The sequence below is a fragment of the Bifidobacterium tissieri genome, assembly GCF_002259645.1.
Taxonomy (GTDB): Bacteria; Actinomycetota; Actinomycetes; order Actinomycetales; family Bifidobacteriaceae; genus Galliscardovia; species Galliscardovia tissieri.
Genome location: NZ_MWWV01000001.1, coordinates 115,344 through 173,014, shown reverse-complemented (window position 1 = coordinate 173,014; position 57,671 = coordinate 115,344). Strand labels below are relative to the sequence as shown.

Annotated in this window: 47 protein-coding genes and 2 pseudogenes (1 of these 49 only partly in view); 22 read left to right on the top strand and 27 right to left on the bottom strand. The window is 57.1% G+C overall.

Annotated features, from left to right (window positions below):
- Positions 1-155 precede the first annotated feature (155 nt).
- The 4 genes and pseudogenes from BTIS_RS00815 to BTIS_RS12265 all read right to left on the bottom strand — a co-directional run.
- Positions 156-1,460, bottom strand: coding sequence for an endonuclease/exonuclease/phosphatase family protein (locus BTIS_RS00815; protein WP_094661755.1), 1,305 nt, complete (start codon positions 1,458-1,460; stop codon positions 156-158).
- Between the two features lie 292 nt (positions 1,461-1,752).
- Positions 1,753-3,414, bottom strand: coding sequence for a signal recognition particle protein (gene ffh / locus BTIS_RS00810; protein WP_094661754.1), 1,662 nt, complete (start codon positions 3,412-3,414; stop codon positions 1,753-1,755).
- A gap of 78 nt (positions 3,415-3,492) precedes the next feature.
- Positions 3,493-4,545, bottom strand: a pseudogene (locus BTIS_RS12270) (ATP-binding cassette domain-containing protein); the annotation flags it as partial.
- Between the two features lie 84 nt (positions 4,546-4,629).
- Positions 4,630-5,727: pseudogene (locus BTIS_RS12265) on the bottom strand (ABC-F family ATP-binding cassette domain-containing protein); the annotation flags it as partial.
- 468 nt (positions 5,728-6,195) lie between these two features.
- On the opposite strand from BTIS_RS12265, the gene BTIS_RS00800 reads away from it, so the two are divergent.
- From BTIS_RS00800 to BTIS_RS00755, 11 genes are all read left to right on the top strand, one after another.
- On the top strand, positions 6,196-7,830 hold the full coding sequence (locus BTIS_RS00800) for a sugar transferase (RefSeq protein WP_245819171.1): 1,635 nt from the start codon (positions 6,196-6,198) through the stop codon (positions 7,828-7,830).
- Positions 7,831-7,984: 154 nt separating this feature from the next.
- Complete coding sequence (locus BTIS_RS00795) at positions 7,985-10,015, top strand: DUF4012 domain-containing protein (protein WP_094661752.1); 2,031 nt, start codon at positions 7,985-7,987, stop codon at positions 10,013-10,015.
- 323 nt (positions 10,016-10,338) lie between these two features.
- On the top strand, positions 10,339-11,934 hold the full coding sequence (locus tag BTIS_RS11940; RefSeq protein WP_211279406.1) for a tyrosine-protein kinase domain-containing protein: 1,596 nt from the start codon (positions 10,339-10,341) through the stop codon (positions 11,932-11,934).
- Between the two features lie 3 nt (positions 11,935-11,937).
- A complete protein-coding gene (locus BTIS_RS11935; RefSeq protein ID WP_211279405.1) occupies positions 11,938-13,080 on the top strand; it encodes a glycosyltransferase family 4 protein in 1,143 nt (380 codons plus the stop codon).
- Positions 13,080-14,441: a glycosyltransferase gene (locus BTIS_RS00785; protein ID WP_094661751.1), complete on the top strand. Its 1,362-nt coding sequence runs from the start codon at positions 13,080-13,082 to the stop codon at positions 14,439-14,441. The genes BTIS_RS11935 and BTIS_RS00785 overlap by 1 nt, the downstream gene beginning before the upstream one ends.
- An 84-nt stretch (positions 14,442-14,525) precedes the next feature.
- A complete protein-coding gene (locus tag BTIS_RS00780) occupies positions 14,526-15,680 on the top strand; it encodes a glycosyltransferase WbsX family protein (protein ID WP_245819169.1) in 1,155 nt (384 codons plus the stop codon).
- Positions 15,681-15,692: 12 nt separating this feature from the next.
- Complete coding sequence (locus BTIS_RS00775) at positions 15,693-17,657, top strand: capsular polysaccharide synthesis protein (protein ID WP_094661749.1); 1,965 nt, start codon at positions 15,693-15,695, stop codon at positions 17,655-17,657.
- 10 nt (positions 17,658-17,667) lie between these two features.
- The gene (locus BTIS_RS12160) at positions 17,668-18,243 is read left to right on the top strand and encodes an acyltransferase (protein WP_094661748.1); all 576 of its coding nucleotides are present in this window, start codon (positions 17,668-17,670) and stop codon (positions 18,241-18,243) included.
- A 16-nt stretch (positions 18,244-18,259) separates the two neighbouring features.
- Positions 18,260-19,426: an O-antigen ligase family protein gene (locus BTIS_RS00765; RefSeq protein WP_094661747.1), complete on the top strand. Its 1,167-nt coding sequence runs from the start codon at positions 18,260-18,262 to the stop codon at positions 19,424-19,426.
- Positions 19,426-20,526 (top strand): polysaccharide pyruvyl transferase family protein, encoded by a 1,101-nt coding sequence (locus BTIS_RS00760; RefSeq protein WP_094661746.1) that lies wholly within the window; start codon positions 19,426-19,428, stop codon positions 20,524-20,526. Before BTIS_RS00765 ends, BTIS_RS00760 begins: the two co-directional genes overlap by 1 nt.
- 120 nt (positions 20,527-20,646) lie before the next feature.
- On the top strand, positions 20,647-22,107 hold the full coding sequence (locus BTIS_RS00755; protein ID WP_094661745.1) for a lipopolysaccharide biosynthesis protein: 1,461 nt from the start codon (positions 20,647-20,649) through the stop codon (positions 22,105-22,107).
- 534 nt (positions 22,108-22,641) lie between these two features.
- On the opposite strand, the gene BTIS_RS00745 is transcribed toward BTIS_RS00755, so the two are convergent.
- From BTIS_RS00745 to BTIS_RS00695, 11 genes are all read right to left on the bottom strand, one after another.
- A complete protein-coding gene (locus BTIS_RS00745) occupies positions 22,642-22,941 on the bottom strand; it encodes a DUF1653 domain-containing protein (RefSeq protein ID WP_094661743.1) in 300 nt (99 codons plus the stop codon).
- A 7-nt stretch (positions 22,942-22,948) separates the two neighbouring features.
- A complete protein-coding gene (locus BTIS_RS00740) occupies positions 22,949-23,386 on the bottom strand; it encodes a hypothetical protein (RefSeq protein WP_094661742.1) in 438 nt (145 codons plus the stop codon).
- A gap of 3 nt (positions 23,387-23,389) precedes the next feature.
- The gene (gene dcd / locus BTIS_RS00735) at positions 23,390-24,040 is read right to left on the bottom strand and encodes a dCTP deaminase (RefSeq protein ID WP_094661741.1); all 651 of its coding nucleotides are present in this window, start codon (positions 24,038-24,040) and stop codon (positions 23,390-23,392) included.
- Between the two features lie 94 nt (positions 24,041-24,134).
- Positions 24,135-25,043 (bottom strand): glucose-1-phosphate thymidylyltransferase RfbA, encoded by a 909-nt coding sequence (gene rfbA / locus BTIS_RS00730; protein ID WP_094661740.1) that lies wholly within the window; start codon positions 25,041-25,043, stop codon positions 24,135-24,137.
- Between the two features lie 48 nt (positions 25,044-25,091).
- Positions 25,092-26,558 (bottom strand): sugar nucleotide-binding protein, encoded by a 1,467-nt coding sequence (locus tag BTIS_RS00725; protein ID WP_094661782.1) that lies wholly within the window; start codon positions 26,556-26,558, stop codon positions 25,092-25,094.
- A gap of 8 nt (positions 26,559-26,566) precedes the next feature.
- Positions 26,567-27,589, bottom strand: coding sequence for a dTDP-glucose 4,6-dehydratase (gene rfbB, locus BTIS_RS00720; protein WP_094661739.1), 1,023 nt, complete (start codon positions 27,587-27,589; stop codon positions 26,567-26,569).
- Between the two features lie 508 nt (positions 27,590-28,097).
- Positions 28,098-28,664: a PIN domain-containing protein gene (locus BTIS_RS00715; RefSeq protein WP_094661738.1), complete on the bottom strand. Its 567-nt coding sequence runs from the start codon at positions 28,662-28,664 to the stop codon at positions 28,098-28,100.
- 34 nt (positions 28,665-28,698) lie between these two features.
- On the bottom strand, positions 28,699-29,184 hold the full coding sequence (locus BTIS_RS00710) for a helix-turn-helix domain-containing protein (RefSeq protein ID WP_223848217.1): 486 nt from the start codon (positions 29,182-29,184) through the stop codon (positions 28,699-28,701).
- Between the two features lie 152 nt (positions 29,185-29,336).
- Positions 29,337-30,758: a hypothetical protein gene (locus BTIS_RS00705; RefSeq protein ID WP_094661736.1), complete on the bottom strand. Its 1,422-nt coding sequence runs from the start codon at positions 30,756-30,758 to the stop codon at positions 29,337-29,339.
- A 129-nt stretch (positions 30,759-30,887) separates the two neighbouring features.
- Positions 30,888-32,042, bottom strand: a complete 1,155-nt coding sequence (locus BTIS_RS00700; RefSeq protein ID WP_094661735.1) for an ATP-binding protein — start codon at positions 32,040-32,042, stop codon at positions 30,888-30,890.
- 166 nt (positions 32,043-32,208) lie between these two features.
- Positions 32,209-32,652, bottom strand: coding sequence for a hypothetical protein (locus tag BTIS_RS00695; RefSeq protein WP_094661734.1), 444 nt, complete (start codon positions 32,650-32,652; stop codon positions 32,209-32,211).
- 282 nt (positions 32,653-32,934) lie between these two features.
- On the opposite strand from BTIS_RS00695, the gene BTIS_RS00690 reads away from it, so the two are divergent.
- From BTIS_RS00690 to BTIS_RS00665, 7 genes are all read left to right on the top strand, one after another.
- A complete protein-coding gene (locus tag BTIS_RS00690; RefSeq protein ID WP_094661733.1) occupies positions 32,935-34,386 on the top strand; it encodes a nucleotidyltransferase family protein in 1,452 nt (483 codons plus the stop codon).
- Positions 34,387-34,463: 77 nt separating this feature from the next.
- Positions 34,464-34,730, top strand: a complete 267-nt coding sequence (locus BTIS_RS00685; protein ID WP_094661732.1) for a PqqD family protein — start codon at positions 34,464-34,466, stop codon at positions 34,728-34,730.
- A 7-nt stretch (positions 34,731-34,737) separates the two neighbouring features.
- The gene (locus BTIS_RS00680) at positions 34,738-35,163 is read left to right on the top strand and encodes a S26 family signal peptidase (RefSeq protein ID WP_094661731.1); all 426 of its coding nucleotides are present in this window, start codon (positions 34,738-34,740) and stop codon (positions 35,161-35,163) included.
- 50 nt (positions 35,164-35,213) lie between these two features.
- Positions 35,214-35,366, top strand: coding sequence for a hypothetical protein (locus BTIS_RS11800; RefSeq protein ID WP_158216801.1), 153 nt, complete (start codon positions 35,214-35,216; stop codon positions 35,364-35,366).
- A gap of 234 nt (positions 35,367-35,600) precedes the next feature.
- Positions 35,601-40,532, top strand: coding sequence for a M60 family metallopeptidase (locus BTIS_RS00675; protein ID WP_094661730.1), 4,932 nt, complete (start codon positions 35,601-35,603; stop codon positions 40,530-40,532).
- Positions 40,533-40,545: 13 nt separating this feature from the next.
- Positions 40,546-41,160: a hypothetical protein gene (locus tag BTIS_RS00670; RefSeq protein WP_094661729.1), complete on the top strand. Its 615-nt coding sequence runs from the start codon at positions 40,546-40,548 to the stop codon at positions 41,158-41,160.
- A 185-nt stretch (positions 41,161-41,345) separates the two neighbouring features.
- Positions 41,346-42,008, top strand: coding sequence for a hypothetical protein (locus BTIS_RS00665; protein WP_143248826.1), 663 nt, complete (start codon positions 41,346-41,348; stop codon positions 42,006-42,008).
- Positions 42,009-42,251: 243 nt separating this feature from the next.
- Here the strand turns inward: BTIS_RS00665 and BTIS_RS11795 are convergent, their stop codons facing one another.
- Together BTIS_RS11795 and BTIS_RS00655 are read right to left on the bottom strand one after the other, a co-directional pair.
- Positions 42,252-42,821 carry a hypothetical protein gene (locus tag BTIS_RS11795; RefSeq protein ID WP_094661727.1) on the bottom strand — a complete coding sequence of 190 codons (570 nt, stop codon included), beginning with the start codon at positions 42,819-42,821 and terminating at the stop codon, positions 42,252-42,254.
- Between the two features lie 281 nt (positions 42,822-43,102).
- Positions 43,103-43,837, bottom strand: coding sequence for a type 1 glutamine amidotransferase (locus BTIS_RS00655; RefSeq protein WP_094661781.1), 735 nt, complete (start codon positions 43,835-43,837; stop codon positions 43,103-43,105).
- 78 nt (positions 43,838-43,915) lie between these two features.
- On the opposite strand from BTIS_RS00655, the gene cysS reads away from it, so the two are divergent.
- A complete protein-coding gene (gene cysS / locus BTIS_RS00650; RefSeq protein ID WP_094661726.1) occupies positions 43,916-45,511 on the top strand; it encodes a cysteine--tRNA ligase in 1,596 nt (531 codons plus the stop codon).
- Between the two features lie 408 nt (positions 45,512-45,919).
- Positions 45,920-46,717 carry an AIM24 family protein gene (locus BTIS_RS00645; RefSeq protein WP_094661725.1) on the top strand — a complete coding sequence of 266 codons (798 nt, stop codon included), beginning with the start codon at positions 45,920-45,922 and terminating at the stop codon, positions 46,715-46,717.
- Positions 46,718-46,881: 164 nt separating this feature from the next.
- Here the strand turns inward: BTIS_RS00645 and BTIS_RS00640 are convergent, their stop codons facing one another.
- Complete coding sequence (locus tag BTIS_RS00640; protein WP_094661724.1) at positions 46,882-47,232, bottom strand: hypothetical protein; 351 nt, start codon at positions 47,230-47,232, stop codon at positions 46,882-46,884.
- 176 nt (positions 47,233-47,408) lie between these two features.
- On the opposite strand from BTIS_RS00640, the gene BTIS_RS00635 reads away from it, so the two are divergent.
- A complete protein-coding gene (locus tag BTIS_RS00635) occupies positions 47,409-49,061 on the top strand; it encodes a hypothetical protein (RefSeq protein WP_140555799.1) in 1,653 nt (550 codons plus the stop codon).
- A 132-nt stretch (positions 49,062-49,193) separates the two neighbouring features.
- On the opposite strand, the gene ilvN is transcribed toward BTIS_RS00635, so the two are convergent.
- From ilvN to coaD, 7 genes are all read right to left on the bottom strand, one after another.
- Positions 49,194-49,748: an acetolactate synthase small subunit gene (gene ilvN / locus BTIS_RS00630; protein WP_094661722.1), complete on the bottom strand. Its 555-nt coding sequence runs from the start codon at positions 49,746-49,748 to the stop codon at positions 49,194-49,196.
- Positions 49,749-49,771: 23 nt separating this feature from the next.
- A complete protein-coding gene (locus tag BTIS_RS00625) occupies positions 49,772-51,634 on the bottom strand; it encodes an acetolactate synthase large subunit (protein WP_094661721.1) in 1,863 nt (620 codons plus the stop codon).
- Between the two features lie 326 nt (positions 51,635-51,960).
- On the bottom strand, positions 51,961-52,674 hold the full coding sequence (gene rnc / locus BTIS_RS00620; protein ID WP_094661780.1) for a ribonuclease III: 714 nt from the start codon (positions 52,672-52,674) through the stop codon (positions 51,961-51,963).
- 141 nt (positions 52,675-52,815) lie between these two features.
- The gene (rpmF, locus tag BTIS_RS00615) at positions 52,816-53,010 is read right to left on the bottom strand and encodes a 50S ribosomal protein L32 (RefSeq protein WP_094661720.1); all 195 of its coding nucleotides are present in this window, start codon (positions 53,008-53,010) and stop codon (positions 52,816-52,818) included.
- Positions 53,011-53,153: 143 nt separating this feature from the next.
- Positions 53,154-53,759 carry a YceD family protein gene (locus tag BTIS_RS00610; RefSeq protein ID WP_094661719.1) on the bottom strand — a complete coding sequence of 202 codons (606 nt, stop codon included), beginning with the start codon at positions 53,757-53,759 and terminating at the stop codon, positions 53,154-53,156.
- A 28-nt stretch (positions 53,760-53,787) separates the two neighbouring features.
- Positions 53,788-54,894 (bottom strand): HlyD family secretion protein, encoded by a 1,107-nt coding sequence (locus BTIS_RS00605; protein ID WP_143248825.1) that lies wholly within the window; start codon positions 54,892-54,894, stop codon positions 53,788-53,790.
- Positions 54,895-54,896: 2 nt separating this feature from the next.
- Positions 54,897-55,388: a pantetheine-phosphate adenylyltransferase gene (gene coaD / locus BTIS_RS00600; RefSeq protein WP_094661717.1), complete on the bottom strand. Its 492-nt coding sequence runs from the start codon at positions 55,386-55,388 to the stop codon at positions 54,897-54,899.
- 113 nt (positions 55,389-55,501) lie between these two features.
- Here coaD and BTIS_RS00595 point away from each other — a divergent pair, with 113 nt between their 5' ends.
- A complete protein-coding gene (locus tag BTIS_RS00595; protein WP_169713035.1) occupies positions 55,502-55,810 on the top strand; it encodes a DUF3039 domain-containing protein in 309 nt (102 codons plus the stop codon).
- A 136-nt stretch (positions 55,811-55,946) separates the two neighbouring features.
- On the opposite strand, the gene BTIS_RS00590 is transcribed toward BTIS_RS00595, so the two are convergent.
- Both BTIS_RS00590 and BTIS_RS00585 read right to left on the bottom strand, forming a co-directional pair.
- On the bottom strand, positions 55,947-57,284 hold the full coding sequence (locus BTIS_RS00590; RefSeq protein WP_094661715.1) for a nicotinate phosphoribosyltransferase: 1,338 nt from the start codon (positions 57,282-57,284) through the stop codon (positions 55,947-55,949).
- A gap of 64 nt (positions 57,285-57,348) precedes the next feature.
- Positions 57,349-57,671, bottom strand: the 3' portion of a protein-coding gene (locus BTIS_RS00585; protein ID WP_094661714.1) for a Pr6Pr family membrane protein. The gene runs 313 nt beyond the window's last position; the window shows 323 of its 636 coding nt (coding positions 314-636); its start codon lies off the right edge, out of view — the gene reads right to left on this strand; the stop codon is at positions 57,349-57,351.

The window sequence follows — 57,671 nt, the reverse complement described above, 5'->3', positions numbered from 1 at the left end:
TATGAATAACCTGAATATTGTAACCACATCTCCCCGACAACTTACGGCGTGTCGCGAAGACGAAGACCATGTCGACGTGATATGAGCGATGTCGCCGCCAGACGTGCGGCCGGCGGCGTGCACTCTCACGCATGACCGGCCGTCACCGATTGTCCTCAGCGGACCTCGAGCTCCACGATCAGGGCCTTGTGATCGGTCTTCGGCACGGTATGCGCGTGCGCCGAGATCGCGCGGATGCCTTCCGTATGCAGCACATGATCGATCTCGATAAGCGAGGGGAACGTGGGCCAGCTCGCCGGGAACGTGGTGTTGAATCCCGCGTGCAGTTCGAACGACGAATCCGCAAGGCCGGTGCCCTGACGCAGGGCATCGCGGAAACTGGGGTGGTAGATGCTCGAGTTCGTATCACCCATCACCACGGCCGAATGATGCGGAGTCGAGAAGTCGGGCAGTTCGATGACCGCGGTTTCCGTCACGTCGGACGCGGGCTTGGAAACGGGAGATGTGCCGGAACCGGACGACGAATCGTTCATCATGCCGCCGGTGATGATATCGGCGAGCTCGGCGGGAATGCCGGCCAGCAGATCGCTGTCGAGCGTCATGCCATCAACGAGACTGGCGGTTTCCTGCGCGTCGTTGACGGCGTTACCCGACTCGTCATCATCGGCGTAGCAGCTGAACCCCTCCTCATTGCGGCTGTCGGCGCGCAGGGCGAACTGTCCGAGAGCGCGCACGCCGTCGCTCCAATCTTGGCCACTGCGCGGCGGGGACTTGGGATGCACGGAACTGAACTCCACGCATTGATCGCCGATCCGTACTGTGGCGACAGGCGCGGCCGCCGCATGGATCTTCACCGACGAATCGCCGAAGATCGCCGGCTTGAGACGCAGAAACAGCGCATTCGATCCCGCATTGTCGTCGTCACGCACCGCGCCGAGCACGCGGTAGGGCAGTTCGTCCTCGATATGGGAGATGTCGAGACGTTTGATAAACCCGGTGTTCACTTCCTGCACGGCGAGCACGTCGATGTCGTACCGCTTGACCAGATGCATGATCGTGCCGGTGTCGGCGCGGCCGTAGCGCGTATTGAGCGTCATCACACGGACCGTATGATGATCGGTCGCGGTCGCGGATGCGGTCTCGTCGGCGTCCGCGTTCACCTCAGCGCTCGCGGTCACGTTCTGCACGGGGACGCCGAGAATCGGAGACAGGGATGCGGGAATCGGCATGACATAGCCGATCTGCCACGCGACCTGCACGATCAGCAGCAGCACGGTCACCCAGAACTGCGGCCAGTTGCCGGTGACTCCGGTGATCGGCAACAGCAGCACCAGCGGCACGACCAGCAACGGGATCAGCGCGATCACCTCGGGCAGCGGACGGTACTGGTCCCAGCCGGCGGGCAGATATTTCAACGCCATCCATATTGCGAATATCGCGATGACGATCCAAAAAAGCACGAAGCGTCTCCTTGCTGTAGTCGTTGCCGTTGCTGCCTTTCGCGGTCGGCTGTTCTTGTACGACTTGCGATTATACGAAGCGGTTTTGGAGGATTTGCGCATACGAAAGCCATGGGATGCGATTCCCGACCGTGTCTTTACGAATCGTTCGAATGGATAGGGCGAATGGATAAGGCAAACGAATGGGGCGAACGATCACGAATGATGATGACGGTGCGGAATTGAAAAATCCTCTTGGGAAAGCGGCCGATGCGGCACGCCACCCCAAGAGGATTATACGAATGATGAACGATCAGCGACCGAAGAGACCGCCGATGCCGCCGCCGAGGTTCGGCGGAAGCTCAGGCTGTCCGTTGCCGTTGCCGCCGAGCATGTCCTGCAGCCCCGCCGGAAGCGCCGGGTTCTGCGGCTTCTTCTGGAATGCGGAACCGCCGCTCTTGCCCGAACCGGAACCATTGCCGCTCAGACGGTCGCGCAATGCCTTCTCCTCGGCCTCGCGCTTCATCGGGTTGCCGGACTTGCCGCCCTTCTTCTTGCCTTTCTTGCCCTTGCGAGCGCTCTTGCCGCCGGGGGCCCCGAAACCGCCCATGCCGGGCACGCCACGGGAGCCGTTGCTCATGCGCTTCATCATCTTGGACGCCTGCTCGAACCGCTGCAGCAGCGCGTTCACCGCGGACACCGTGTTACCCGAACCGTAGGCGATACGCGCACGACGGGAGCCGTCGATGATCTTCGGATTGCGACGCTCCTCCGGCGTCATGGAGCGGATGATGGCCTCGGTACGGTCCACTTCCTTCTCGTCGAACGCCTCAAGCTCCTTGCGATGCTGTGCCATGCCCGGAATCATGCCGAGCAGGTTCTTCATCGGGCCGAGCTGACGCACCTGCTGCAACTGCTCCAGGAAGTCATCGAGACCAAAGCTGCCGTCGGAGATCTTCTCGGCGGCCTTGCGGGCCTCCTCCTCGTCGAACTGCTTCTGCGCCTGCTCGATCAGGGTGAGGATATCGCCCATGTCGAGGATTCGTGAAGCCATGCGATCGGGGTGGAACACCTCGAAGTCCTTCAGACCCTCACCGTTGGACGCGAACAGGATCGGCTTGCCGGTCACGCTCGCCACGGACAGCGCCGCACCACCACGGGCATCGCCATCGAGCTTCGACAGCACCACGCCCGTGAAGTCCACGCCCTCGTCGAACGCCTTGGCGGTCTGCACCGCATCCTGGCCGATCATCGCATCGATCACGAACAGGATCTCGTTCGGCTGCACGGCATCGCGGATGTCACGGGCCTGCTTCATCAGCGCCTCGTCCACGCCCAGACGACCGGCGGTATCGATGATCACCGTGTCATAGAGCTTGGTCTTGGCCAACGCAATGGAATCGCGGGCCACCTTCACCGGATCGCCGGTGGTCTGGCCCGGAGCGGTCACATCGTCGCCGCCGTCGGACTGCACGCCCTTCTCCGGCGCATACACCGGAACGCCGGCGCGCTCGCCCACCACCTGCAGCTGGGTCACCGCGTTCGGACGCTGAAGATCGGCCGCCACCAGCAGCGGCGTGTGGCCGGCATCTTTGAGCCAGTAGCCGAGCTTGCCGGCGAGCGTGGTCTTACCGGCACCCTGCAGACCGGCGAGCATGATAATCGTCGGCGGGTTCTTGGCAAAGTTCAGAGGACGATCGACGCCGGCGCCCAGAATCTTCGTGAGCTCGTCATTGACGATCTTCACCACCTGCTGGGCGGGGTTAAGCGCCTGGGAGACCTCCTCACCCAGCGCGCGCTCGCGTACATGGGAGGTGAAGGAACGCACCACGTCGAGCGCCACATCGGCGTCGAGCAGTGCCCGGCGGATTTCGCGGATCGTACCGTCGATGTCCGCGTCGGTCAGTTTGCCCTTGGAACGCAGATGCTTGAACGCGCCCGAGAGCCTATCGGTCAAAGAAGTAAAAGCAGCCATAATGTCCCCAAGTCTACCGACTCCGCGGGAGAACCGGAATTCGTGGGTTCTCCCGCGAAGGCAGGTATTACCCGATCGCTACTCGAGCTTTTCGCTGAGCTCCATCCACTCCATTTCGAGTTCGTCGTTCTCGTCGGCGATGGACTGCAGCTGCTCGTTGAGCTTGTTCAATCCCTCGAAATCGGTGGGATCGTGCGCGGCCATCTGCTCCTCGAGCTTCGCTTTCTGCTCCTCGAGCTTGGCGAGCTTGCGTTCGATCGCGTTGACGCGACGGGACGCCTCGTGGAACTCCTTGCCGCTGAGCTTGGGGGAGTCGTTGCCGGATTGCGCATCGGCGTTGGCGTTCGAGTCGGTAGCATTCGCACCGCCGTCGGCCGAACCGCTCTTGCCCTTGCCGCCGCGTCCGCGTCCACGGGCGTCGGCATCCTGCGCCGCCAGCACGGCATCCCAGCCGCTCTTCTGCGCCTGCTCCACCATGTCCAGATAATCCTGCACGCCGCCGGGCAGATGCCGCACCTTGCCGCCGATCAGCGCGAACTGCTGATCGGTCACGCGTTCCAGCAGATACCGGTCGTGCGAGACCACGATCAGCGTGCCCGGCCAGGTGTCGAGCAGATCCTCCATCACGGCGAGCATGTCGGTGTCGAGATCGTTGCCCGGCTCGTCCATGATCAGTACGTTCGGCTCATCGAGCAGGATCAGCAGCAGCTGCATGCGGCGCTTCTGACCACCGGACAGGTCGCGGATCGGCGTCATGAGCTGCGCCGACTCGAAACCGAGCCGTTCCATGAGCTGGCCGGGCGTGACCTCCTTGCCGTCCACGATGTAGCTCGGCTTGTAGCGTGACAGCACTTCCTTGATCTTGTACTTGCCAAGCTTCTCAAGCTCGTCGAGTCGTTGCGACAGCACGGCGAACTTCACCGTCTTGCCGATGTTCACATGACCGACGGTGGGCGTGATCGTGCCGTCGAGGATCTTCAGCAGCGTGGACTTGCCGGCGCCGTTCGCGCCGACGATGCCGAAACGGTCGCCGGGACCGATCAGCCAGGTCACGTCGTTGAGGATCGTACGACCGGATACGGTGATCCTGTGCGCGGCGGAGGTGACATCGGCCGTCGCGGTATCGGCGTCGTTGCCAGTGCCGTTACCGTTGCCGACCGTAGACGTTCCAATGCCTTCACCGGCCTGATCGCCGGCTTCGGCGGCGTGCGCGGCAGCGGCGGCGATGGCCTCGGGTACACCGGCATCGATCAGTCGCGGATCGTCGAGATCGGTGACGGCCACCTCGACCGAACCGTGCACCTGCGGTTCGGCGTACATCGACGGCACCACATCCACGCGCGATGTCGTCTCCGCGGCGGTACCGGCGTTCGCATCGGTGCCCACGGCGACATCATCGGATGCCAGCCCCTGCGGCTTGGTGTAGATCTGCGTCACGTCGATCAGATCCACCACCTGCTTGCCCAGACGCGACGTGGCCATCTGCTTGAGCTCAAGCGTATTGCGCACCGGCGGCACGTCGGCGATCAGCTCGCGTGCGGCCTTTACATGGAACTTCTGCTTGGTGGAACGGGCACGGGCGCCACGCGTCAGCCAGGCGAGCTCCTTGCGGGCGAGATTGCGACGCTTGGTCTCACGCACATCGGCCTGACGATCGCGTTCCACGCGCTGCAGCATATACGCGGAGTAGCCGCCCTCGAACGGTTCGATCACACCATCGTGCACCTCCCACATGGATTCGCACACTTCGTCGAGGAACCAGCGGTCGTGCGTCACGAGCAGCAGCGCGCCCTGGCCCTTGGCCCATCGGTTCTTCAGATGCTCGGCAAGCCAGTGGATCGTCACGACGTCCAGATGGTTGGTGGGCTCGTCGAGCGCGAGAATGTCCCAATCATGCAGCAGCAGACGGGCGAGATCGGCGCGGCGACGCTGGCCGCCGGACAACGAACCGATCTTCGCGTCCAACGAGATGCCACCGAGCAGCGCCTCCACGATCTCTCGGGACGTGTTATCGGCCGCCCACTCGTAATCCTCGCGGTTCTCCAGCGCCGCCTGACGTACGGTGGCGTTGTCGTCGAGTGGATCACGCTGGTCAAGCATGCCGAACGTGAGTCCGCCGCGAATGGTCACGCGACCGGAATCCGGTTCCTGCGTGCCGTTGAACAGATGAAGCAGTGTGGATTTTCCGTCGCCGTTCCGTCCGACGATGCCGATGCGATCCCCCTCGAAAACCCCTTGGGTCACATCGGTGAAGATGGTTTTGGTGGCGAAGGCGAGCGATACGTGTTCAAGTCCCAAATCATAAACCGGCATGACTCACCAATGTACCGTTACCCGACGTCAGTGATGGAATCCGACCGCGGGATGCCGGGGCATGAGGGCTCTGGCCGACGACTGCGCGAACGCGTCCGCATTCACGTGACTGCATGCGCGGGAACGTCACGGTTTTCAACGGTTCCGGTTCGTTTTCCGCGTTCGTTACATTTCCGTGATCAGTTGTAGGCAAACATGGACACCCCCGTTTGGTTATCCCACCCGTTGATATAGGATAAGGGGGCTGTGCTGTCCTGTCGGCCATATGATGGGCGTTTCGTTCTGCTGTCCATCCGCGGTCAGGGCACGTGGCATGCGATACCCCCTTGATGGTCGGATACGCACCCGGGCTGTTAGGCGCATCCGACGACGATTCGAGGGTTGTGATCCGGCTTCCGCGCCGGTCGAAAACGGGATCGCCGGAATGAGAGCGCGTGTAAGAGAGGGTGAAGAGTGGAGCAGAAAATCGTGAGCGACACGGCTGACGGCACCAACGTATCCGATGCGGCGAAGCCCAGTACGAGCGTCGAGAACGATAAGGCGGAAACGGTGAGTGCGTCCAGGAACGCGTCCGCGTCCGACGACGCCGACATGTCCTCCATGTCCGATGTGGAGTCGCTGAACGCCGGTGTTCGCCAGATGTCGAACGTGCTGTATTGGCGGTTCTTCGTCAATCTCGTCCTCATGATTCTCGACGGCACCATGCTCGTCATCGCGAACCTGATCATGTTCAACATCGATCCGCTCGCCTATCTGCTGTACGGGGACAACTTCCACACGCAGCTGTTCGCCGGAATCCTGTTCGTCGTGTTCGGCGTCGTATACGTGGGCTGCCTGCACAGCTCCGGCATCTACCATCGTCACGTCATGGGCGACGGATTCCAGGTGAACTACAAGATCGTTCAGGGCGTGGTCAAACTGGTGATCATCCAGTGCGCCGTCAACTACATGTTCAAATACCCCCTTCCGCGGCATGTACTGTTCGAGGCCGCCGTACTCACCTTGGTATTCACCGTGATCGAACGCATCATCGCACGAGTGGTCATCACACGCCGACGCAAGACCGGCATGTATTCGTACGCCACCATCGTCGTCGGATCACCCGAGTGCATCGAACGCACGCTCCACCGACTGCACAAGCGCTCGCAGCTCAACTATCGTACCGTGGGCGTCTGCCCGATCGGCGTGGACCCCGAAACCAATAAGATCGTCTCCGTGCCGATTCCGGACACCGTGCACATCGACAAGAGCTTGACCGTGCTGCCGTACAGTACGTCGATCGGCGAAACCGCGGTGAAGTCGGGCATCCAGACCATTCTCATCTGCGACGTGATCCGCCGTGATTCCGTGGAGTTCAACGTGCTCTCCCTCGCCGTGGAATCGCTCGGCGTGGAGATCGCGCTCGCCGCCGGCGCCGCCGACATGGGCGCGCACCGCATGTACTTCCGCAACATTCAGGGCATGCCGGTGCTGACCATGCACCTGCCGCAGTATGGATACGCAACCCGACTGATCAAGCGCGTGTTCGACATCGTCTGCTCGCTGCTGCTCATCATCCTGTCGTCGCCGATCACCATCATCACGGCCATCGCGATCAAGCTCGACGACCATGGTCCGGTGTTCTACACGCAGAAGCGCATCGGTCTGCGTGGCAAGCCGTTCCGTATGATCAAATTCCGTTCCATGGTCACGAACGCCGACGAACTCAAGGCGAAGCTGGCCGCGGAAAGCGGACAGTCCGACCGGTTCATCTTCAAGATGAAGAAGGATCCGCGCATCACCAAGGTCGGTCATGTGATTCGCAAGTGGAGCATCGACGAATTGCCGCAGTTCTTCAACGTGCTCAAGGGCGACATGAGCCTGGTGGGACCGCGCCCGCCGCTGCCTGAAGAGTACGCGCGCTACAACCGTCTGTACGCCACGCGCATGTTCGTCAAGCCCGGCATCACCGGTCCGTGGCAGGTCTCCGGACGCAGTGATCTGACCGCCGAGGAGTCGGAGCAGCTGGACGTGTCGTACGTGCAGGACTGGTCGATCACTGGCGATATCACGATTCTGTTCAAGACCGTGCAGGTGGTGCTGACGCATAAGGGAGCGTACTGAGCGTAACGATCGCGGACAACGTGCCAGTGGCGATCGGATGGTCATACTGACGGCCATTACATACTTCGCCATTGGCGTCAGTATGCGCTGATGCGCTGAATCCGTGGAACCGTCCGACTGATCAACGATGATCTCCTAGCGAGAGGCAGTATAGATGAGTAGTAGTAGTGACAAGCGCCCTCTCAATGGCAACGACAACAGCGATAATGCCGGCTTTGACGGCGGCGCGATCGGGGATATCGACGTCACGCCCTCCCATATCGTGCAACCTGATCTATCGGATGTGACGGGTGCCCGTTCGGAAACGGGAAGGCATCGGAACGGGCATCATGACGACGCCGGCCAGCCGTCCCCGCATCGTCGTCGGCGACGTATGAGCCCCGAGCATATTCGTCGTATCAAGCGCAGACGCCGTAATCGCAGGATTCTCATTGCCGTGCTGAGCGTGGTGATGATGATCGTCGCATGGGTCGGCGCGCTCGCGTATTCGGCGTTCAGGGCCAAGTCGGAGATCGATCAGGCGGTATCCGCCGCCTCTACGGCACAGCACAGCCTATTGTCGGGCGACACCGCCGCGGTGAAACAGGGGCTTGCCGATTTCTCCGCGCATGTTGACGCCGCGTATCGGCATACTGCCAGTGCGGTATGGACGCCGGCGGAGTGGATCCCGTATTACGGATCCGATGTCAAGGCCGCACGTGACGCTGTGGCGATTATGGAGGACGTGTCGAACAACGCCGTGCCGAAGCTCGCCGATTCCGCGGACAGTCTGTCCCTGAATGCGATCAGCGTGCACGACAGCACGATTTCACTGGGCGATCTGGGTGCCGCCGCCGAGAATCTGACGGCGGCGGACAAGACGATCGGCGATGCCGCGATCAATCTCAACAACATTCCCGTCACGCATATCCCCCAGTTGACGGATGCGTTGGATTCGGCCCGGACGAAGGTGGTCACACTGGCGCAGACCGTGGACATGGCGCAGCGCATCGCCAATGCGGCGCCATCGATGCTGGGGCTTGGTTCCGCCGACGGATCGGACGAGGCCGGTGTGCGCACCTACATCGTGCTGGCGCAGAACAATGCGGAGCTGCGCGCCACGGGCGGCATCGCCGCGTCATGGGGTGTGATCACCGTGGATCATGGCAAGATCGCGTTGCAGAGTTTCGAGCCATATGGCGGTCTGTCGCAGTCTGCGCAGGATGCGATTCAGATGACGGATTCGGAGAAGTCGTTCTTCGGCAACGATTATCTGACGTATACGCAGAACGTGAGCGCCGATCCTGATTTCCCGCGTACCGGCGAGCTTGCCGCCACCATGTGGAAGCAGCAGAAAGGCCAGGATGTGGACGGCGTGATCAGCGTGGACCCGTATTTCCTGCAGGATCTGCTCAAAGTTGCGGGCGGATTCCACTCGGCCGCCGGCGTTGACGTGACCGGCGACAATGCCGCGGAGCTGCTGCTGCATCAGGTGTACATGGACCTACCGGATCAAAAGACGCAGGATGCGTTCTTCAGTGCGGTGGCCGGCGAGGCGTTCGACCATATCATCGGCTCGCTGAACGGCAAGGACGTGGCGTTGTTGACAACCGTGACCGAGTCCGTGAACAACGGTCATTTCATGGTGTGGTCCGCGCACGAGAACGACCAGAAGTACATTGACGGCACCGCGCTGGCCGGCGACTTGCAGGACAATCCGTCGAAGCCGCAGATCGGCCTGTATTTCAACGACGGCACGATGGGCAAGGCCGACTGGTATCTCAAGCGTGAGAGCTCAGTGAAGGAGTCCTCCGTGAATACGGACGGGTCCCGTACCTACACCGTGCATGTGAAGGTGACGAACACCATGACCGCCGAGGAGGCGGCCACACTGCCGGTGCTTGTCCGCGGCTACTCGGACCAGAAAACCGGCACCGAACGTCATGGCGAGATCGTGACGGTGATGTACCTGTTCGCGCCCGCCGACGGACGGCTTGTGGATTGGAAGTTCACGGGGGCATCGGCTGGGGATGGTGAATTCGACACCATCACGACGTATTCCGATCTTACTGCGGGGGTAAAGGGGTTTACGCTTCAGCCGGGCGAGAGCATCGAGCTCACCGCGCGTGTTCAAACGTCCGCGAAGGCCGGTGCGGCCGCTCCGACGTTGCGGCAGACCCCGCTCCTGAAAAGGACTGACTGGTAGCCATTCTCCGTACTGTCGGGCAGCAATGGCGCTGCGTTGCCAACGGCTGTATTGCACCGTGCGTGTGAGGGCGATGATGCCCTGAACTCAGGCTGGACATGTACGGGGGTGCCCTTGTGAAATAAAGGCTTTGGCACCCTTATGGCAGAGTCATACATGATTTTGGGGGTAAGGGGGTTTGCCCCTCGGATAAGCGGTTACAGTGGCTGTAGTCGGCATGGCCACACACCTTTGAGCGTTTGCGTTGATGAGTTCAAATTGTGAAACCCCCTTGTAAAGAGGGTAGACTGGTAGGCACCCCCGTATAGAGTTTAGGGGGTTGCATGAATGGCAGAACGGGTGCAAAGGGCGGATTGAGTTTAATCGACTTGTCCTTGTGCCAGAAACGTATTGCCGTTTTCGGCGAGACGAAGAACGAGGTCAGTGAAGGACGGAGCATCCGCGTGGAAAAGAACGACGGCGAAGAGAAAGATGTGATTTCGATTGACATCATTGGCGCGGTAAGGAAGCACCTTGCGGCGTTGATCGCTACGTTTGTGGTCGTCGTCGTGGCGGTTTGCGGCTATACATTTATGCAGACACCGCAGTATTCGGCGACAGCTGAGGTATTCGCCAGCTATAAGGGTACGGCGTCTGACGGCAGCCAGACATCCGATATGACTACTCGTTCCTATGCGACGTCGTACATTAATACCCAGTTGCAGTCGTATCCGCAGTTGGTGAAGACCGAAGCCATTCTGCAGCCGGTCATTGATGAGATGGGCTTGAACACCACTGTTGAGAGTCTGGCGGGGAAGATCACTGCTCAGCAGCCCACGGATACATTCCTTGTCGATATCACCGCAACTGATCCTGATCCGAAAGTGGCTGCCGAACTTGCGAACAATGTGGCAAAGAGTCTGAAGGATCAGGTTTCCAGTACGCTGTATAGTTCCGAAGCCACGGAAACCTCCCCTATTAATCTGTCAATCGTCCAGAGTGCTCAGGTCCCGGTAAAGCACAGCTCGCCCAATATCAAGATGAACATTGCGATCGGCATTGCCGGCGGTCTTGTCTTGGGCTTGCTGGTAGCTATTGCCTTGGATTTGCTGGATCATAAGATTCGTCAGGCTTCGGACCTGCAGGATATTCTCGATGTGCCAGTACTTGGCACGTTGAGCCGTAATGACGTATACGCCGGCAAGGCACCTGTGGTCATTTCTCGTCCTGCATCGCGCGAGGCGGAGGATATTCGCCGTCTGCGCATGAATCTGACCTATGTGATGCCGGACAAGGGCGATCGTTCCAATCTGATCGTCATCACGTCCGCCGGCGTATCGGAAGGCAAGACCACCACGTCGGTGAATCTCGCCGCTGCCTATGCCGAGGCCGGCAAGAAGGTGCTGCTCATCGACGCCGATCTTCGCAATCCATCGGTGGCCAAGGCACTGTCGATGAATGGTACCGTCGGTCTGAGTCAGCTGCTTACGTACCAGGTGAAGTCTACTGACGCCATTCAGCAGTATTGGAAGGAGAACTTCCACATCCTGCCGGCCGGCAAGCGTGCTCCGAATCCGGGCATCCTGTTCAATTCCAAGGCTATGAAGTCCCTGCTGGATCAGGTTTCCGATCTCTATGACTATGTGATCATCGACACCGCCCCGCTCAAGGTGGCCAATGATGCTGCCGTATTCGTGAAGGAAGGCGCGACCATGCTGTTCGTGTCTGGTCTGGGGCACGGCGAGAAGAACGATGTGCGTACAGCCGCAGAAGAACTGGAAACACTGAATGTGACCGTTGCCGGTGCCGTACTGAACTTCTCGGAAGAGGAGAAGTCGGATGACAACTATTACTACTACTACGGCGATGGCGAGGACGGCAAGTCCCGCCGTACCCGTCGCAACACCAAACAGTCTTCAAAGAAGACGAAGAAGAGCTAGTCTATGAAGATCGCATTCATTGGGCATAAGCGAATTCCCTCACGCGAAGGCGGTATCGAGATCGTTGTTGACGAGCTCGCCACTCGCATGGCTGCTCGAGGGAACAGCGTCGTGGCGTACAACCGTAAGGGCCATAACGTTGCCGGTGCCGAATTCGATAATGAATCGAACGACAATAAGCCCTACATGTATAAGGGCGTGCAGGTGATTCCTGTCCGTACGTTCAATATGAAAGGACTTGCCGCACTTACCTCGTCGTTCTTCGCCACACTGAAAGCCATTGCCGCCAGACCGGATGTGATTCATTACCATGCCGAAGGGCCCTGCGTAATGCTGCGTCTGCCGCATTGGCTTGGCGTCCGTACCGTTGCCACGATCCATGGTCTGGATTGGCAACGCGCCAAGTGGGGACGATTTGCGTCCGCATATCTGAAATTCGGCGAACGCACTGCGGCCAAATGCGCCGATGAAGTGATCGTACTCAGTCATAACGTGCAGCAGTATTTCAGGGATACGTATGGCCGCGAAACCCGGTTCATCCCCAATGGCATCGAGCGTGGGAATCGACTTTCTCCCCGAATCATCGCTGAAAAATATGGTTTGGAACAGAACGGATATGTGCTGTTTCTGGGTCGCATCGTGCCGGAAAAGGGACTGCACTATCTGATCGAGGCATTCAGGCGACTGGATACCGACAAGAAGCTGGTGATTGCCGGCGGCGCTTCGGATTCGAAAGAATACCATGCGGAGATCAAGTCGCTGGTCGCCGGCGATGATCGCATTATCATGACCGGTTTTACTGAGGGTGACGAGTTGGCGGAACTATTCTCCAACGCCTACGTCTATGTGCTGCCCAGTGATCTCGAGGGTATGCCGATGAGCCTCCTGGAAGCCATGAGCTTCGGATGCTGCTGCCTGACCTCTGACATTCCTGAGTGTACGGAAGTGATCGCTGATCATGGTGTGTCATTCCGCAAGAGTGATGTTCGTGATCTGACGGACAAGCTTGATGAACTTCTTAAGGATTCTGCCGAGGTTCAGCAGTTTCAGTCTCAGGCTGCTGACTACATCACCAGTAAATTCAGCTGGGAATCGGTGGTTGACCAGACGGTGGCGCTGTATTCCTCTTCTAAGGAGGCCTGCTGATGCGTATCCTCTTGGTTAATAAGTACTTTTACCGTAAAGGCGGCGCTGAAACATATTTCTTTGCACTCGCCGAGGGACTACGTGCGCTTGGACACGAGGTTGCTTTCTTTTCCATGAAGCATCCGAATAATGAGCCGAGTTACTGGAGTAAGTATTTCGTCTCCGAAAAGGATTATGTAGGTAAGATATCCACATTCCAGCAAGCAAAGGAAGCGGCCACACTGATCTATTCCTTTGAATCAAAGCGCAAGTTTGAGTCATTACTGCAGGAATTCAAACCTGATGTGATTCACATGAACAATGTGCATCGTCAGCTGACCTTATCGATTCTTGATGCGCCGTATCTCAAGATGCATCATGTGCCGGTGGTGTATACCGCGCATGACTATATTCTGCTGTGCCCGGCATATACCATGGTCGATGGTTCGGGCAAGGTATGTGATGACTGTCTTGATCGTCGTTTTTCTCACGCGGTGAAGAAGACGTGTGTAAAAGGGTCTAAGGCTAAGAGTGGTCTGGCGTTCCTTGAAGCTGAGTTTCTGAAGTTCCACCACAGCTACGATAAAATTGACAGGATTATTGCACCGAGCGAGTTCATGAAGAGCAAGCTCGATGAGGGCGGCTATGCGAATCGTACCGTAGCTTTGCAGAACTTTTTGACTGAGAGCCAAATGGCAATGGCTCGTAAGGTGACGAATTCAGGTAAGTTTAACTCGGCTGAGCCATATTTCCTGTTCTTTGGCCGTCTTTCCAAGGAAAAAGGCATTCTGACACTAGTCAATGCCTTTTTGTGGGCTGCTGGTCTTTTCAATCAGAAGTCAGCTTCTGAGATTGCTATGTTATCTAAGCAGCGGGTCGACGGGGAGTCTGAACCCGTTTCCTCGCTTCCTGCCGATTGGACGTTGCATATTGTTGGAGATGGACCTGAATATAAGACCATCGAGGAGTTGATCAGATCCGCCGGAATCGAGGCTGAGTCTCGCATTAAGCTGCTTGGGTACAAGAACGGTGAGGACCTGCAACGCGAGGTCGGGAATGCGCGTTTTTCCGTGCTGTGCTCTGAATGGCGTGAAAATATGCCGTACTCGGGTCTTGAATCATTGGCTGCACAGACTCCGGTCATTGGTGCGAACATTGGTGGTATTCCCGAGCTGGTAGTCGAGGGAGAAACCGGATTCCAGTTCAGATCGGGAGATGCCCTGAATCTCGGCACCGTGATGTTACATGCTTCGGCAGTTGACCACAAACAGTATCAACATATGCAGAATCTCTGTGACGCCTATATCAACAGTCGATGTATTTCAAGAGTGTATGTCAATAAGCTAGAACAAATATACCGTCAGATTCTTGATAATATCTGAAGAATATGTCTCTAGAATTTATAGTCTTATTTTAGGAAACGATAAGTAAAATATTGTTGGCAATATTTGGACGAAAGAGGATAGATGATGAAGGTCATAGCTTTTTATCTCCCGCAGTTTCATGAAATACCCGAGAATGATGAGTGGTGGGGTAAAGGTTTTACTGAGTGGGTTAATGTAAAGAAAGCAAAACCTCTGTTTGACGGGCATGAGCAACCGAAAGTTCCTCTTGACAAGAACTACTATAACTTGTTGGATCCAAAGGTGCAGGTTTGGCAAGCTAAGCTTGCAAAAGAGTATGGTGTGTATGGATTCTGCTATTACCATTACTGGTTTGGCGGAAAGATGCTACTGGAAAAGCCTATGGAGAATATGCTCAAGAATCCCGATGTGGATCTTCCGTTCTGCATCTGCTGGGCAAACGAGCCTTGGACTAGGGCCTGGGTCGGTGAGACGAAGGTTCTCATTCCTCAGTATTATGGAGAAAAGAAGGAATGGGAAGAGCATTTCAATTATTTGCTTCCGTTCTTTAAGGATTCTCGGTATATTACGGAAAACGGTAAGCCTTTGGTTGTGATCTATCGTCCCGAGGTCATTGAGTGTCTTAATGATATGCTCGATTGCTGGCAGCAGCTGGCCAAGGATAACGGACTTCCTGGTCTGATTTTTGCTTATCAGAATATTGATTTTGATTTGCAGCAGGATAAGGATGATTCTCGATTTGATTATGATATTGAATTTCAGCCGCTCTATGCCCAGCATGATATGACTAAGGATAAACATAAGTATCTTAAGGCAATCCGTCGTAAGGTGGCCGGTATTGTAGAGCGCAAGTTTGGTTTTGACCTCATGCGTTATGGTGCCGGTTTCTTTAACAAAGGCGTACAGACCGATTATGACGTCGTATGGAAGAAGGTCCTAGAACGAACTCCTGAGACGGAGAAAAACGTTCCGGCAGCATTCGTTACTTGGGACAATACACCGCGAAAAGGGGAAAAAGGACAGGCTTTCGTGGGAGATACTCCGCAAAAGTTTGAAAAGTATCTGTCGCAACAGATCAAACGTGCAAGGGACGTCTATCACAAGGATTTGTTGTTCATGTACGCGTGGAATGAATGGGCAGAGGGTGGTTATCTAGAACCGGACGAGCGTTTCGGTTACGGCAATCTGAAAGCAATTCGTCAGGCCTTGATCGAGAATGACGAGTTTCCCGTATACCCAGAGGTAAAAGGGAAGTAAGGAGCAAAAGAGATGTTACGCGAACAGCCATTGGTCTCCATCGTTGTACCCGTTTACAATCAGGAAGCATATCTTGATTCTTCTGTCAAAGCGATTCTTCATCAGACGTACCGGAATATAGAAGTCATTCTGGTCAATGATGGTTCGACTGATGGCTCTTCAGCGAAATTACAGTATTTTGATGAAAAAGATGACCGAGTAGTGGTCATCGACAAGAGTAATGGCGGTCTGATTGACGCAACCATTACCGGTATTCGACATGCTTCGGGGGAGTATATTGCATTCGTAGACCCTGATGATTACGTAGGTACCGATTATATTGCTAACTTTGTGCAAGCTCTCGATCCGAACACGGACGTCGTCGCTGCTGGTTTCTATCATGACGATAGACATATGCTCAAGGCTTTTCCTCTGAAGGAGGATAAGGTCTATAAGGGAGCGGATATCTCCGTCCTTCGAGAGCATCTTCTTAATCCGGATAAAGGACCGAACATTTCTTCCTATTTGTCAGTATCTCGATGGAATAAGATGTATCGAACATCTTGCGTCAAGAATATCGCAAATAAGTTCGAGCAGTATAAGGGTATAACTCTTGGTGAAGATACGATATTCACGTATCTTATTCTATTGGAATGCAACTGTGTGAGAACCCTTAGACTGGTTAATTCTTATTATTATAACGTAGCCAGTTCTGGGTCGATGATGAAGAATTCCGCATCTGCAAAGCATCAGATGAACGCAGCAAAGGCTCAAAAAGCCTTTGCTCGCTTACTGGTAGACTCCGGGTTGGATACGTTGCAGGCCGATATTTTGTACTATTTTCTGATTGAGTCCCTGTTGACACGCCTGCTGGCCAGTCGAGATCGTAGGCAATTTATTAGTGTTTATGGGAAGTTGCGCAAGGAGCAGTCCTATATGCGCGCGGTGAAGTCTTTGTTGAGGAAGGGGTGTTCTCGGCGTGAGCTCGTTGTTATGAATGCTCGAGTATTACTCTCTCCGGGACTGTATTATTGGTTAATGGTTTCGGGGAAGTCCGGCGCGAAGAAGGTGCGCGATTCCCTTGGTTTCGTAAAATCTGATATCGGTAGTTTGCGTTCTTACGGAATTCATTACACAAGAAGAATGATTTCGTATAGGAAAAAACGGAATAATGCCTTCGATGATATTGAGAATTGGCTCCCTGAAATAGAAAAGCGTGTCATGCCTATGCTTTCTCCCTTTATTGGGAAGGTTACTGATTTGGAAGCATGTCCAGTCGAAAACAATGTATTTGTTTTTTGGTGGGATGGTTTTGACTCTGCGCCTGCGATTGTTCGTGAATGCCTTGATTCCGTGAAGCGGACTCATCCGGATGTCAGCATCATTGAGTTAAGTAAAAACAACTATGAGCAATTCACGGATATAGACGTTCGTATCCGCCAAGGGTTTGCCGATGGAGATATTTCCGTTCAAACCTTTTCGGATATTTTACGCTTTAATGTGCTGAAAAATAATGGCGGAACCTGGGTTGACGCTACATTGTATTTTGCGGGCCCTTATGATCTGACAGCAGGATTGATTGATAAATCCTTCGAATCTTTGAATTGTAATACGACTCCGGACTTTTTGAAGTATGATGGCTATTCATCTACGTGGACCGGTTTCTTTATTGCTGCTAGAAAACATTCTCTTTTTGTAACCGCAATGGATGCTGTATTTAAGGAGTACTTCCTGAAGTACGGTGAATATCCGATTTATCTATTCATTGATGCCGTTTTCATGATCTGTTTGAAGCATGGTCTGGACGGCGATGTTCTCAATCGAATACATAAGAGCAGCGGATATTTATTTGAGATGATTGCCTTGATGAGGCAGCCATACCATCGTACTTATTTATCAAGATTGTCTACAAATCCACAAAAACTGAGTTGGTTTTTTAACGAGTCTGAAGTCCCCTCAGACTCCGTTTATAAGCACCTTTTCTCGAATCGTGTTTGATGGAGTCCTCATGATTATGGATTTATTGTGTAAACTTACTGCTGGGCCTAATAGGCTTAAGTGGCTTTTGTTGTCTCGTACTTTACGAAGCATCGCTAAAGGCAGCCATGTTCGGTCTGGGTTTGAGATTAAAGGTGCGAGATATATATCCATTGGAGAGTGTTTTTCCGCTGGTCGATTTGTTTCATTGCAGGTATGGAAAGGGTCCACTGTATCTGATCCAGAGCTTGTTATCGGAGACCGTGTGGTGATTGCTGATTTCGGCTTTGTTTCGTGCGCTTCAAGAGTTTCCATTGGCGATGGAACGCTAATGGGCGTGAATGCCTTTATTACTGACAACTCACACGGTGGTATGTCATCTGCTGAACTCCACATTCCTCCGAATGAACGTGATATCCAGAGTAAAGGACCTGTCGTTATCGGTAAGAATGTCTGGATCGGTCGTAATGTTTGTATTTTACCGGGAGTCACCATTGGTGATGGCGCGGTTATTGGAGCCAATGCAGTCGTCACTCACGATGTTCCGGCATATGCGGTAGCAGCTGGAGTGCCTGCGCAGATCGTCAAGAGATTCGACATTGCATGACAGGAGCTTCTTACCAGTGACATTGCATCTTTCAAAGAGAAGCATTATCTTGTTTCTCTTATTGATTCCTGTTTTCCTCCCTATCTCCGTTGACTACTTTACGACGTCATTCCATTTCTATCGACTTGCAACGTATGTATCTATCGTGGTTGTTGCAGTTCGTTTTGTGCTTAATAAGCAGGCCCCATCACTTCTTACCCTTATTGCGATTAGCATGCAGGCTTGGATCTTTCTTGCAACGGCAAGAGGTGGAGGAGACACCAGCACCGCATTGATGTCTCTATTACGATTGAGCATTGTGTGTCTGGTGTTCGATGTGTATCGTGATAGCCTAACAACTTTAATACGCGTATTGATGCTGCATTGTGAGATATGCGTGTATGGTAACTTTCTAACGCTGCTGATAGCTCCTGAAGGATTATATAGTAGATCTGTTTCCGCCTATGGCGTGTCTCAGGAATGGTTTCTTGGTGTTGATAATTATTTTGTACAGTGGCTTTTTCCTGCTCTAGTGATTGCATGGGTCTATAATACGTATTTTACAAAAGAATCAAGAGGTATGGTGTTGTCTATTGTTACTCTGTTGACTGAATTCATGCATGGTTCGGCAACCGGTATAGTCGGTGTAACATTATTTTTGATTTTAATGGTTGTTCCTAAAGCCGGGTACTTCTTTACTCCAATTCGCAGTATTGTTATAGCTTCGTCTGTTTGGCTTTTAATCGTAATATTTCGAATTGTAAATATTTTTGCTCCAATCGTTTTAAAACTTGGGAAGAACCTAACATTTTCTGGACGGCTGGCAATTTGGGATAATGCAATTATCGCTATAAGTCATAATCCAGTATTTGGGTATGGTGTACTTACAAATGACGAAATGGTCCAATACTTAGGTCTTTCATCGAATGGCCTTTGGACTGGTGCAACGCATTGTCATAACCAGATATTGCAAATCGCATTTCAGGGAGGTCTGATTGCTCTTTTACTTTTTTTGACGGTAATAGTACTCATCTTGAAGAAGTCGATAAACAATTGGCCTAGTAAACAATCTCAGATTGCTTCTTATGCTATATCGGCTTATATAATTATGTGTACAACTGAGATTTTTATATTTCCAGTGATGTTCGTTATTTTCCCATTGATGTATCTAGTATTGAGTAGAGAAGAAAAAGGAGTGGAATAATGTCTGCATATGATATGGGTATCCTGACCTTTTGGGATGTTCCTAATTATGGAACTTTTGCCCAAGCCTATGCCTTACAGTGTGCTTTGGCCCAGCATTGCAAAGAACGCGATGTGAGACAGATTGCGTATCTGGATCAGAAGCATTACGATGCTTACTATGCGAAAAAAACGGGCAAGAATTTTCTTCGTTCTAACTTCTATAAAAATATGTGGGATATTGTCAATCCTAAATCGAACTACAATCAGAGGAAAGCGACTTTCCCGAAGTACTATCTTTCAATTCCTCATACTGAGCGGCTTACAGCGTCGGAATTGGATCGCACGAAGTTCGATACGCTGATTCTCGGTAGCGATATCATATGGGACTACTCCTTTGAGATCTTTGATAATGATCCTCGTTTGTTTGGCGTAGGTATTCATGCCAATAAGAAGATTTCTTATGCTGCAAGTTTCGGCACCATCAAACCTGGGGATGATTACCCTCAGTATGTGATTGATGGCGTCAAGGATCTCGATTTCATTACCGTGCGTGATGAGAATTCCGCGGATATTGTCAAGGAAATTACGGGAGAGCGTCCATCTGTAGTTCTGGATCCGACTTGGCTCTGGGATTTCAACATGGATACCAATGTTGTTGTGCCTGACTATGAGGATTATGTCATTGTTTATGGTCAGGATTTCTCTAATGAGTTTATTGATCAACTGTGCTCGTATGCGAAGGACCATCATCTTCAGCTGATCTGCCTCGATTGCAATAATGATCAGTATGAGTGGTGCGACGTTCTCATTCACCAGTCTGATCTGACTCCTTTCGAGTGGATCGGTCTCTTCCGCCACTCTTCTGCGATTGCAACAAGTACTTTCCATGGCTTGACCTTCTCTCTTATCTTCAACAAGAAGCTCGCTTTTTGTGCTTCGGACTTCATTTTGGCCAAAGCAGATAATTTCCTGAAGAAACTTGGTCTTTATGATCTGTTGTCCGTAAAGGGGCGCGACGCTCGAGAGATGCTCGATTACGATTGGGATTACTCGAGCATCAATGCATTCATTTCTACTGAACGTGAGAAGTCGTTGAAGCTCATTACAAGTACTTTGTAGTGATTGTTATTTAGATAATTAAAAGATCTTTTCCCATATTCAAGGCAGTCATTGGTGGCAACTATTTCAATTAAGACCGGTGATTGCCTTGATGCATGTCTAGAATATTGAGATATCATAATGAATGATTCAAAAAAACAGATGAAACTTTCTGTTATTAGTGGTTTATTTTGGAAATTTGCTGAAAGAATGAGTTCTCAGCTTGTTTCCGTCGTCGTTACCATCATACTTGCGCGGTTGTTGTTGCCATCTGATTATGGTACTGTTACTTTGGTTACGATTTTTATTACTATTGCGAACGTTTTTGTTAATGATGGCTTCGGTGTTGCTTTGATTCAGAAGAAAGATGCAGATGATTTAGACTTTTCTTCTGTTTTTTATTTCGGTATTTGCTTTTCTGTCTTCCTTTACCTTGTCATATTTTTTGGCATAGCGCCTGTTATTGCTGTTTTTTACAACATGCCTATACTAGTTCCTGTTCTTCGTGTTTTGGCTTTACAGTTGCCGATCGCGTCGATCAACTCTGTACAGCAGGCATATGTGTCTCGTAAAATGATTTTCAAGAAGTTCTTCTACGCCACGATTAGTGGAACTTTGATTTCAGCGGTCATTGGTATTAGTATGGCTTACTTTGGTATGGGTGTCTGGGCGCTTGTTGCTCAATATCTTACTAATACTATTATCAATACTTTCACCCTTCGTACGATTATCCAATGGCGACCTTCCTTGAGCTTTTCTTTCACTCGTTTGAAGGAGCTATTTCAGTATGGGTGGAAGTTGCTGCTGCAAAGCCTTATGGTGACGATTTATGGCAATCTTCGCAGTCTTGTCATTGGTAAGGTGTACTCAGCGAATGATCTTGCCTATTATGATCGTGGAAGTTATTATCCAAATCTGATTGTTGTTAATGTCGATGCTGCCATGAGTAGTGCGCTCTTTCCGGCCATGTCCCACGAGCAGGCCAGCATTGAGCGTGTCCGTGCCATTACGCGACGTGCAATCAAGATGTCTTCATATATCATGAGCCCGTTGCTGGTGGGCTTTGCTGCTTGTGGAACCACTTTTGTTTCTGTACTTCTTACCGATAAGTGGCTTCCGATTGTGCCTTTTCTGCAGATCATCTGTGTAAACCTGCTGTTTCGTCCCGCTCAAACTGCCTCGTTGCAGGCGATTAAGGCTATAGGCAGGAGTGATCTTGTTCTTAAGATGGATATTCCGATTCGAGTCTTTGGGCTTACAGCTTTGGTCATCAGTGTTCAATTTGGTACCATTTATATTGCCCTTTCTGAAGTTCTTGTTGGTATTCTTGGTGTAATTTTGTATAGCTTGGGATGTCGGAAAACTATCGGATACAAGTTAAAGAATCTCTACTGGGATTTTGTTTCCAATGTTCTTCAAGCGTTGATCATGGGTTTGATCGTTTTTTCTATCGGATATTTCGTTCATATTAACCATATTCTGCTATTACTGTTGCAGATAAGTGTTGGTGCTGTCTCTTATATTGTTATTTCCATTATATGTAAAAATAGCAATTTTTATTATTTGCTGAATACTGGAAAAGAGTTCTTACATCGTAAATGAAAGTCCGGATGTCATGTGCTGATCGCTAACGTACGTTAACGATACGCTGCTCATGCTGTCGCCTGCGGAAGCGATTGGCTCACGTCGTTTGTAGCGAATCCGCTCATCGAAATCCCCTTATTACAATGATTGTGTTAGTCTCGATTGCTCTTTTACAAGAAGAAGTAAAACTCGTGCAATCAATTTTCTGGTGAGGGGTTAGGTAGGTACTCCTCAGGCGCATAAAGAGAAATAGCTAAACGACAAGTGGGCTGGTTGTGCGTATGCAGGCTGAAACCTGTAATATCGCCATAGGTTTTATCATTTCATTTTTCTGGGCGGGGTCTGAGATTCTTCTTTACGGTCTTAACGGCGAGAAGGCGGAATATCTCGTTGCATACTACGCCGAGTTGACACCGAGAAAGGACAGTTTCTTTTTTTTCAATGCTTGTACTTGGTATCATATTTAGTATTAAAATGCGATACCAGAACCTTATTCGTGGCGTTGATCGCCGCCATTGAATGCTTATCGATGATAGTTTTACTCCAATTGAGTCAGTCTTCATGCCAAGTGCATTGATCGTTGCGGCCATCGCTAAAATCATCCACCTGTTGTAATGTATCCTCAACTAGCTCAAAGCGTTTTTTCTGCTTAACATCGGGATACTTTTCATGGTCTACATCGCTCGTGAACATGGATAATGGCCTTGCGTATGTCTTATGATCACCGTATAGAGCCTCATATATTACGAACATTTCGTGTGTTTCCGTATGCTCGGCAAGAGTGATTACTCGATAAAGGCGTCCTTTGAAGTGCTTGTATGTAGCGCCGCTTACGACTGTTTGAGAGCTCATTGTGATTTCAGTCTTTCTTGCTGATAAAGATTTCATACACTTTAATAATTTGAGAGACAAACATCCAGACGCATACGATTATACAAATGATCAAAGTGATTACGAGTCCAAAGCCGAATCTGGTGATATCAACGTCCGGAGTTGTGTCATAAAGCCAATACTTCATAAGGTCGTACAGGTGGCTTCCGAGTAGACCAATCAACAATGCGAGGAATATGCACTGTATATATACAGCTTTTAGTTCTCTGAATTGTGCCTTTACCTGTTCTTGCTGTTCTATTTGGTTGGCGCGTGCTGCGATTTCCTGACTTTTCTCTTCACAGATCTCTTCAATGATGTCTTCCTCAAGCTTTTTCTGAGCAGCATAAACATTTTCTTTTAATCCTTTATCCGCAAAATGAGCTCTAGCGAAATCGTCGATTAGTCTGTCAAGTTTTACGCTCATATATTAGTTCTCTCCTGAGAGTTTGCGCAACATGGCTTCGTATACCTGATTGGCTTCATCGGAGAGCTCATTTCCAAACTTGGCTCCTACGAACTCTATCTCATCCTGATAGAACGAGCCAGGCTGATTACGATACAGTTTGTTTTCACTTGGCTGATGTTCTAGCCGTTCAAAAATAAGTTGCCCGATGGAAAGGCCTGGAACCAGCATTACGTTATTGGGAGATGCATTTCTTAGACCCAAGCTTAGTGTCCCGGAATAGCTGGGATTGCAGTATTGCGGAGCAAGTAGCAATCCCATTCGGGTGTATCTGGTACGAGGCATGACCCGTGCGATTACGTTATCTGGAAGCGATATTTGTTCTGCAAGCGGACATAGTACGTACTGTCCTGGCTTTAATATGAGTCCTTCGGAAAGGTCCACTTTGGTATATCCATTATCAATGGATGGTTGATCATTCAATGTGACGACATTTGCAGTAACCGCGATTTCGTAAACTACAGAACCAATGGAAACATCATACGATGCTGCACTGAGCTTATGCTCGTTAAACGGAGAAATAAAGTTCTTGTTCTCCTTCAAGAGTTGACGAATATCCACATCGGTAAGCACCATATTGCCCTCGCAGTCGTTGCTGTTGCTATAACAGCTCATAATAGTCAACTTTCCTGAGCCTTGAGTACTTTACAACGATATGGGAGATCGACCGTTAGAGAGAGGGGTTCCTCTAACAGTCGATCTCTGTACTCTACCCTTCGCTGTCGTAGCGTTTGAGGGCGATGCGACCTTCGGCCACATCCTTGAGATGCTGGCCATAGGGGCTCTTGCCATATTTTTCAGCGGAGTCCATCAACGTTTCCGCATCGATCCAACCGTTCTGGAAGGCGATCTCCTCCACCACGGCGATCGGCAGGGTCTGCGCGCGCTGTACCGTGCGCACAAATTCACCAGCCTCGTACAGCGAATCCATGGTTCCAGTGTCCAGCCAGGCATAGCCGCGGCCGAGCGTACGTACACGCAACGTGCCGTCTTCGAGATACATCTTGTTCAGGTCCGTGATCTCCAGTTCGCCGCGCGCTGACGGTTTCACCTGCTTGGCGAATTCAGTCACACGATTGTCGTAGAAATACAGGCCGGTCACTGCATAGTTGCTCGCCGGATGCTCTGGCTTCTCCTCGATCGACACGGCCTTGCGGTTTTCGTCGAACTCGACCACGCCATACCGTTCGGGATCGTCCACATAGTAGCCGAACACCGTAGAGCCCTTGCCTGATTCGGCGTCGCGCACTGCGGCACGCAGTGTGCGGCCCAAACCGTTGCCGTAGAAGATGTTGTCGCCCAGCACCAGTGCGCACGGCTCGCCGTCGATGAACTCCTCGCCGAGGATGAACGCCTGTGCTAGGCCATCCGGCGACGGCTGCACCTTATAGGAAAGATGTACGCCATATCGCGAACCATCACCCAGCAGACGCTCGAAATTCGGCAGATCGTGCGGCGTGGAAATCACTAGAATGTCACGGATGCCCGCCATCATCAGCACGCTCAGCGGATAATAGATCATCGGCTTGTCGTACACCGGCAGCAGCTGCTTCGACGTCACCGTCGTCAACGGGTACAGACGCGTACCCGAGCCTCCGGCAAGGATAATACCCCTCATGGTTCTTCCTTTTCTTTCGTTTCTAGTCATGTCTCGTACGGATTCGAGTTACTTGGTGGCTCTCGAGTCGAGTTCTTTGACCACATATGCCTTGAGTGTCTGCTCCCAGTCTGCGGGCGTGAAGCTGGAGGCGCTGATCTTGCTGAGATCAAGGGCACTGTGCGTAGGACGAGGACTAACCGGGGCCTTCGCGTTTGCGAAGTACTCATCGGTGCTGATAGGACTGACCTTGTCGCCGTTGCCATTGGTCTGCTCGAACACGGTTGTGGCGATCTCTGCCCAGGATTTGACATTGCCGGAACCGGTGAGGTTGTACGTACCATACGGGGCACGTGTATCGAGCAGATGGAAGATCGCCTCGGCCATATCCGTGGTAAACGTAAGACGCCCATACTGGTCGTTGACCACGGTCACTTGCTTAAGTTTGTCATCAGGATCGGCAACGCGGTTGGACAGCATCATCATGGTCTTGACGAAGTTATGACCTGCCCCGATCACCCAGCTTGAACGCAGGATGTAATGCTTGGGGGTGTTCGCCACGGCGATGTCTCCCGCAGCCTTGGTCTGTCCGTACACTCCCAGCGGAGCAAACGGTTCAGATTCGGTGTGCTCCTCAACCGTGCCGTCGAACACATAATCCGAACTGATATGCACCAGCGTGAGACGATGTTCGGTGGCGATCTTGGCCAGCAAGGCGGGGCCCTGAGCGTTCGCCTTCCACGCGGCTACACGGCCTTCCGGAGTCTCCGCCTTATCCACGGCCGTATACGCGCCCGCGTTGATGATCGTGCCGTACAGGCTCCAGTCATAGCGCTCGTAGGCGGCAGGATCGGAGAAATCAAACTCATCGATGTCCGTGAACTCGAAGCCCTGCAGATCATGCTCGTCAACGTACGCGCGAATCGCACAACCCAGCTGTCCGTTCGCGCCGGTCACCAGCGTGCGACGGGGAGCCATCGGCTTGGCGTCCTTGAGCATCGGATGATGCAGATCGGCCTCGGAACGCTCCGACTCCTCCAACGGGATCGGCCACTGAATACCCAGCTCGGGATCTGCGAGATTCACGAACGTGTACGTCTTCTTCTGCTCAAGACTCCAATACGCATTGACCAGATACGTGTACACCGTGCCGTCCTCGAGCGCCTGGAAGCTGTTGCCCACGCCGCGCGGCACATAGATCGCACGACTCGGATCCAGACGGGTTGTGAACACCTGTCCGAAGCTCTCGCCCGGACGTAGATCCACCCATGCGCCAAAGATCTCGCCCGACGCGATCGAAATGTACTTGTCCCACGGCTCCGCATGGATGCCTCGAGTCACGCCCTTCGTCGCATTGAAACTGATGTTGTTCTGCACCGGACCGAAATCCGGCAGACCCAGCGCGGTCATCTTCGCACGCTGCCAGTTCTCCTTGAACCAACCGCGCGAATCGCCGTGTACCGGCAGATCGAACACCAGCAGTCCCGGAATATTCGTTTCCGTGACCTTCAATTCCTTTTCAAACGCAAAACCCATGATCGATCTCACTGCCCCTGCTGCTTGTACTTCGCCTCGGTTGCCGCCTTGACCGGCTCCCACCAATCACGGTTGTCCGTGTACCAGGCGATCGTCTTCTCCAGACCCTTCTGGAAATCTGTGTGTGTGGGCATCCAACCCAGCTCGGTACGCAGCTTGGTCGAGTCGATCGCATACCGGCGGTCATGGCCCGGGCGGTCACGCACCCAATCGAAATCGTCGGACGGCTTGCCCATCACCTCGAGGATGTCGCGCAGCACGGTGATGTTGTTGCGCTCGCCATCCGCGCCGATCAGATACGTTTCGCCCAGACGGCCCTTCGTCAGGATCGTCCACACGGCGGAGGAATGATCCTCGGTGTGGATCCAGTCGCGCACGTTCAGGCCGTCGCCATACAGCTTCGGACGGATGCCTTCGAGGATGTTCGTGATCTGACGGGGGATGAACTTCTCCACATGCTGGTACGGGCCGTAGTTGTTCGAGCAGTTCGAGATCGTCATCCGCACACCGAACGTGCGATGCCATGCGCGCACCAGCAGATCCGAGCTTGCCTTCGTGGAGCTGTACGGGGAGGACGGGTGATAGGGGGTCTCTTCGGTGAATCGGGCAGGATCGTCCAGCGCCAGATCGCCATACACCTCATCCGTGCTCACATGGTGATAGCGCACATCGTACTTTCGTGCCGCCTCCAGCAGACGGAACGTGCCCTCGACATTCGTTTTGAGGAACGGTTCCGGGTTCGCGATGCTATTGTCGTTGTGCGATTCCGCGGCGTAATGCACGATCGCATCATGACCCGGCACCAGCCGGTCCAGCAGCTCCGCATCACAGATGTTGCCATGCACGAACTCCACGCGATCTCCCAGAATCGTGCGGATGTTCTCCAGATTGCCGGCGTATGTCAGTGCGTCCAGTACGGTGATATGCACGTCGGGATGGTTGTTGTATACGTAATGCACAAAATTTGAGCCAATGAAACCGCAGCCGCCGGTCACGATAATGTTTTTCGGGATAAAACGCTCTTCAGCCATGCCCCCTATCGTATCGAAGGGTGCCCCCATATGAAATCATTCATTCCGTATGACGGGGGTTTGTGTAATCTGCTGTTTGTTGCCTTGATTTTCTGATTATTGTCAGTTTGAAGTGGGTAGAGGGAAAACTTCCTTAAAGTGAGAGGGGGTTAAATGGAATACACCCGTTCTTCCATGGGTGAACAGGGGGTATTGTTCGGTTTATGCATCATTCAGTAGGCCCGAGCAGAATACGCTCTCTGGGTTCCGGATCGATTGTCCGTGGTTTTGTATAGCACCATGCTTGATGGTGAGAATGATGTATCGCTGTATTGTGCAGAACTTAGCGAGATTTGTGCCGTGTGGAGCGATACATACGGTTCTGCCGCATGATGGCTAATCGAGACGCGGTTGTTTGCCGCATCCACACAGGAGCAGTGGGATGACGTAGAAGGCATATCCCTCGAACTGGACGTAGAGGCAGGCGCTCATGGAATGACCGCTGTCGGTAGGAGATCTAAGCGGAGACTTACCACTGTTCGTTCAGTGCGGCTAAAGCAGGGTAGAGGATTCGGGAGAAGTACGGTAGGCCGGACTGTTGTAGCATAAATACATAATCTTCCGGGGTCTGAGGATATTCCTTGTAGCTCAGAAGAGCGGCATGGCAAATCCCTGCAACGCGACCTGGGGCGAGATCGAACACATCGAGTAGGAAATCATCTGGATGCTTGGTCTCGATGTCGAGCGGTTCGGTGGATGATTTCGGGAAATCTTTAAGATTGAACGTCACCAAAGTCTGTGCGGGGGAGTGATCGGCTGCGGCGAGGACGTGCCGATCTTTTTCGTCGCAGGTCATTTTCTGTATAAGATTTTCGTAGCCGGTTATAGTAGCATCGGGGAAAGCAGCAGTCATGGCATAAATACGTCTATCGGCTCGTCTCTTTCCGACTCGCGGCACCAAGTTCTTGTGTAACTCGGAAAGTACTCCTTCCGACCAGTACGGAGTAAAGAATCGTTCTTCCGCAAGGCGGAGGATGAGATCGTTGACGATTTCGCCGTAGATAGTGCATGTATCGAAAAATACGGGAAAGCTCATGACTGCTGCTTCCTTAATGTCGATAGGCGAACCGTTACGATGCTAGAGGATTATCGAGTGTAGCTTGCGGATTTTCGTCCGCAGCGAGGTCGTCGAACGTGTTCACGTTTTCGCGGTGTCGTGCCTCTGCGTACTGCTGCAGATCGGCGAGTGTGACACGACGATGGCGCCCCACCTTCTCGAATGGAATCTCTCCCCGTTCCAGCAGTTTTACCAAAGTAGGGCGTGACACCCCTAGAAAATCCGCCGCATCCTGCGTGGTGAGACTGGTGTCATATGGGGCGACAAAAACGGCTCTGCCGCGTGACAGCTGGTCGGCGACTTTCATCAGAATGTCTGCGAGCTCCGGGGTGAGCGGGCGATCCGGCTCTCCGGGCACCTTGAGCGAGGCCACGGGAAAGTCCTTCTGTGAAGCCATCTCATCAAACTTGTGGTCGATGGTTCCCTGTGAGTCCTCCGTCAAGCTGGACAGTGCTTCTTTGATGTCGATGAGTTGTCTGCGGTCTTCCGTGTTGGGCAAGTATGTCGTGGAATCCTTGGAAATGCTACGTGTCCCCATACCGCCCTTCTTTCGTCTTGAATATTCCGCAGTGGATGAATAGATATGCCCAGTATGGCACATAAACGAAATATTCGCAATTTTTTGCGGAGCTGGAATACCGTGTGAAGCTCCTAATCGAGATGCGGTTGTTTGCCGCATCCCCACAGAAGCAGTGGGAGGGCGTAGAAGGCATATCCCTCGAACTGGACGTAGAGGTAGGCGACGAGCAGCAGCCAGCAGACGGTGGTCTTGTTCCAGGCGTGGGCGTGGGTTATGCGTTCGATGATCAGCGCCACCAGAGCGGCAAAACCGATGACGCCGAACTCGCCGAGGAAACTCGTGTAGGCGCTCATGGTGAACATGGAATCGGGATTGATGCCGGCGTACCATTGATCGGCTTTCGTGGGGTCAAACTCCCAGGATCGCAATGCGTGAACGGCGGTCTCGGCACCGAGGTGCGTGGCGTCGGACAGGTTGCCGGCGCCGAAACCGAACAGCAGGTTCGCCGGATGCTGTGCCATGCTGCACAGCACGCCAAGAGACTGCCAGATGCGAGCGAAGAACGACCCATCACCGGCCGCCCCGTTCGAGGCGATCGACGACAGACGACTGTTCAGCGCCACGGCTAGGATCCCCAGCGCGACCGTGCCGAAAAGTCGCAGGAGGCCACGTTTCATCGCATCTCGTTGCCTCCAGGCAGTCGACATCACAATCACCAACATCAGTGCGACCAGGGAATCCAGCACAATGCGTGTTCCCGCTCCCATGACCACCGCGCCCACCGCAAACGTGATGATCAGCGCCGCAAGGTTGTAGGCCAGATCCGGTGCCCGCCGACGCAGCAGCCAATACAACGGCAACAGCACACCGAACAGATGCATGCCGATATAACTCGGCTCGGCGAACAGGAACTGCGGACGATTCCCACCCCACTTGGAATCGGCGGTGATGTATTCACGGCTCATGAGATGGCTGAAATAATCGCGGATCACGGTGATATCCAAGGACACGGCCACGCGCTGTATCACGCCAACCGCGAATGCGAGCCAATACACGGCCAGAAGAATATTGATCATGGGCCGCCAGGGGAGACGCTTTCGCTGAATCGCGATCCGCAAGGACAGCGCACACGATACCGCCGCGGCGATCGCAAGCAGCGAGTTCAGGGCCTGTGTGGGGTGGATCCCCGTGGTGATCCAGCCCACGCAGGAGCACCCAATGATGATGATCGCCGCTGCGGTGGGAGACGGGTTGCGTTCGACCATCATCCGCAGTCGGGACCATGCGTTGAGGATCATATCGGGGATGGCGTTCGCACCGGTATCCTTGATGGATTCTGCCGTATCAGAGTCATCACCGGACGAGTCGATCATCAACGAATCGGGCAGCACGCTCCGCCAATTCACCGCTGCATACAGCAGGAACAGCCACGGGCTGATCGGGGTCCAGAACGGCATGTACACGCCGATCACCGTGCCATCCACCGGAAGCATCGCCAGCGCGAGGTAAAACAGATAGTCGGATCTGTCCCGGATGATGATGGAAAACGGCATGGGAGGAGCCCCTGTAATTCGTGACGTGATATTGCGATACCCACCTGATCCCGGCGGACGCCTTGCTACGTGCGAGTATAGCAACGCACGTATAACACCACGAAAGCGGTTTTTTTGGGGGGGCGAACCCTAATCCGTGATGCCACCGGCCATGCGAATATACGCGGCGTGCTCCCGCAAATACTCTCGAAGATACGGTATGGCAAAATCAACTTTTCCGTATCCGCGTTCTTCGATCACCTGTGCTTCGATAAGTCGCATTCGATACATGTTGGCGTATTGCGCGTCTTTTCCCATACGATTGGCGATCGCTGCAGTCGAGGACGGTCCGTCGTCCTGGGCCATTGCCAGCAGGTATGTTTTGTCAATGGGAGAGAGCCCATCCAACTCCGGACCATGCACGGTATCGCCTAACCTGCTGAGAGCGTCTCGGACTCCGGTCTCGGCATCCTCGATTGTTACCGTGATGGAATCCTCCTGTTGATGACGGCGTTTGGCAACTCGCCAAATGTGGTATCCCACCAATTGGATCATGAACGGATATCCAGCGGTCGCATGCGTGGCGTGGCTCAGAGCTTCGCCTTCGAGAAGCATTCCAGTGCTGGTGAAGGTATCGGTGAAGGCTTGGGAAACATCCGTCAGCGGGACATCTCCCAGCCGTTCCGGTTGCGCCCGACGCAGGAATGTCATGACATCGTCGTTCAACCATTTTGAAGCCATCGAAGGAAGACCGGCGAACACAAAAGCGATATTGCGGTCTTCACTGGTCAAATGCTGTACGGTCGTGGCGATGGCGACCATGTCATCCCGGTCCGCCGCCTGGGCTTCATCGATGGTCACCAAGAGTCCGTTGCCACGTTTCTCCAATACATCCAGACGCTCGCTCATGGCTTCTCGCAGCGTTAACGGCATACGGGATTGCTCGTAATGAACACCGCCCAAACTGCCGCCCATGCTCATTACGCTAATGGACGGTTCAAATGAGAAACTGAGATTTCCCTTCTTGGGTCGCAGCTTTTCCAGTAAGCGTTGGGCCATGCCTTTGGATGCAGTTTCACTGATGGTCTGCCAGCCCTGCTGTTCGGCCATGCGGCGGAATTCCGTAAGCATGACGGTTTTCCCGGTACCTCTGGCTCCGGTGATGCGCATAAGGCGGCCGGGGGCGCCGGACCCGTTGTCGAGTCCCTCCTGGAAGTCGTCAAGAATGATGTCGCGTCCGATCAGGACCGGCGGGAGATGGCCGGCACTCGGTTTGAACGGATTGGTGATCCTAGACTTCGGCATGGCTGCTCCCAAATATAAAAGTTTATAAAAGAATATAAAACATTATAAACAGCCTATCGTCCCTCGGTCGTCCTGCCGGCGCTCTTCCGGCAGGTAATGAAAAACCTTCCGGAGAGCGGGTTCGGCGTTCTCCGGAAGGCGTGTGTACACAGGGGGGAGCAGGTGATCAGGCGGTGGCGACGGTCTTCTTGCGACCGCGGCGCTTCATCACGCCGGCTTCGGCCTTGGTGGCGTCGAAGATCACGGCCTTGTCGTTCGGATGGGACTCACCCAGCACGGACTGGTAGGCGACCTGATCTTCCGGAACCTCGGCGATCTCGAAGAACTGCTTGATGGCCTCCACCACGGCGGCGTCACGCACGGTGATCGACGCGGTCTGCTTACCTTCGCCCTTGCTGAACTTGATGCCGTTATCCGCCTTGGCGGTGGTCGGGGTGATGGCGATCTGCTTGGTGCGTTCATTGATCAGCACCTTCACGAATGCCGGGTAGCCAAGCACCACGGCCGTGGCCTTGTTGAACCGTACGGCGTTATCGGTCACCGTCATCACGATCTTGCCGACCGGCTTGACCAGACGGACCTCTTCAAAACCCTGCAGCAGTGATGCCATATTCGGCTCCTTATCGATCAATGGGTATGACGTATTCATTGTCAAGTATATGGGAGGGATTTCCCATTCGCAGGACATTATGCAATTCAGGGTTTTCCGGCGTCATATTCGTCGGGAATTTACTTCCGACACAGGTGTCGGCGGTTCTCTTGGCAGTACGGTAGTGTGCTTGACAATTGGCATGGCAAACCAAATCGTGACGTGGACTGTGACAAATCCAGGTACGACAAACCGGAGCGTCGAAAACGCCGGAATCACCGGACCATATGCGACACCAGAAGAATGGCGGAACCCTTGACCGATATCGCACAATCTGCAGATACCGAACACTCCAGGAATCGAGGCATGCATGCCGCGCGATATGTCATCAGACTGATGGCCGCGGCTTTGAATAATGACGGTTTCCAGACCGGATCATCGTCGAAGGTATTACGAAAACCAGCGGATGCGTCATGGCAGCAGATATATGCCATCATGTCGTTTCACGGCGTGGAGGCATTGTGCCTGACGGGGTTGTCGACAGTCATGACCGCTGACATGATCGCCGATATTCCACAGGAAATCATGGACCGATGGCGTCACGCCGCCGATCTGACGCTGTACCGTCAACTCGCATTCGACGCCGAACGCAACGCATTCCTCGAGGAATTCTCCGCTGCCGGATTGTCATGGATCACATTGAAAGGCATCGATATCGCCACGTATTATCCCCAACCGGGACTGCGTTCCATGGGAGACCAGGATCTGGTGATTGGTTTCGCGAGAAACGACAGTGGAGATGGCGACGACACGGATGACGCTCGCCGCTCCGAGACCGTTATTCGCCGGGTGATGACGAACCGCGGGTACACCTGCGATGCCGACTGGGATCGTGAATTGAGTTTCACGAATGCGCGGAACGGCTTGCATTTCGAATTCCATCGCAAAATCACATCGGAAGGCGAACAGCTGGAAGGATTGTATTCCCGTGCGGTGGTGGACCATTACGCCGATCCATGGGCGCTCGCCATGCCATACGGAATCGGCGATCAATCCGCAACTGCGGCAGCCAAGACTACGGCATCACGTTCGGAACCGGTCCGGCATGGGCGAGGCTATCGACTGACACCGGACGAGGAATATCTCTATCATGTCGTACACATGTGGAAACACTATAATTCCGCCGGATTCGGGCTGCGATTCCTTGCCGATACCCTAGTAATGATCCGCCGATATGAACGTGAATTCAACACCTCATATATCCACACCATGCTCGAAACTCTGGGGATATCCGAATTCGAAAACACCGTGCGAAACCTCACTCTGGCGGTATTGGGATCCACGACCGGCACATGGAATATCGGAACGCCGGAATCCGCCATGCTCCGCGAAATCGCGGCAAGCGGCGTATACGGTACGCAAAGCATGCGAATCGAAAAGCGGATCAACCGCCGTCTGACGGAAACCGTCAGTGACAAGTCGTCGGGAACACCGGCAATGCCGGGTGCTACGCTGCCAACACAACCGCCGTCCGGCAGCCGGTTCGGCGGCAGCCGGTTCGTACTGTGGTACTGGTGGCGTCGGGCGTTCCCGGACAAGGCGTGGGTGGAGCAGTACCATCCACGATGGTCGAGTCTGCCGGCGCGCCTGACCATACTGCCGCTGATACGATTGAGCGGAGCGTTACGGCATCGGCAGGCACTGTCGGAGGAAATACGCCGGACTCTGCGACGACGCCGTCCGCGGCGACGATGACGGATCCTGCATCAGCGTGACGCCCCTTCAACAACCAACACCATCAATAACAACATCAGCAACGAAAGCGAGCAGCCATGCGGGTGAACAACGGTTTCGTCATGCGCGACGTGGCCGGTCAGACGGTGATCGTGGCCACAGGCGAAGCGTCGAAAAACTTCAACGGCATGATCAAGGTGAACGAAACCGGACGCATCGTCTGGCAGGAACTGCTCGACGGATCCGATGAGACGACGATCGTCGATCGCATCGTCGGCCGATTCGGTGTGGACCGCGACGTGGCTGAATCCGACGTGCACGCATTCATCGACGACATGCGTCGACGTGGATTCCTGAGCGAATGATCCGCGGATGACCGACCGCATCGAGAACGTGCTCACGAGCGAAGGCCTATTCGTCAACACCACGGCCGGAGTGAGCATGTGGCCCATGCTGCGCGACCGGCGTGACGTGATCGTGATCCGACCATTGCGCAACGGAGAACGGTTGCGAACCGGCGACGTGCCGTTGTATCGCGACGGCGACCGATACGTACTGCACCGCGTGGTCGGCGTGCACGACGGATGGTACGCGATTCGCGGCGACAACTGCCTACCCACCGAACGGGTGACGGACGACCGGATTCTCGGCGTGCTCTGTGAGTTCCATCGAGGCGCACGGCGGGTGAGCGTGAAGTCGCGCGGATACCGGATGTACTGGCGATTCTGGCTGGCGGTATGGCCTGTACGGAAACTCTGGAAGCTGGTCCATGGGGGTTTGCTAGGCTTACGGCCTTAATGCCCCCGAAGTAGTGTGTGGGGGCATGGAAGTAAAGGAAGATTATGACCGTGAGCAACGTTTACGAAGCCCCAGCCATGACCGTTATCGAATTCGGTGCATCCGACGTGGTGCGTACCAGCAACAGCTACCCGAACTACATGCCCAACCCCGGCGACAATGTCGGAAACCAGAGCGCCGAGGATCTTTTCGGACAGTACTGATCAGTACTGATCAGTACTGATGATTGACGGTATCGGTTGACGATACCGATTTTCGACGGTGCCGACGGATTGACGGCACTGTTTTTTCTGATAATGCCGATTGCTGATGATTCCTGATATCAGTACGGCCATTGCACATACGCGACAGTGAATCGTCGCATATTTCCAGTCAGTCGTCGCATGGTCATAGTCATCGTGCGACGACGAACAATTGAACGAGGAAGAGGGAGCTGCATGCGTCACCACGCACGTCACGCCATCATCACCACAGCAGTGGCATCCGCATTGAGCGCGGTGCTCTGCGCAACATCATTCATCGTGCCCGTTCCGGCGCTCGCCGACGAAACGGGCACATCATCCAACCAGCAGCAGACGGGGAACGCCACGGACGGCAATACGCCGACCGATGCCACGACGGACGGTGACAAGTCCTCCGTCGTATCAGGCAACAATGCCGGCGATTTCAACGATTCCGGCACGAGCGGTACGACAGACGCGGAGAAGAACGCCGACGCCGGGGCCAGCCTCGGCGCCGCGCCCGTTGTCGAATCCGTAGCCAACGCGGCCGAAACCGCCAGCATCACCATCAACGGCACCAGCTACGACACGCTCAAGGCCGCGCTCGCCGCAGCGCCGAACAACAGCGTGATCGAAGTGGCCGGCGCGTTCGCGATCACCGAACGTCTCACGCTGGAAACCAACAAGACCGTCACGATCCGCGCCACCGCAAACACGACGATCACACGCACGGCGGGCATCCACATGATCGCCATGGGCGCGGGCACCCTCAACCTTGAAGCGGCGGACGACGCCACCTTCACGCTCGAGGGCGAAAACCTCGCGTCCGGATTCTCCGGCATCTACGCCGCGGGATCCGCACGCATCACACTCGGCAAGAACGTCCGATTCGTCAACTTCCGCGCCACCAACCTCAACAAGGGCGTCCTCGAACTCGGCGGCGGCACCGTCGTGTTCAACGGCGGCGTCATGAGCGGATGCACGGGCGGCGTGACCGTGGGCACCAACGCCACGATCGAAATCAACGACGGCACGGTCAACGCCGTGACCATGGCCGCCGCCGCAAACCTGCGCATCGGCGGAGGAGCACGAGTCGACGAGAAGATCACCCTCAACGGCACCGCCAAGATCACCGTGACCGCAACGCTGACTGCATACAGCGAAACCGCGCCGCTCACCCTGTCGGCCGCATCGCTTGCCGTGGACCGCGTGGTGGCGACCTTCCCCGACCAGAAGACCGCAGAAGCCAACCTCACCCGCATCCGGGCCGTGGACGGCAAAGGCGTCGCCGCACGACTGCGCGTCAACGCCACGGCCATCGTCGTCGGACGGGAATACGAACTGCTTGATCAGATCAACAACCCGTACACCGACGGACTGGAAACCACGGTCATCGACGCACTCAACAGCGCCGCAAAAATCAAGCAGGCGCGCAAAAGCCTCGACGACCTGCCCATTACCGAAGCCGAGAAAACCACCTACAACACCAGACTCGACACCCTTGACGTCAAACGGCAGTATCTGGACAAGCATCGCGAGGCCGTGGAGGCATCCGTGACCGAGGTCAGTCGTCTCGGATACCCCTCCACCGAACAGAACCGCACACTGCAGGGTTACATCTACGACAACACCGACTTCACCGGATTCTTCATCCGGCCCGGCATCAAGGCCACATTCCGTATCTACGTGCAGGCCGATGATCCCGGCTCGCTGCGATGGGCCTACCGGCAGACCGGCCAACTCGACGCCAACAACCCCTATCTCGTGCTGGCCCACGACCAAAGCGGACTCAACAACGGCATGAACGAAGTCACGGTCGACACCACCGGGCACACCGTGGGATACTCGCTGGTCATCCGCAACTACAGCACGACCAGCAAGGCATCCATCCGCGTGGAGGACTCCGGAGCCGACATCGACCATCCCGTCGTCGGCGACAACGTGGGACAGTACCCTATCTACATCCACGACGAGAATCATCCCGAAGCGTTCTGGACATACGTGCAGAAGCTACGTGAATACGCGAAGAACGTGGATACCGTCACCGGATTCACCGGCAACCTCGCCGATGACAACACGCTCAACGCCGACATGACCGGCATGCGATTCGGCCGTACCATGTTCGGAGTACGCGCCTCATACACGGCCAACACCACGCTGAAGAACGTGACCGACGAGGCCAGCGCCATCGCATACGTGACCAAGGCCAACGAAGGACTGAACAGTCGCCTCGCGTACTTCGACCACCTGCAGGGATTCGACGCGGACGACCCCGACCCGGTGCAGCATCCCACCAACATGCGCATCGTCATCGAAGCGTCCAAGAACCTGACCAATCCGTCGTACTACTTCGCATGGGTCTACATCCAGCACATCCACGAAGGCGACGTTCCCGGCATCCTCAACGACACCAACCCGCATTCCTGGGGCGTGGACCACGAATACGGGCACACGCTCGACATCAGTCCCATGGTCGTCTTCGAGGAAACCAACAACCTGTTCGCCATGTGGGGACGACGCCGGCAGGAAATCCGCAACATGAAGGCGGAAGACCGGGAATACCGGATCACCACCTACCATTCCGGAATCCACGGCGCGGCGCTCCGCAACTACCGCACATACCTCAACGCAAGCCTGACCGACGACACCGCGACGGCGAACTGGGGCGACGTGTTCCTGGCCGTCATGCTGCGATGGCAGGTGCTGCGGTACTTCGACGACTACGACTACAACGACGGATACGATCATGATCCGCAGATGGTCGAACAGATCCGCGCATACGGCACGCTCGGCACCATGTACCGTCTCATCCGATCCGAACCGACCCGATACAACGGCGTCGGTGATAACAAGCGCGACCGTATGGTGGCGGCCGTCAGCGAAATCACCGGATTCAACATGGCCGAAGCGTATGAGCGCATGGGGCTGACCGTCGGCGATGCGGCACGGGAATACGCGGCGAAATGCCCGTCGTTCCCGAGGCCGATCGAATACTACACGATCGCCAGCGATGCGCAGGAGATCAACGGCGCCAAGGCCTACGACACCAACGCACTGCCCACCCCGACCGTAAGCGCAGTACGTAACGCCAACGGCGGACTCGACATCACCGCAACGCTGAGCACAGCCGACGCCACCAATACCACCGCATACGTGCTCAACGCCGATGGCAAGCCCGTGGGATACTCCGTCGACGGCACATTCACCGTCGACGTGAAGGACACCGACCGCGTGCCCGACTATACGGTGACCGCCTACGACGTACGACTCAACGCCAGCAACGCCGGACGACTCAACAGCGGCGTGGACGTGAAGCTCAACGTGCGCATGATCGGCGGTGGTGTTGGTGTGGACGGTGCCGTCGATTCCGGCATCAAGGCCACGGTGACACCCAAGGACAGCGGCATCGCGCCCTACGACGTCACGCTTCACGACGGCGAAATGACGTTGGAAAACGTGCCGACCGCCACGGTGACGTTCACCGGCGGCAACGACTACACCGTATCGCTCGAATCCGTGACCGTCGACGCCTACGCATGGGACGGCCGCACCGTATCGGTGGCGCTGGTCCGCAACGACCTGACCGACGCCATCGGCACCACCGACCGTCCGCGAATCCGAACCGAGGAACGCGACGGCACGATGGCGTTCGTCATCAGCGCCGCAGCCGGGGCGACCGGCGACACCGAAGTGTATTACACGACCGACGGCAGCGAACCCACGGTCGACAACGGCACACGACTCGACATGAAGACGGAGGAGGCCGTGGTAGCGCTCGCCGGCAGTCCAGCGATCGTCAAGGCGCGCGCCTACGCATTCGGCACCGGTCTGAAGCCCAGCGAGGTGGCCGAATCCAGCTGGACCGCCACACAGAAGGCCACGCTGCGCAGCGATATCTGGAACATGGGCAAGGCGTTGTCCCTGCTGCCCGGCGAATACACCGGTGCGGATCAGCTCGGCGAGCTCTTCGAGAACATCAAGAGCTTCTCCCTGCCCAAGGGCTACCGGATCTACCTGTATGGCGTGGATCAGGCCGGCACGGCGAAGGAATTCGTGTTCGACGCGACGATGAACTGGTTCGGCTACTACGTGGTCAACTACAAGATCCACACCGTGCGGATCGAGGTGCTGAACGTGCCGACGCTGGATTCGTACACGGTGAAGTTTGACAGTGGCGCGATTGATGGTGCTAGTGACGGCGTGATCAGCGGAACGATGAACGATCTGACGCTTCACCGTGGCGTGACCGGTCCGTTGCCCGTGCCCGCCTACCGTGCACCGGGCTACCGCTTCGACGGCTGGAAGGACAGCGCCGGCAACATCTATCAGGACGGTCAGAACGTGGTGGATCTCGCCGCGGCGGGCAAGAGCGTGACGCTCACCGCCCAGTGGCGTGCCGATGGGTGCTCCGATGGCGGCCAGTGTGCCGTGGACGCGTACCGGTCCGGTAAGGATTCGTCGACCTGGACGGCTCCCGCCGCTCCTGCCAATGGTGACGGTGACGGTTCCGGTTCGACGGGCGATGGCATGACGTTCGCCGGCTGGTATGTCGACGCAGAGCACACGATTCCGTTGCCGGACCGCGTGACCAGCGGCAGTGCCTACGCGAAGTTCGTGCCCGTGAGCGATGTGATCGGATTCAAGGGCGGGTCCATGCGCGCCGACTTCTCCGACACGTCCGGCAAGGTCGATTATGCGAGCACCAGCATGCGACTCGGCTACGCCATCACCCCGACCAGTGGTGCCATGGTGACCGCATGGGGATGGAAATACGGTGCATCCGCAACCAATCTCACCGGATCGGCGATCGGCGTGAACAAGATCGACGGTGCCGACAACGACGGCTCGTTCATCTCCAACCTTGTGGTCAGGGGCTTCGCCAGCAGAAACTATGCACGGACGGTGTATTCACGACTGTGGGTCGACTACACCACGGTTGACGGCACTCCGGTCACCGTGACCGACGGTGTCCGCTCCCGTTCGATCCAAGGCATCGCACAGGCGATTCTGGCTGACGGCTCGGGTGCCGGCGACGAGGAACGCGAGTACGCGCAGGGCATTCTGGGACAGATCGGCGTGACGACGGACGGTGAATCGGCTGGTGCCGGTGCCGGTGGCGTTGGGAAGTCCGACGACGGCGGGAAATGAGGTGAGGCGCGATATGCATGATATTGAACAGCTGAAAGCCATGGCTCTGGAACATCGCAGTCTGCTGCTGCGCATTGTCGCCGTAATCGCCACGGTGATTCTGGCGACAGCGTTGGGATACGTGGCATGGCATGCGATGAGCGGTGCCGTCGGCGCATCGGGGAGTGATTCGTCCGCGGCGTCACGGACGATCATCCCGGAGACCAAGAGCGGCAGCGCGGACAATGACGTGACCGAGGAATCGGTGTTCGGCGGCGATCAGACGACGGCGGGCACGACTGCGGCAGGAGCAGCGGGTGCAGCGGATACGGCGGATGTGAAAGGCCCGTCGTCGGCTGCCGATGCCGCCGGCGAGTCTGCGAGTAAGCGGCTGGCCGACGGCAGCGTGACCAGCAGTGGACGATTCCCCGGAACCGGAACGTCGGGTGGTGTCATCGATACGGATACCGACGGGGACAGCGGTTCCGGAGACGTCGTTGGCTCCGGCGGCGTTGAAGACGAAACGGAAAGCGGGCGCGATGAATCGTCCGGCGACGGCGAGTCCGGCGGCGACCATACCGGCGGCACACCGACCGAGGGCGGGCTCGTCGTGGACCCGGACGGCAGCCGTTGGACCGGCTACTACTGAGGCACTGCTGAGATGCTACCGGGGTACTGCGGCAGGGCAGGTCAGTCATGGTGAACTCATTCACGATGCGGATCGCGGGACTCGTGATCCGCATCAATCACATCCACGACTCCATACGCGAATTATGCCGTGATTATGCAATCGACTCTGCGGGCTCTGCAGATGGCGCGTATGCAGATGGCGCGGTGACATCGCAAACGATGCCGGACTGCACGATTTCAGTCACCCGGCAGATGATCGAACGCGAACGCGAACGCGAGCGCGCCGACGCCGGGATCTGGCCGGACGACTATCTGGAGACGCTGGCCGTACTGCGCGCGATCGCGGAACGATTGCCGGCGTTGAACCGGACGGTATTCCACGGTGCCACGATCACATACAAAGGCCGGGCGTATGTATTCACCGCGCCCAGCGGCACGGGCAAATCCACGCACATCCGGCTATGGCGGCGATATCTGGGGTCGAAGATGCAGGTGATCAACGGGGACAAGCCGATTCTGGAATTCGTGGATTCCGGCGCGGATGCTGATGTGGACGCTGCGGTGATCGCTCATGCCACGCCGTGGGCGGGCAAGGAAGGCTGGCAGACCGCGCAAGCGCATGCGCCGTTGGGCGGCATATGCATCGTGACGCGTGGAACGCGCAACATCTGTCGGCGCATCGATCCGCAGACGGCGCTGCCGTGGCTCATGCCGCAGATCTATATGCCGAATGATTCAGCGGCGGCGATACATACTCTGGACCTCATGGATCGGTTGATCCGGAACGTTCCGGTGTATCTGCTGGACTGCGATATCAGCGAGGCGGCCGTGCATGCCAGCCGGTCGGCGATGTGCGGCGAGGGATAAGGAATGGGGCGTTTCCGGTGCAGAACGTGACGATGAACATGAATGCCCTTGGGTTTTTCTAGCGCACTGTCATCAGGGGGATTCTACTTCGGGGGTAGGCGAGTGGGGGTTATGGAAGGGTGTTTCGCGAGGTGTGGGCTGTTCGCCGAGTGTGGGGTGATGTGCCGGGCGATGCAATTGTGAAATGCAAAAAGGGACGGGGCCGAAGCCCACGTCCCTTTAAGGAAGACGATCGCTGAAGACTCAGCGGTTCATGGAGCGACGCACGGCGAACACGGCACCACCGGCGACGGCGAGCGCGGCCACGGCGACCATGTACGGCAGCATCACGGCACCGGTCTTGGCCAGCTTGTTGGAGCTGGAGCTGGTGGTGGCGGAGGAATCCGTGGAGGAGGCACCCTCGCCCGTGGCGGGGGCCTTCACCGTGGCGGAGCCGATGGACTGGGTGGCGCCGGTGGAGGGGTTCTCAGCGTAGGCGCTGAACGTTGCGGAGGACACGCCGGACTTGAAGATGTACTTCAGCGTGGCGGTGTGCGGGGAGGTGGTGCTCAGGGCGAACGGACCCCAGGTCTTGTTGGCGGCCTGAACGATGTTCTCGACGAGCGTGTCGTCGGCGGTGACGTACACCTGGGTGTAGCCCTGGTTGTACAGATCGTCGGTAACGGTGACGGTGACGGTTGCGGTGTTGCCGGAGACGGACGGTGCGACCGTACCGTAATCCGCGGCGGATGCGGCCGGTGCCAGAGCGAACGCGGCAAACATTGCCACGACGGCGGCGAGCGCGGTCATCACACGATTCTTAATGGAAGTCATGATAAACCCCTACTTCTTTCCTTGCTGGATGTGATGCGCAAGCGCATGTTCCAAGACGGCAAGTCAATATCTGTGTACAGAACGTGAGTATATACCCCCGTTGTGACCACCACAATAGAGGTGGGTATATGCAGGACTGATATGAGGGTGTGAATCGTTGCGAATACGGCGATTGCAACTGTGATTCCATGTGTGCAAACAATGGACACCCCTAAAGGAGAGGGGCATTGGCTTGCCGTGATAGGGACTGTGGTGGGGGGGTGTCGCCTGTTCTCGGAACCCTACTGTTCCAACGATTGTTCCAACGTTTTGGCGTAGGTGGCGCAACGGGCGGCGAACCCGGAGAACACCGACTCGGCCATCGGATGCAGACGGGGATTGTATTCGGCGAAGTCGTCGCGCATCTTCGAGATGTCGGACTTCTTCAGGTCCTTCGTCATCTCCGGCGTATTCAGCCACTCCTCGAACAGTGCGGAACCGACCTCCAGATGGAACTGCATGCCCAGCGCGCTGCCCACGCGGTAGGCCTGGTTCTTGGTCAGCGGCGAGCGGGCCAGCAACTGTGCGCCCTCCGGCAGCGACACCACGTCATTATGCCAATGCAGTACGGTAAGCTCCTTCGACCACATCGAGAAGTAGTCGTGACGGTCGACGCGCGTGATCGGCGCGAACCCGATCTCCGGCTCCTTGCCGGGCTTGAGCTTGGCGCCCAGCGCGGTGGCAATGATCTGATGTCCCAGACACACGCCCAGCACAGGCTTGCCCACGGCGATCGCGGCCTTGGCGATCTTGCCCTCGGTCTTCAATCCCGGATACTTGTCATAATCCATGGCACCCATCGGTCCGCCCATGATCACCACACCGGCCACCTCGCTGAAATCAGGAAGATCGGGCTTCTTCTTTTTCGAGATGTTCAATATCTGGGATGGAACTTCCAGTTCATCGAGATTGTCAAGAATCCGACCGGGCTTTTCCCAGTCGACGTGCTGAAAAATCAATACCTGCGGCTTCGACATATTCACTATTTTTACACTTCGCATGTAACTTACGGAATCGTCTTGTGCATGTCGGTGAGAACGAATACCCTCGGGAATATGACAAGTACTCCAAAACCGCTTGATTTCAACGATTCCGTGGCAAAAGGCCTACGCCTGTACGACACCGCCACGCACGACATCGCACCGTTCGAATCCATCCGACCCGGGGAAGTCGGCATCTACGTGTGCGGTGCCACCGTGCAGAGCTCGCCGCACGTGGGCCACATCCGTGCCGCCGTGGCGTTCGACGTGGTCCGCCGCTGGCTGCTGCGCCTCGGATACAAGGTCACCTTCGTGCGCAACGTGACCGACATCGACGACAAGATCCTCGACAAGGCGCGTGCCGCCGGCCAGCGCTGGTGGGAGCGCGCCTACATCTACGAGCGCGAATTCACCGAGGCGTATGAGACGCTCGGCGTGCTGCCGCCCACCTACGAGCCGCGCGCCACAGGACACATCCAGGACATGGTCGACCTGATCCAGCGCATCATCGACAACGGACACGGCTACGTGGTGCTCGACGCCGACGGCAAGCCCACCGGCAACGTGTACTTCGACGTGGCGAGCTGGCCGCGCTACGGCGAGCTCACCCATCAGGAGTCCGGCACCAAGCCCGCCGCCGACGAAGCCGCGGCCGTGGCCGACCGTATGGGCCCCAGCGTGGACGAGACCGGCCCGGACAAGTACAACCCCGTCGACGCAGCTGACGCCTCTCCCGACAAGCACGATCCGCGCGATTTCGCACTATGGAAGGCACCCAAGGACACCGATCCCGAGGACGCACGCTGGAAGACCCCCTTCGGTGTGGGGCGTCCGGGATGGCACATCGAATGCTCCGCCATGAGCCACCGTTACCTCGGCGACGACTTCGACATCCACGGCGGCGGTCTTGATCTGCGCTTCCCCCACCATGAGAACGAGACCGCGCAGTCCCGCGCCGCCGGCTGGGGATTCGCCCACCACTGGATGCACTCCGCGTGGGTGACCCAGAAGGGCGAGAAGATGAGCAAGTCGCTCGGCAACGGGCTTTCCGTGCCCAGCGTGCTCGCCGAGCACAGCGCCTGGGTGGTGCGATACGCGCTTGCCTCCGTGCAGTACCGTTCCATGCTTGAATGGGGAGAGCAGACGCTGAACGAGGCGCAGGCGGCCTACGACCGCGTCTCCAACTTCATTGAGCGCGCGGGTGCGGCGATCGGGGAGCAGCCCTCCCGCGATGAGATCCAGTCCGTGGGTGCGGGCGACCTTCCCGCGGACTTCGTGACCGCCATGAACGACGACATCAACGTCGCCGGTGGAGTTGGTGCCATCTTCAGCGCGGTACGCGCCGGCAACACACTGCTGTCCAAGCTGGAGGACGCCGCCGACAGCAAGGTCGCCCGCGCCGAGGTGCGCGGCGTGCTGGTGTCCGTGCGCGCCATGCTCGATACGCTGGGACTTGATCCGCTGGCCTCGGAATGGGCCTCCGGTGGCGATGGCGGTGACGGCAAGGAGCATGAGGTGCTCGACACCCTCATCTCCGAGCAGCTGCAGGCTCGCGCTGAGGCTCGCAAGGCCAAGGACTACGCCCGCGCCGACGCCATCCGCGACGCACTCGCCGCGGCCGGCGTGGTGATCGAGGATTCCCCCGCCGGCTCCACCTGGTCCCTGAAGTAGGGGAGCCCTCACCTGTCATTCCAATGTCCTGTGGGTCCGTGCCGAATCCACAGGACATTGCTGTATGTGCAGGTTGGCGGGCTGGCAGATCTGGAGAACATGTCGCCGCTTCCCCAACCGGAGGGTGGGAATGCGGCTTGACCACTTTCTGGATGATGGGCGATCTATTTTCGCTTCGCTGGGCAGATTCGCCCGATTGCCGAGGTTAGACCAATGCACAAGGCCAAATCCGCCCAACGAAAGTGGTTTATGCATGTATTCACCAGAGAAGATCCCCAAAATTACGGGATTCAATCTCAGGCCGGCAAATTACACTGCAGTGTGTTATGCCGCCAACGCCGTCCATCGCTAAGACGTTCCAAGAAATCCCAAAGGGACGGGATTGCGGTGTCGAGAAGGAGGACCGACATGAAAATCTATAACTTCCTGGATAACGACGATGTTCAGGTTGTGGCCCAGCAGGGCTCATTCCAGGTGATCGAATGGAAGCGCGATCTCTCAGTGAGCTACGGCGGTGCGACCGCCGCGTATTTCGCATCCGAAATGAATGTGCGTCGACGCCAGCTGGTCTGCACATTGGATGGCCGCATGGGCGTGATCCTGCAGGCCGGGGCCATGCAGTGGACCGCAGGGCATATCGAATCCACCACGGGCGTGAAGGGTGTGGGCGATCTCATCGGCAAGATGGCGCGCGGCGCGGTGACCAAGGAGTCGGCGATCAAGCCTGAATATGTGGGAGCCGGTCTGGTGGTGCTTGAGCCCACCTATCGTCACATCCTGCTGATCAATCCCGTGCACTTGGGCGGTTCCATGACCGTGAACGATGGCCTGTTCTACGCGTGCGAGTCAACGGTCCAGCAGCAGGCCGTGATGGTGTCACGTCCGAGCGCCATGGTGGCCGGAGGAGAGGGACTGTTCAACCTTGCCTTGAGCGGGCAGGGGGCCGTGGCACTGGAATCGCCGGTGCCTGCCAGCGAATTGGTGACCATCGATCTGGAGAACGATGAACTGAAGGTGGATGGCAACTTCGCCATCGCCTGGACCAGCAGCCTGCAGTTCACTGTGGAGCGCAGCGGCAAGTCCCTGATCGGCTCCGCGGTCAACGGCGAGGGGCTGGTGAACGTATATCGAGGCTCCGGCCGCGTGCTGCTCGCCCCGGTGGCGGCCCCCACATTCGGCATCAATGCCGGCACGGGCACGGTGTGACACCTCTTGGGTCTCAAACGTCGGTGCTATCTCCCCTTCGCTAGGCGGATTTGGCCTTGTGCATGGTTAGACCTCGGCAATCGGGTGAATCTGCCTAGCGAGACGGGGATAGGCCGCCGATCCGCAATACCGGAGTGTGACGCAGAGCCTTGGCCCGGAGCCGGTCAGAGCACCAGAACGACAATGATGGCAAGCGCGCAGATCAGGGTGCTGCCGGCGGCGATGAGACGGACCTTCGGTTCGCGAAGCACCGTGGCCGAAAGACAGTCGATCAGTCCCAGCGCGGCACCTCCGATCGCGGCGAACAGGGCATAAGTCAACGGCACCCCGGGAATGAAGCACATGACCACGGCTCCGATGCCCAGTAGCATCGACACTACGCTGAGCTGATACACCGCCTTGGAACTGGTGGCCTCGGCATCCTCCTCCGACGCTTCGGAATCCTCATCATGCTCGGTATTCGTCTCGTCAGTGGCGTTGTCGCCGTCATCCACGGAGTCGGCTGTGATCCTCATCCCGTCCCCCTATCCTGTTCCCCGTGATTCGCGGCCGATGGTTCCGCGAATCGTCACTTCATCGCAATGTGTTGAAACTTCGTCATCCTATGGTAAACGGGCCCATAGGCGTACCGATATGCGAGTAATAATGATGAACAGTAGGAAGAAGAACGACCTGATTGAGGCGATGGGATATGAGGAGAAACTGGGGCGGACGACTGGCCGGCATGGCTGTCGCCGTTGCGCTGGGGCTGACAATGATGGCACCAGGCGCGGCATTCGCGGCGAATGACAGTGCCAATGGCAATACGACAGGGGCCAGCCAGAGCGTGAACAGGGCGCAGGGGGTCGATTCCGCGTCGTCCACCAATGCGAACAACGCAACCGGAAACGGCACGGACAACACTAATCCCGGCACAACGACCGGCACCACGGCCAACGGCAACGGCTCCAACAGCCAGACCACGCCCGACCAGAATCAGAACGGCGTCACCGACTCCAACGGCGATTCGGATAACGCCGCCAACGGTGCCGGCACCTCCAATGGCTCAGGCCCCGACTCCGCCGGAGTAGGCCACGAATACCAGACCACGGTGACGTTCAAGGTGGGCGACCACACCACCACCGTGACCAAGAAATACACGAACTCGCTCGACGTGACCGTGCCCGACGACTCCCAGCTTGGCGTACCCGCGGGACAGGTGATCGTCGGCTGGACATCCTCGCTCGGCGTGTCATACTCGGCCGATCTGGCCGGCGCCCAGATCACCGGCCAGAAGACGGTCACGTTCACCGCCATTCTGGCGTTGCAACTGCCCAACCAGCCCAACACCTCCGCCAAGCAGGTGCAGGTGCGATTCGTGCTGCCCGGCGACCTCGGCACCGTGGTTACCGCCACGGTGGACCGCGGCTCAAGCTTCGAGGACGCCTACGCAGCCAAGAAGGATGAGATCCAGTCGCGCATGCCCAAGAACCTCACCATCACCGGCTGGTACGCGCTGCTGCACACCTATAAGGCCGACCTGTCCGACGCCGGCACCGTCAGCCACGACACCACGCTGTTCGCCGTCTCCGACCTGCACGCCACGCGCACGCAGCTCGTATTCACGGTCGGCAAGCTGTCGGTGTTCGAGCGTGTGGACACGGGTTCGGCGCTCGCGGACGCCTACGCCGCCAAGCAGGGGGCGATCGAGGCGATCGTGCCGTACGGCTACAAGATCACCGGTTGGACCGACGAGAACGGCAACGCCTACGACGCCACGTTCTCGCAGGGCACCGCCACCGGACTCGGCATGCATCTGACCGCCACGCTTGAGCAGACCAACGACACCCCGAGCACCGGTCTCTTCGCCACGGTGACGTTCAAGTGGACGGATGCGAATGGTGCCGATCAGCAGCGCAGCAGCCGGGTGATCAAGGGCCTGTGGCTGCTCAGCAGCGACATCCCGTCGCCAAAGGCTCCGAGCGGCTACCGACTTGACGGTTGGTACACCGATGCCGGTGTGCGGTTCAACCGGTTCCTGCCCGTGCATGAGGACGCCACCTACACGGCACGATGGGAGAAGATCGACACCACGACCGGCGGGACCGGTAACAATGGCGGCACCGGCTCCGACAACGGTACCGCAACTGTGCAGCCTGGCACCTCCAACGCGGGCAACGGCTCCGCTACCCGCAACACCGCCCAGCAGTGGCTGGCATCCTCGCAGGGCAAGACCCCGGTGAAGGAGCAGAACTCGGCGCTGGCGACCACGGGCACTGCAGTGGCCGGTCTGGCCGGTCTGTCGGCCGTGCTGCTGATTGCGGGCACGGTGTTCTCGATGATGCGCAAGCGGAACAGGGAATAAGGGAACGGCATAACCGCATAACCGCTGGCATCTGAATGCAGAAAGGCCTCGACTCCCGAACTGGGAGCCGAGGCCTTTCGTTTTCTATTGTGTGTTCGGCCCGCATTCCGTCGAACCGAACACACACAAGGATCAGCGGCCCTTGATCTCGGAGCCGACCACCTTCTCGCTCAGGGCCTTGGGGCCACGGGTCAGTGCCACGGCACCGGAACGCACGAGCTCGATGATGCCGTAGTCGTCAAGCAACGCGAGCAGCGAATCAAGCTTCTCGCTCGAACCGGTCGCCTCGATGACCAGAGACTCGGGGTGCATATCGACCACACGCACGCGGAACGTCTGCACGATCTCCAGAATGTCGGAACGCGTCTTGGAATCGGCCGCCACCTTGACGAGCACGATCTCACGATTCACCGTGTTCGCCGAATCCAATTCCACGATCTTGAGCACGTGAAGCAGCTTGTTGAGCTGCTTGATGATCTGCTCGAGCGGCAGCTCCTCCACGTCGGCCGTCACGGTGACGCGGGAGATGTCCGGACGCTCGGTGGGGGACACGGACAGCGAGTTGATGTTGAACGCACGACGGGCGAACAGGCCGGAGATGCGGGCGAGCACGCCGGGACGGTTCTCCACCAGCACCGACAGCGTGTGCCGCTGCGACGTGGACTGCGAAGCGGGATAGTTTGCCATGATGATTACTTGCCTTTCCCTGCTTAGTTCTGCGAGCCCTTGAGCGGCTGGATGCCGGGCTTGTACGTCACGTTGGAGTTGGAGTCGCCGGCGGAGACCATCGGCCACACCATGGCGTCCTTCCACACGCGGAAGTCGATGAGCACCGGACGATCGTTGATCTCGTTCGCCTTGGTGATCGCCTCGACCGCCTGCTCCTTGGTGAACGCGCGCATGCCCACGCAGCCGTACGCCTCGGCGAGCCTGACGAAATCGGGCACATCGACGAAGTCGGCTTCGGCGATCTGCTCTTCACGAGCCTCGCCGTCGAGCAGATTCGTGGCCGAATAATGCTGCTTGTAGAACAGCGTCTGCCACTGACGGACCATGCCGTACACCGAATTGTTGAGGATAGCGATCTTCACCGGCAGGTGGTCGAGGAACGCCGCGGCCAGCTCCTCGCTGGTCATCTGGAAGCTGCCGTCGCCGGCGATGAGCCAGACGGGCTTGTCAAAGGCCACGCGCGCGCCCATGGCTGCGGGCAGACCGAAGCCCATGGTGCCGAGGCCGCCGGACGAGATCCAGGAGTTCGGGTTCTTGAAGTCGATGAATTGGCTGGCCCACATCTGGTGCTGGCCGACGTCGGACACCCAGATGGTGTCAGGATCGGCCTGGTCGCTCAGCTGCTGGATCACCCACTGCGGAGCGAGCGAACCGTCGGTCGGCTCGTCGTAGAACATCGGGTACTTGTCGCGCAGCTCGTTGATGGTGGACCACCACGGTTCCAGATCGGGCTTGCCGTTGATGGCCTGATCGCGCACGATCTCGGGAATGAGGTCGGTGATCACGGTGGCCACGTCGCCCACGATCGGCACGTCGACGGCGCGGTTCTTGCCGATCTCCGCGGGATCGATGTCGATGTGGATCACGCGGGCGGCCGGAGCGAAGTCGGGCAGCGAACCGGTGACACGGTCATCGAAGCGGGCACCGATCGCGACGAGCAGATCGCACTGCTGCACCGCGCCGGTGGCGGCCACGGTACCGTGCATGCCAAGCATGCCGAGCACATTGTCATCGGACTCGGGCACGATGCCACGCGCAGGAAGCGTAGTGACGATCGGAGCGCCGGTGATTTCGGCCAGCTTGCGCACCTGCTCGGTGGCCTTGGAGCGCACCGCGCCGCCGCCCACGTACAGCACCGGGCGGTAGGACTGGCCGAACAGCTTGGCGGCGTTGGCCAGCACGCGGCCGTGCGCCTTGGTGGTGGGGTTGTAGCCGGGCAGGATCATGCGCTGCGGCCACGTGTAGTACAGGGTTTCGGTCTGCGCGGTCTTGGTGAGATCCACGACCACGGGACCGGGACGGCCGGAGTTGGCCACGTAGTAGGCCTCGGCCAGCACGCGCGGAATGTCGGCCGCGTTGGTGACCAGATACGAATGCTTGACCACCGGGTAGGTGATGCCGACCATGTCGGCCTCCTGGAACGCGTCGGTGCCGATCGCGCCCACGCCCACCTGACCGGTGATGACCACCAGCGGCACGGAATCCATGTTCGCGTCCGCGATGGCGGTGACGGTGTTGGTGGCACCCGGCCCGGACGTGACGATGCACACGCCCACCTTGCCGGTGGCGACCGCGTACCCTTCCGCGGCGTGGCCCACGGCCTGCTCGTGACGCATGAGCACGAAACGGAACTTCGTGTCGTCGTTGAGCGCGTCGTACACGGGCAGAATGGCACCGCCGGGCAGGCCGAAGACATCCTCGACGCCCAGATCCTCCAGTGCGCGGATCACGGCCTGTGCGCCGGTCATTTTCTCCCCGTTGACGATGTGCTTATCCGCCGTCAGCTTTTCGACAGGGCCTTTGGGTACTGCGCTGAATGCCTGCAGAGGTGTGGGCAATGCCATGTCTTCCTCTCAATCCTTGCATGCCCGCAACCGGCATGCTTCGATCATGTAACTGAAACAGAGTAAACGTCCTGTACCGGTCCGTATGGTAGGGTGCCCGAAGTGCGGACGGGTGGGAATCGCCAATATGCGTTTGTGGCGCGGGATGGCGTTTGAAGCCAGTCTAGTGCGGTCCCGTGCCATCGCCAAAACCGCCATCGCGCCATCGCCGAAATCCGGCCGAAAACCGTGACGCCGTGAGAGCTGTGAGATGACGGGCGACGATTGCATGAGGCACCCGCCGCCCGATTCTCAATCGTCAGTATCGCCGTATCGTCGGCGAATCCTCAGCGACGATGATCGAGCTCGTGCCAGGCGATCTCCGCTGCGGCGAGCTGGGCCTTGCGCTTGGACGATCCGGTGGCGGTGGCGATTTCGCTGCCGTCGGACAGGATCACATGGGCGGTGAATTCAGGACGGTATTCGGGGCCGCCCACCTCCATGCGGTATTGCGGTTCGCTTAGCCCCTTCTTGTGCGCCTTTACGGTGAGGGACGTCTTCCAATCGAGGGCGGGACCCTCCTGCGTCACTTCGGTCAGTGTCTCATCGATCAGACCGTGCACCACCGGCCGCGCGCCTTCGATGCCGTGTTCCACGAACACTGCGCCGATCAGCGATTCGACGGTGTCGCACAGGATGGAATCCTTGTCGGCGCCGCCGGAATCGGCTTCACCGCGGCCGAGCAGAATGTACTGGCCCAGATTGAGCTTGGTGCGCGCGATGGCGGACAGCGATTCCTCGGACACGGCCTTGGCCCTCATCTTGGCCATCTGCCCTTCGGAGAAATCGGGGTGTTTGGCGAACAGGGTTTCGGTGGTGACCAGTTCCAGCACGGCATCGCCCAGGAACTCCAGTCGTTCGTTGTTGGGCATGCCTTCGTGCTCGTGGGCGAAGGAACGGTGGGTGAGTGCGTGGATCAGCAGTTCGGGGCTGATCGTGGCGCCCAGTGCCTTGAGCAGCAGAGCGGGGGCGTCGTTTTCGGGATTGCGATTCTCAGACATAATGAATCCCAGCTTAGTCATGGGGCGAGTCATGCGATGACATCATGGCAATGCATGCAAGGCGCATACAAAAGGACCCTGCCACCCGTCGATGGCAGGGTCCTTGTCGCTTATTCGCTAACGCTACGAAGCCGGTTCAGCTCACTTGCTGAAAGCGGGCTTGATGGCGTCGCGGTAGACGCGGCCGCGGAACTGGCCGCAGTTCGGGCAGGCCATGTGCGGCAGAGCGGGCTCGCCACAGTTCGGGCAGACCACGGTCTGAGCGGCGGAAGTCTTCCAGTTGGCGCGGCGCGAATGCGTGTTGGCGCGCGACGTCTTGTACTTAGGCAGTGCCATTTCGGATCCTCTATTTCGATGTATAACTAGTTATTGAGCTTAAGCCTTCGGTATTCTAGCGCACTTCGTGGATTTTGTCATCTTGACGATGGTTGCGTCCCAGTGGAATGCGGCAGGATATGGGCGTCCGCGAACGTTCGCGACTACTCGTGCTCACGCTGTTCGAGCTGGGCCTTGAGATCCTCAAGGGCCGACCAGCGGATGTCATGCGTCTCGTGGTGATGGTCGGGGTCCTCGTTCAGATCGGCACCGCACTGCGAGCATAGGCCAAGGCAGTCGGGACGGCATAGCGGCTGCACGGGCAGCGATTCCACCAGATTGTCACGCAGCAGCGATTCCAGATCCATCACCGTGTTGTTGCCGGCCAGCGGGTAGGTGTCCTCCGACTCCTCCTCGCCGGCGATGATGTCCACTTCCTCGTCGTTGCGGCGGGAATCGTGGTCCGGCGCGTACGGGAAGAACGCGGTGACGTGCAGCGTGCGATCGCCGTCAAGCGGCTTGAGACAGCGGGAGCATTCCCCGGTGACGGGAGCCGTTACGGATGCGTTGAGAATCAGTCCATCGACGATCGAATCGATCGAGCCGTCCACATGCACGGGAGCGCCTTCGGCGATGCTGATCACCTCGTCGCCGATGCCGCTGGGGGCGGGGAAGTCCTGATCGACCTCCTTGCTCTGACCGGGGCGGCTGGCGATCTGCGCCACCGGAATCGCCCACGGGGAAGTCTCGGGATGCTTGTCATTCGTCATAATTGCCTCGTTTCGTTCGTCCGCGCGATCAGGCGTGCGGATAGTCGTCATCGGTGAGATGGTCAAGATCCTGCGCCGCCTCGCGCTGACGTTCGGCCAGAACGTCGAGTCCGCTCTGCACGCCGTGCGATGCCTTGGCCAGCTGCTCGCTCAGCTCGGTGAGCACGGCGGTGGAGTAGTGGTCGGCTCCGTGCACCAGCTTGTCGGCCTTGGCCTGCGCGGTGTCGAGGATCGTACGGGCGCGTTCGGTGGCCAACGCCGTCACGTTCTCCTGACTCGTCAGGAACTGCGCCCGTTCGTTGGCGTCACGGATGATCGCGCTCGACCTGCTCTGCGCGGCCGCCACGATGGCGCTGGCCTGGGACTGGGCGTTCTCCAGACGACGTTCGGATTCGCGCATCAGGGCCGACGCCCGTTCCAGCTGCACCGGCAGCTTGGCCTTGAGCTCGCGCAGCAGCGAGGTGAGCTCCTCACGGTCCACGCGCACCTGGGAGCTGAAGAATCCGGTCTTGGACTCCTCCACCAGCGACTCGATCTGATCGAGCAGATCGTACACCGTGGTGAACTGGTCCTTGGTGCTGTTGAATTCCTCGTTCTCGTCATCGTCCGGCAGCATGGACTGGTAATCCTTGGGCAGCGGAACGGAATCGTCGTAGTCGCCGGACGGCTGCTGGGGATCGCTCTGGTACGAATCGTCCTGATAGGCATCCTGTTGATACGAATCCGGCTGATACGACGGCTGCACATACGAGGTCTGCTGATCGTACGAACCGTACTGCTGGCCATACGAATCCTGACCGTACGGCGTGTACCCGGCGCTGGCATAGCTCTCCGTATAGCTGGGCAGTGGACTCGCCGCCATCTGCGTGGAGTCGTCGATCACGGTGGCATCGGCATCCGTGTTGACGACGGGCTGCGATTGCGGTTGCGTCGACTGGGGCTGCTGGGCCGGCTGATCCTGAACCGGATCCTGCTCGACCGGCTGGGTGGCGGCTTTGGTCTGCCTCACCGGTCGATGGGCCACGGACGCCCGCGACCAGATGGAGGGCTGACTGGTGGGATGCCTGCCGGCTGATCCCGCACGATTGGCCACTTCGGATTCGCCGGTGTCGTCGAAATCATCATTGTCGCTCATGGTCATCTCTTTCCGTTGTCCAGCGCCTCGATCAGTCGCGGTGCCACACTACGCGGCACCAGCTCCGACACGTCTCCGCCATGACGGGCGACGTCCTTCACGATGGAACTGGAGATATGCTCCTTCAACGGGTTCGCCGGCAGGAACATCGTTTCCACGCCGCCCAGCTGCTTGTTCACCAGCGCCATGCCCAACTCGGCCTCATAGTCGCCGTTCTGACGCAGCCCCTTCACGATCACCTTGGCCCCCACCCGGGCGCAGTAGTCGGTGATCAGTCCGGCGGTGCTGTCCACCACAATGTTGGGGTAGCCGTCCTCGCTCAGCGCGGCGCGGATCATGTTCACCCGTTCCTCCTCGGTGAACATCGGCTTCTTCGCGGCGTTCACGGCCACGACGACATGGACCTGATCGAACAGAAGCGCACATCGCTCGATCACATCGATGTGGCCGGAAGTGACCGGATCAAAGGATCCGGGGCATACAGCTATCGTCATGAATTCCAGACTACCTCGCACGGTGGAAACGCGACGAGATCATGGAACATACGCCGTAATAAGATGAATGGCGACAACGACGATGTGAGAAAGGGACTGAAATGATGCATGCGATGACCGAACCGAATGCGATGACCGAGTCCGTCCTGCTTGACGATGCGGTTTCCCCGCTGTCCACCCCCGACACGGGAAGCGGCACCGCCGTACTGGAACGCCCCGAGACCAGGACGGAGAGCCAGCGTACCGATGACGGCGACGCCGACCGTTTCGCGCACTACGTATCAAAGGAGCGCATGGCCGAGTCCCGTCTGACCGGCCGGCCCGTGGTGGCGCTGTGCGGCAAGGTGTGGGTGCCCAAGCACAACCCCTCCGACTACCCGGTGTGCCCGGACTGCAAGCGCATCTACGACGAAATGCGCTGATCGGCGCATTCATTCCGCCGAGGGGCCTTTCGGATCGTCATGACAAGGATGTCGACGATGCGAAAGGCCCCTCGGCGTGCATTCGACCGTATATCGGCGCTGCTGACCGTCTGATGACGGTCGATGATCAGCGCGATCAGATCGTAATGATCTCGGTGGGGATGGCCTGCTCGCCGTTCATCAGCGACAGTGCGGTGACCGGCAGTTCGTCAAGCGCCTTGCGATGGTAGTCGCGGGCCGCGAGCAGCGCCTCCTTGCTGGCGAGGGATTCGTCGATGTCGCCGTGGTCCACCGCCGTGATCAGCAGATCGCGGGTATCGCCGTATTCGTCGGGAGCCTGCCACTCGGCCAGACGATCCGCCGGGCCGCACACCACGAGCTCGCCCTGCGCCAGACCGTACCGGTACGAGCGCATCGCACGCTTGCGCCAGCCGTCGGTCTTCTTGCCGAACGACTTCTTCGCCACCGGGTGCATCTGCCCGTCGGCGCCCTCGCGCTCCACCAGCTTGTACACCATCGCGCACGTGGGGTGGCCGGAACCGGTCACCAGCATCGTGCCCACGCCGTACGAATCCACCGGGGCGGTGGCCAGCGCGGCCAGCGCATACTCGTCAAGGTCGTTCGTCACCGTGATCTTCGTATTCGTGGCGCCCAGCGAATCCAACTGCTTGCGCGCCTGCTGGGCCAGCGATGCCAGATCTCCCGAATCGATGCGGATTCCGCCCAGCTCTGGGCCGGCCACCTCCACGGCCGTGGTGATCGCCTGTTCGATGTTGTACGTGTCGGTCAGCAGCGTGGTGCCCGGTCCCAGCGCATTGACCTGGGAGACGAAGGCGCTGCGTTCGTCGTCGTGCAGCAGCGTGAACGCATGCGCGGCCGTGCCGATGCACACCAGATCGTACTTCTTGGCCGCCGCCAGATTCGCGGTTCCCGCGAAGCCGCCCACGATCGCGGCACGCGCGGCCGCCACCGCCGCGCTCTCGTTCGTACGACGGCCGCCCATATCCATGCACGGACGATTGCCGGCCGCCGACGTCATGCGCGACGCAGCCGACGCGATCGCGGAATCGTAATTGAGCACCGACAGCACCAGCGTCTCCAGCAGCGTGCATTCGGCGAACGTGCCCTCGATCTGCAGGATCGGCGAATTCGCGAAGAACGCCTCGCCCTCACGGTAGGCGCGGATCGTGCCCGAGAAGCGGAAGTTCTCCAGCCACTTGGCGGTCTTCTCGCTGACCACATGACGATCGCGCAGGAACTTCAGATCCGATTCGCTCGGACGGAAATCCCTCAGCATGTCCACGATGCGTCCCAGACCGGCGGCGATGCCGTAGCGTCGGCCCGTCGGCAGATGACGGGTGAACACCTCGAACACGCAACGGCGGTCCGCGGTGCCGTCGAGCATGGCGGCATCGAGCATCGTGTACTCGTACATGTCGGTCATCATCGCGGCCGAATAATCAGTGTTCGTCATGACTACCTCTTCGTTATATGGTCGTATCGACGTCACGCCGTATTGACGTCGTCGGATGCGTGGATCAGGAAGCGACCAGCACCTTCTGCGGCAGCGCCCTGTCAATGACTATCAGTATTAGTCCCAATGCCAAAAACACGCCACCGTATTCCAATATATTGAGGCCCAGACGACTCCAACCCAGCATCGGCAGATTGAGGAAATCATACGGGTACGGCGTGCCGTCGGCCAACGGTCCGGAATGCGGCCAGATGGCCGCGCGAACCAGCACGAACGCCACATACACAGGCAGATACGCCATCCATCCCAACGCATACGGCCACTTGAAACGACGATGCGGATCAAACAGCAGCCAATCGACCAGCGCGGCCACGGGGACCACGCGAT

Coding starts and splice junctions, on each gene's coding strand:
- ffh (WP_094661754.1), bottom strand. CDS start 3,414: ATGGCTGCTTTTACTTCTTTGACCGATAGGCTCTCGGGCGCGTTCAAG.
- BTIS_RS00795 (WP_094661752.1), top strand. CDS start 7,985: ATGAGTAGTAGTAGTGACAAGCGCCCTCTCAATGGCAACGACAACAGC.
- BTIS_RS11940 (WP_211279406.1), top strand. CDS start 10,339: ATGAATGGCAGAACGGGTGCAAAGGGCGGATTGAGTTTAATCGACTTG.
- BTIS_RS11935 (WP_211279405.1), top strand. CDS start 11,938: ATGAAGATCGCATTCATTGGGCATAAGCGAATTCCCTCACGCGAAGGC.
- BTIS_RS00785 (WP_094661751.1), top strand. CDS start 13,080: ATGCGTATCCTCTTGGTTAATAAGTACTTTTACCGTAAAGGCGGCGCT.
- BTIS_RS00780 (WP_245819169.1), top strand. CDS start 14,526: ATGATGAAGGTCATAGCTTTTTATCTCCCGCAGTTTCATGAAATACCC.
- BTIS_RS00775 (WP_094661749.1), top strand. CDS start 15,693: ATGTTACGCGAACAGCCATTGGTCTCCATCGTTGTACCCGTTTACAAT.
- BTIS_RS12160 (WP_094661748.1), top strand. CDS start 17,668: ATGATTATGGATTTATTGTGTAAACTTACTGCTGGGCCTAATAGGCTT.
- BTIS_RS00760 (WP_094661746.1), top strand. CDS start 19,426: ATGTCTGCATATGATATGGGTATCCTGACCTTTTGGGATGTTCCTAAT.
- BTIS_RS00755 (WP_094661745.1), top strand. CDS start 20,647: ATGAATGATTCAAAAAAACAGATGAAACTTTCTGTTATTAGTGGTTTA.
- BTIS_RS00745 (WP_094661743.1), bottom strand. CDS start 22,941: ATGAGCTCTCAAACAGTCGTAAGCGGCGCTACATACAAGCACTTCAAA.
- BTIS_RS00740 (WP_094661742.1), bottom strand. CDS start 23,386: ATGAGCGTAAAACTTGACAGACTAATCGACGATTTCGCTAGAGCTCAT.
- dcd (WP_094661741.1), bottom strand. CDS start 24,040: ATGAGCTGTTATAGCAACAGCAACGACTGCGAGGGCAATATGGTGCTT.
- rfbA (WP_094661740.1), bottom strand. CDS start 25,043: ATGAGGGGTATTATCCTTGCCGGAGGCTCGGGTACGCGTCTGTACCCG.
- BTIS_RS00725 (WP_094661782.1), bottom strand. CDS start 26,558: ATGGGTTTTGCGTTTGAAAAGGAATTGAAGGTCACGGAAACGAATATT.
- rfbB (WP_094661739.1), bottom strand. CDS start 27,589: ATGGCTGAAGAGCGTTTTATCCCGAAAAACATTATCGTGACCGGCGGC.
- BTIS_RS00715 (WP_094661738.1), bottom strand. CDS start 28,664: ATGAGCTTTCCCGTATTTTTCGATACATGCACTATCTACGGCGAAATC.
- BTIS_RS00705 (WP_094661736.1), bottom strand. CDS start 30,758: ATGCCGTTTTCCATCATCATCCGGGACAGATCCGACTATCTGTTTTAC.
- BTIS_RS00700 (WP_094661735.1), bottom strand. CDS start 32,042: ATGCCGAAGTCTAGGATCACCAATCCGTTCAAACCGAGTGCCGGCCAT.
- BTIS_RS00695 (WP_094661734.1), bottom strand. CDS start 32,652: ATGGCATCACTGCTGCAGGGTTTTGAAGAGGTCCGTCTGGTCAAGCCG.
- BTIS_RS00690 (WP_094661733.1), top strand. CDS start 32,935: ATGGCGGAACCCTTGACCGATATCGCACAATCTGCAGATACCGAACAC.
- BTIS_RS00685 (WP_094661732.1), top strand. CDS start 34,464: ATGCGGGTGAACAACGGTTTCGTCATGCGCGACGTGGCCGGTCAGACG.
- BTIS_RS00680 (WP_094661731.1), top strand. CDS start 34,738: ATGACCGACCGCATCGAGAACGTGCTCACGAGCGAAGGCCTATTCGTC.
- BTIS_RS00675 (WP_094661730.1), top strand. CDS start 35,601: ATGCGTCACCACGCACGTCACGCCATCATCACCACAGCAGTGGCATCC.
- BTIS_RS00670 (WP_094661729.1), top strand. CDS start 40,546: ATGCATGATATTGAACAGCTGAAAGCCATGGCTCTGGAACATCGCAGT.
- BTIS_RS11795 (WP_094661727.1), bottom strand. CDS start 42,821: ATGACTTCCATTAAGAATCGTGTGATGACCGCGCTCGCCGCCGTCGTG.
- BTIS_RS00655 (WP_094661781.1), bottom strand. CDS start 43,837: ATGTCGAAGCCGCAGGTATTGATTTTTCAGCACGTCGACTGGGAAAAG.
- cysS (WP_094661726.1), top strand. CDS start 43,916: ATGACAAGTACTCCAAAACCGCTTGATTTCAACGATTCCGTGGCAAAA.
- BTIS_RS00645 (WP_094661725.1), top strand. CDS start 45,920: ATGAAAATCTATAACTTCCTGGATAACGACGATGTTCAGGTTGTGGCC.
- BTIS_RS00640 (WP_094661724.1), bottom strand. CDS start 47,232: ATGAGGATCACAGCCGACTCCGTGGATGACGGCGACAACGCCACTGAC.
- BTIS_RS00635 (WP_140555799.1), top strand. CDS start 47,409: ATGAGGAGAAACTGGGGCGGACGACTGGCCGGCATGGCTGTCGCCGTT.
- ilvN (WP_094661722.1), bottom strand. CDS start 49,748: ATGGCAAACTATCCCGCTTCGCAGTCCACGTCGCAGCGGCACACGCTG.
- BTIS_RS00625 (WP_094661721.1), bottom strand. CDS start 51,634: ATGGCATTGCCCACACCTCTGCAGGCATTCAGCGCAGTACCCAAAGGC.
- rnc (WP_094661780.1), bottom strand. CDS start 52,674: ATGTCTGAGAATCGCAATCCCGAAAACGACGCCCCCGCTCTGCTGCTC.
- rpmF (WP_094661720.1), bottom strand. CDS start 53,010: ATGGCACTGCCTAAGTACAAGACGTCGCGCGCCAACACGCATTCGCGC.
- BTIS_RS00610 (WP_094661719.1), bottom strand. CDS start 53,759: ATGACGAATGACAAGCATCCCGAGACTTCCCCGTGGGCGATTCCGGTG.
- BTIS_RS00605 (WP_143248825.1), bottom strand. CDS start 54,894: ATGAGCGACAATGATGATTTCGACGACACCGGCGAATCCGAAGTGGCC.
- coaD (WP_094661717.1), bottom strand. CDS start 55,388: ATGACGATAGCTGTATGCCCCGGATCCTTTGATCCGGTCACTTCCGGC.
- BTIS_RS00595 (WP_169713035.1), top strand. CDS start 55,502: ATGACCGAACCGAATGCGATGACCGAGTCCGTCCTGCTTGACGATGCG.
- BTIS_RS00590 (WP_094661715.1), bottom strand. CDS start 57,284: ATGACGAACACTGATTATTCGGCCGCGATGATGACCGACATGTACGAG.